Origin of the sequence: Leisingera sp. S232, assembly GCF_049800895.1 — a bacterium.
In the GTDB taxonomy this organism is placed as follows: Bacteria; Pseudomonadota; Alphaproteobacteria; order Rhodobacterales; family Rhodobacteraceae; genus Leisingera.
On record NZ_JBNAFX010000002.1, the window covers coordinates 168,935 to 224,147 of the forward strand.

A 55,213-nucleotide genomic window follows, 5' to 3' on the forward strand; every position below is an offset into this window, starting at 1 on the left:
GGCTTTGGCTGGTGATTGCTATCAATGCCGGCATGTTCGCGGTGGAAATGGGGGCTGGCCAGATGTCCGGCAGCCAGGCGCTGAAGGCGGACGCGCTGGATTTTCTGGGGGATGCGCTGACCTATGGCATTTCCTTGGCAGTGATCGGGGCCAGCTTGCGTACAAGGGCGCTGGCGGCACTGAGCAAGGGCATCAGCCTGCTGCTGATGGGCATGTGGGTGTTTGGCTCCACCATTTATCAGGTGTTTTACGTTGGTGTGCCGCAGGCGCAGATCATGGGCGTGATCGGCTTTATGGCGCTGGCGGCGAATCTGATCTCTGTCCTGCTGCTGGCGCGCTACAAGGACGGCGACGCCAATGTGCGCTCGGTCTGGCTGTGCTCGCGCAATGACGCCATTGGCAATGTTGCGGTGATGATCGCGGCATTTGGCGTCTGGGGCACTGCCACCGGCTGGCCGGACCTGATTGTGGCCGGGATCATGGGTGGGCTGTTCCTGAGCTCCGCCTTTCAGATCCTGCTGCAGGCAATACGGGAATGGCGCGAGGAAGGGGCGCATGCTGCAACACACCAGCACTAGGGCAGTGACCGTCCGCAGGTGGAAGCGAAGCGCCCGCCGTTTTGCCGGAGGCAAACCACTGGTTTGACAGGGGCGGACGGGCGCTGCCCGGACTGTTGGCCCGAGCGAGTGTTGTTAGCTGAACAGCTCTGCGAATTCCTCGCGCAGGGCTTTCTTCTGCACCTTGCCCATGGTGTTGCGGGGCAGGGTGTCCAGCAGGATGACCTGCTTGGGCTGCTTGAACCTGGCCAGCTGCCCCGCCAGTGCGGCCTTGACTGTTTCGGCGCTGGTGTCCTTGCCGGTCGGCACCACCACCGCCACCACGGCTTCGCCGAAATCTGGATGCGGCACGCCGATCACGGCGCTTTCCAGCACGCCGGGCAGGTCATCGATCAGGCTCTCAACCTCTTTGGGATAGACATTGAAACCGCCGGTGATGATCAGATCCTTCTCGCGCCCGACGATGGTGACATAGCCGTCCGCATCGATCCGGGCCAGGTCGCCGGTGATGAACCAGCCATCCGGCCGCAGTTCTTCTGCTGTCTTTTCCGGCATCTGCCAGTAGCCCTGGAACACATTGGCTCCGCGCACCTCCAGCACGCCGGTCTCTCCCGGTGCAACTTCAGCGCCGCCCTGCATCACCCGCGCCTCGACGCCGGGCAGCGGGAAGCCAACGGTGCCGGCGCGGCGTTCACCCTCATAGGGGTTCGAGGTGCTCATATTGGTTTCGGTCATCCCATAGCGCTCTAGGATACGGTGGCCGGTGCGCGCCTCCCATTGCGCATGGGTCTCTACCAGCAATGGCGCCGAGCCGGAAATGAACAGGCGCATGTTCGCAGTGCGTTCGCGGGTCAACCGTTCATCCGCCAGCAGCCGGGTGTAGAAGGTCGGCACCCCCATCAACGCGGTCGCCGAAGGCATCGCCTGCAAGATCGCGTCCGCGTCAAAGCCTGGCAGGAACACCACCTGGGCGCCTGCAAACAGCGCCACATTGGTTGCCACAAACAGACCGTGGGTGTGGAAGATCGGCAGCGCGTGGATTAGCACATCCTCAGCCGTAAAGCGCCAGTATTCCCGCAGCATCAGCGAGTTGGAGGCCAGGTTTTCGTGGCTGAGCATCGCCCCTTTGGACCGGCCAGTGGTGCCTGAGGTGTAAAGGATCGCGGCCAGATCATCCGCTGCGCGGGCAACGGGGGCAAACCCGGATTGGCAATCTGCCAGATCCCGCAGGGAACCGTGCCCTGCAGCATCCAGTGTCAGCACTTTTGCGGTGCCGGCAACGGCGCGGATCTGTTCCTGGCGAGCCGGGTCGCATACCACAACACCAGGAGAAGCATCGCCGATAAAATAGGCTACTTCCGGCCCGGTGTAGGCCGTGTTCAGAGGCAGGAAGATGCCGCCAGCCATCACCGTGCCCAGGTATAGTTCAATCGCCTGAAGGGTCTTTTGAACCTGCACCGCCACCCGGTCGCCCGGCTGCACGCCCTGAGCCGCCAAGGCTGCCGCCATCCGCTCTGCGCCGGCAAACAAGGCACCAAAGGTTACCGTGCTGTCATCCGGCAGACGGGCAAAAACACTGTCCTCGCGCTCCAGGGACGATTCGCGCAGCTGGCGGATCAGGTGATTGGCGTCATACATCGGCAGCTCCCTCATTCAGCGGCGCTATTTGCGCCCTTGTAACGGGTGAAATCAAGCCATTGATCTTTGCGGCGCAGGAGCGCAGGTTCGCGCCATGGCAAAATCCTTAACATCGCATCGGCCTGTATTGGCAATTCTGCTGAAAGTGACCGCTATTGCGCTGTTCACTGCATTGTCAGGCATCATCAAGGCCACTTCGGAGACCGTGCCGGCGGGCGAAGCGGTGTTTTTCCGGTCCTTTTTTGCCATTCCGGTGATCGTCATCTGGCTGTCGATACGCGGCGAACTGCGGCATGGGCTGATCACCAAAAAGCCAATGTTTCACGTGTGGCGCGGGCTGGTCGGTACCTCGGCGATGGGGATGACCTTTATGGGGCTGGCGCTGCTGCCGCTGCCGGAAGTAACGGCCATTGGCTATGCCACACCGATCTTCACCCTGATCCTGGCAGCGCTGTTTCTGGGCGAGACGATCCGGCTGGTGCGGATCAGCGCCGTGGCCATCGGCCTGTTGGGCGTGCTGATCATGATCTGGCCGCGCTTAGGCGGCGATCTGGAGGACGGGGCCATGCTGGGGGTGCTGCTGGTGGTCGGCGCCACAGTGGCGCGCGGTTTTGTGTAGATCCATATCCGCCGCATGGTGCAGTCGGAACATACCGCGGCCATTGTGTTTTATTTCTCGCTGACGGCCTCGGGCCTGGCGCTGCTGACCGCGCCTTTCGGCTGGGTGATGCCGGATGCACGCACCGCTGCGCTCTTGGTCGGCGCCGGTCTGGTCGGCGGGGTGGCACAGATCCTGGTCACCTCCTCTTACCGCTTCGCCCCGGCCTCGATGCTGGCGCCTTATGATTACGCCTCGATGATCTTTGCCATAGTGATCGGCTATGTCTGGTTCGAAGAATGGCCGACGCTGGTGATGCTGGCCGGGGCTGCGCTGGTGATTGCCGGTAATGTTCTGGTGATCTGGCGCGAACACCGGCTGGGCCTGCAGCGTGGCAAAGCTAAGCCGATGATTGATCCCAAAGGTGGATAGAAGGCTCTAGCAAGGGGATTTTGGCTGAAACCGGCAAGCGCGGCGTGCCTGCATTTGGCAAAACTTGTGGCGGTGAACGGTCAGGGCATAGGCCAGTTGCCCTGTGTTTTCCGGGCTCCCGGCCGCTGCTGACCTTTTGGAGAGCGCCCCGGCTGGGACAGGGGCAGGGGGAGAATATCGCTGTGCAGACCCAACATGGCGCATATGGTACCGGCTTTGCATCCTGCGTCCATTGCGCTGGACGAATTGCAAGCAGACTTGAACGCTTGCGCGCCTCAGCGGGTCAGCCCCGGCGCATCCGCTTCGACAACCCCGATCTGATAGCTCAGAAAGGCCCTTTCACGGATTTCTTTCAAAGCCTGATACTCCGCGCTTTGAAAGACCTTGTCCACGGCCGCGCGATTTGGATAGCGGACGATTGTCGCCATTTCCGGCAGTTTTTCACCGACAATCGTGTCCGATATTTCATACCCTTGGAGAATTTCTGCTCCCGCCTCTTCCAGCAGCGGCTTGGTGGTGCCCAAATACATGCTGAGCGCCTCCAGATCGTCCGGATTGATCGTTGTCAGTGCAAAAACGATGACAGCCATATTTTCTCTCGCCTTACTCCCGTCTTCCTCTTCTGCAACCTGCCGCCGGTTTCTGGTGTTCAGTTGGCGCGGTTCACTCGATGTGCACCGGGCCGCTCAATCGTTTTGGGGCAACCTGTTAACTTTCACTATGCGCACAGCCGCGAAGCAATAAAACAGATTTAACGTCGGTAGCCTTTGCGCAATCGGTCAGGCCCCTATTCTTTGGGATAGGTCGGCTATTCTTTACGGACCAAAAAACCCCCGCACGCGGGCGGGGGTTCGGAAACTCTTGGTTCTTGCAACTGCGTGTGGTCAGGCGCGCACCAGTGCCTCGTAGTCTTCGGCGATCTCCCGGGTCAGGGCGCCAACTTCAAACATATAGTCGCCGATCTGCCCGACTGGGGTGACCTCGGCCGCGGTGCCGGTCAGCCAGCATTGCTCGAACTCCGCCATCTCTTCCGGCTTGATACGGCGCTCGTGCACGGTGATGCCCTTGTCCTTGAGCATCTGAATGACGGTCTGGCGGGTGATGCCGTTCAGAAAGCAATCTGCCAGCGGGGTGTGCACCTCGCCGTCCTTCACAAAAAACACATTGGCGCCGGTTGCCTCTGCCACATAGCCGCGCCAGTCCATGAACAGTGCGTCCGAACAACCCTTGGCTTCTGCCTTGTGCTTGGAGATGGTGCAGATCATGTAAAGGCCGGCCGCCTTGGCGTGGACCGGGATGGTTTCCGGGCTCGGGCGTTTCCATTCCGCGATGTCGAGCTTGGCGCCCTTCATCTTGGCGTCGCCGTAATAGGCGCCCCAGCCCCAGACCGCGATCGCCATACGCACCGGGTTCTTGGCCGAAGCCACGCCCATATCCTCACCCGAGCCGCGCCAGACCAGCGCCCGCACATAGGCGTCCTGCAGGCCAGAGGCCTTCAAGGTTTCTTCCTTGGCCGCCTCGATCTGATCGACGGTATAGGGCATCGGCATATCCAGCGCCTCGGCGGATGCGATCAGACGCTCGGAATGCTCGCGGCTTTTGAAGATCTTGCCGTTATAGGCGCGTTCGCCCTCGAACACGGAGGAGGCGTAATGCATCGCATGGGTCAGGATATGCACCTTGGCATCCCGCCAGTCGACCAGTTCGCCGTCCATCCAGATCACACCGTCACGGTCATCATAGCCTGCCATACCGCACCCTCCTAAACTAAGCGGAATTTCATTTGTTGCGCATATTGCGGCCGTTCCGGACACAATCTTGCGTCAAAGCTGCGATTCGATACATCTTCCCCCTTGGAATGTCAACAAGGCTGACATAAACTGCCCGGCAAGACAGACGAGGGGGCACAAATGCCGGAAGGCCGGACAGGGCAGGGGTATGGCGGCGAAAGCCTGCTGTTTCTGACAGATGAGCAGTTGCGCCAGGGGATCGAGGCAATGTTCTTTGCCTACCGCGGATTTACCGCCGACCCGGACCGGATCCTGGCCGAACTGGCCTATGGCCGGGCGCATCATCGGGCGATCCATTTCATCAACCGCTCGCCGGGCACCACGGTGAACAATCTTCTTAGCATTCTGGGCGTGACCAAACAGTCGCTGAACCGGGTGCTGCGCACGCTGATTGGCGACGGCTTGGTGATCAGCAAAGTGGGTGAGCTGGACAAGCGCGAGCGCCACCTCTTTCTCACGGAACAGGGCCAGGCGCTGGAGGCAACGCTTTCGGATGCTCAGCGCGCCCGGATGCGGGCCGCCTACAAGGATGCCGGTCCCGAGGCGGTACAGGGTTTCAAAACAGTGCTTGAGGCGATGATGGATGCGGATATGCGCCGCGCCTACGCCAAGCTGCGGGACTAGGCCGACATGAGCACACATGACGCCCATCTGCTGATCGTGGATGACGACGAGCGCATTCGCGGCCTGTTGAAGAAATTCCTGATGCGCTCCGGTTTCCTGGTGACGGCGGCGCGGGATGCGGCCCATGCCCGCAGAGTGCTGGCCGGTCTGGATTTCGATCTGATCATTATGGATGTGATGATGCCCGGTGAGGACGGCGTTTCGCTGACCCGGTCCTTGCGCGAAACCATGACCACCCCAATCCTGCTGCTGACCGCCAAAGGCGAGACCGAAGACCGGATTTCGGGCCTGGAGGCCGGCGCTGACGATTACCTGCCGAAACCTTTCGAACCCAAGGAGCTTTTGCTGCGGGTCAATGCCATCCTGCGCCGGATGCCTGACACCACTGCTCAGGACAGCGCCCCCAAGGTGCTGCATCTGGGCGCCATCCGTTATGACATTGAGCGTGGCGAGATGTGGCAGGGGGATGAGCTGATCCGGCTCACCGGCACCGAAAGCCAGCTGATGAAGATCTTCGCAGGCTGCCCCGGCGAGCCGGTTTCCCGCAGCAAGCTGGTTGAGGATCTGGGTCGCGACCGCGGTCAGGCGCAAGAGCGCGCTGTGGACGTGCAGATCACCCGCCTGCGCCGCAAGATCGAACCCAACCCGAAACAGCCGCAGTACCTGCAAACTGTGCGCGGCGCCGGCTATATGCTGACCCCGGACTGAATCGAGCCCAGCTGCTTCTTTCTGGTGATAAATACCCCGGGGTCCGGGGCCGCGCCCCGGGATTCCTCTTGCAGCCGCCGCCAACCCGCTCCTAGTGTCGCGCCAAGACCCGCCGCAGGAGGAAACCGCAGATGACCACCGCCCTGATCACCCATGCCGATTGCCTGCAGCATGTGACCCCCGATGGCCACCCTGAACAGGTCGCCCGACTGGAACACATCCTGCACGCGCTGGAGCCCTTGGACTTGCATCGTGTGACTGCCCCGATGGCTGCCGAAGACGACATCCTGCGCATTCACCCCGCCGGTTATCTCGCAGAGCTGCGCAAAGCCTCCCCGGCTGATGGCTGGGTGCAGATCGACGGGGATACGTTCTTGTCCCCCGGCTCGCTGGACGCAGCCTTTCGCGCGGCCGGCGCGGTGGTGCGCGGCGTCGACATGGTGCTGGGCGGCGAGGTGCAGAACGCCTTTGCCGCAGTGCGCCCGCCGGGGCATCACGCCGAAACAGACACCGCCATGGGCTTCTGCCTGTTCGGCAATGCAGCACTGGCGGCAAAACACGCGCTGGATCACCACGGGCTCAGCCGCGTCGCGGTGGTGGATTTCGACGTGCACCACGGCAACGGCACCCAGGATCTGTTGTGGGATGAACCGCGCGCGCTGGTCATCACCAGCCAGCAGATGCCGCTCTGGCCCGGCTCCGGCTGCCCGGATGAGGACGGCGCCCATAACAATATCCTGAACATGCCGCTGGCACCGGGATCGGGCCGAGCAGAGATGCAGGCGGCCTATGAGGGTCAGGCCTTCCCGCGCCTGCGCAGCTTCAAGCCCGAGCTGATCATCATCTCGGCAGGTTTCGATGCCCATCAGGACGATCCGCTTGCCAGCCTCAACTGGGCCACCGCCGATTTCGCCTGGATCACAGCCGAGCTGGGTAAACTCGCAAGTGAACTTTGCGGCGGCCGTATCGTCTCGACTTTGGAAGGCGGATATGATCTGAACGCGCTGGCCGCGGCAACCCGCGCGCATGTGGAAGAATTGATAAAGGCACCGGCATGACTGAGACCCCCGTAGACCAGATGAGCTTTGAACAGGCGATGCGTGAGCTGGAAGGCGTGGTGGACCAATTGGAGCGCGGCGACGTGGCGCTGGATGCCTCGATCGCTTTGTACGAACGTGGTGCGGCGCTGAAGAAACGTTGCGAGGACGAGCTGAAGCGCGCCGAGGAAAAGGTTGCGGCCATCACATTGGACGCAAACGGCACCCCCAAAGGCACCCAGCCGCTGGACGCCGGCTGACACATGACCGCCGCAGCTGACGCCCAAACGCGCCCCTTCGCAGAGGCGCTGAAAGACGCGCAAGGCCAGATTACCGCACATATGGAGCTGCGGCTGGCGGGTGGTGACGAACTGCATGTGGCGATGCGCTATGCCATCACCGGTGGCAAGATGCTGCGCGGCTTTCTTGTTCTGGAAAGCGCCCGTCTGCACAGCGTTCCGGCCGAGGCCGCCCTCGAGGCTGCGCTCGCCATTGAATGCATCCATGCCTATTCGCTGGTACATGACGATCTGCCCTGCATGGACGACGATGATCTGCGCCGTGGTCAGCCCACTGTCCACAAGAAATGGAATGAAGCGATGGCGGTGCTGGCGGGCGACAGCCTGCAGGCATTTGCTTTTGAACTGCTGGCAGACCCCAAGATGGGCCCGCAGACGCTGACCCTGATCCGCAGTCTGGCGCAATCCTCTGGCAAGGACGGTATGGTCTCGGGCCAAATGCTGGACATCGCCGCCGAGACCGCGGCTGATCCGCTGACCCTGGATCAGATCACCAAGCTGCAGAGCCGCAAAACCGGCTGCCTGATCGAGTGGTCTGCCACCGCCGGTGCCGTGCTGGCAGGCAGCGACCCGGCACCTCTGCGGCAATACGCATGCGCCCTTGGCCTTGCATTTCAGATCGCCGATGACATCTTGGATGTGGAAGGCGACGCCGCAAAGGTCGGCAAGGCCGTGCGCAAGGATGCCGATGCCGGCAAAGCCACATTTGTCTCGCTTCTGGGGCTGGCAGAGGCCAAGGCCCGCGCAAGTGCCCTGTGCGAGGAAGCCTGTTTCGCACTCGCGCCTTACGGCGCGGATGCTGCAACCTTGAAGGAAGCCGCGCGCTTCGTTATTTCGCGCGACAGCTAACCCCGCGCCACGCCCGGACCACTCTGGCCGGTGCAGCCCAAGGAGACACCATGTCCGAAAGGCCCAATACCCCGCTTCTGGACCAGATCTCGCGCCCTGCGGATCTGAAGGGGCTGACGGATGCGCAGCTGGTGCAGGTTGCCCATGAACTGCGGCAGGAAACCATTGCCGCGGTTTCGGTCACCGGTGGCCATCTGGGGGCAGGCCTTGGGGTGGTGGAGCTGACCACTGCCCTGCATGCGGTCTTTGACACCCCGCGTGACAAGGTGATCTGGGACGTCTCGCATCAATGCTACCCGCATAAGATCCTGACCGGCCGCCGCGACCGCATCCGTACCCTGCGGATGAAGGGCGGTCTCAGCGGTTTCACCAAACGGTCTGAGTCGCCATATGACCCTTTCGGCGCCGCCCACAGCTCCACCTCGATCAGCGCAGCGCTTGGCTTTGCCGTGGCGCGTGACCTTGGCGGGGTGATCCCCGAGGGCAATGGCGATGCAATTGCCGTGATCGGCGATGGATCAATGTCGGCCGGCATGGCGTTTGAGGCGATGAACAACGCAGGCCATCTGGGCAAGCGGCTGATCGTGATTCTGAACGACAATGAAATGTCGATTGCTCCGCCGGTTGGCGCGCTGTCCTCCTATCTCTCGCGTCTTTATGCGGGCGAACCCTTCCAGGAGCTGAAAGCCGCCGCCAAGGGTGCCGTCTCGCTGCTGCCAGAACCCTTCCGCGAAGGCGCCAAGCGGGCCAAGGATATGCTCAAGGGCATGGCTGTTGGCGGCACTTTGTTCGAGGCGCTCGGGTTTTCCTATCTCGGTCCCATTGATGGCCACGATATGGACCAGCTGCTGCCGGTGCTGCGTACGGTCAAAGACCGCGCCACCGGCCCGATCCTGATCCATGTGCTGACCAAGAAGGGCAAGGGCTACGCCCCGGCCGAGGCCGCCCTCGACAAGGGGCACGCGACAGCCAAATTCGACATGGTGACCGGCGAGCAGAAAAAAGCGCCCTCCAACGCGCCGTCCTATACTTCGGTCTTTGGCAATGAGCTGGTGAAGCTCGCGGCCAGGGACGACAAGATTTGTGCTGTCACTGCGGCGATGCCCGATGGCACCGGGCTGAACCTGATGGCCGAACGCTATCCCTCGCGTACTTTCGATGTCGGCATTGCCGAACAGCACGGCGTCACTTTTGCCGCAGCACTGGCCGCAGGCGGGATGAAGCCGTTTTGCGCGATGTATTCGACCTTTCTGCAGCGCGGTTATGATCAGGTGGTGCATGACGTGGCAATCCAGCGCCTGCCTGTCCGCTTTGCCATCGACCGTGCCGGTCTGGTGGGGGCCGACGGTGCCACCCACGCGGGCAGCTTTGACATCGGTTTCATGGCTAATCTGCCGGGCATGGTGGTGATGGCCGCCGCCGACGAGGCCGAACTGGCCCATATGGTCGCCACTGCCGCCGCACATGATGACGGCCCCATTGCGTTCCGCTACCCGCGCGGTGAGGGCGAAGGCGTCGATATGCCGGAAACCCCGGAAGTGTTGGAGATCGGCAAAGGCCGGATGATCCAGGAGGGCAAACGCGTCGCCCTTCTGTCCTTTGGCACCCGTCTGGGTGAGGTCAAGAAAGCCGCCGAGGCACTGGCAGCCAAAGGCATCACGCCGACCATCGCCGACGCCCGCTTTGCCAAGCCGCTGGACCGCGATCTGATCCTGCAGCTGGCCGCCGACCACGAGGCGCTGATCACCATCGAGGAAGGCGCGGTGGGCGGTTTCGGCTCCCATGTGGCGCAGCTGTTGGCAGAAGAAGGCGTGTTTGACGGCGGCCTGAAGTTCCGCTCCATGGTGCTGCCCGATATCTTCATCGACCAGGCCAGCCCCGCGGATATGTATGAAGTTGCAACCATGAACGCTCCGCAGATCGAAGCCAAGGTGCTGGAGGTTCTGGGCGTGGCAACGATTGGCGAGAAGCGGGCATAGGTCGCAAGAGCATCCCGAAAAGCACCTTCCAGGCAGGGGGGGCGGGCAGGTCCGATCACGGCATCACTGAAGCGTTGCCGCTGCCTGTGCCCGGCCCTTTGTGGTTTCGAGTTGCGGCAAAGGCCGCGCTGGGCAGCTACCGTGTCAACGGACACTGGAAATCACAGAAGAAAATGTTCAAAGCCGTTACAGGTAACCCTGAGCACGGAAGCTGAGTTCCGCAGATTTTCCGATAATCAGATGGTCGTGCAAAGTGATCCCCAATGCGGTGAGTGCGGCCTGGATTTGATCCGTCATTTGGATATCGCTGTCAGAAGGTGTTGGATCTCCGGATGGGTGATTATGCACGAGAATCAAGGCGCTGGCGTTGAGTTCCAGAGCGCGTTTGGCAACCTCCCGAGGGTAGACAGGCACGTGGTCGACGGTGCCGCGGGACTGTTCTTCGTCGGCGATCAGCACGTTCTTGCGGTCCAGGAACAGGATGCGGAACTGCTCTGTCTCACGGTGGGCCATGATGGTGTGGCAATAGTCCAGCAATGCGTCCCAGCTGGAGATCACCTGCCGCTGCATCACCCGGGCGCGCGCCATACGGTGGGCGGCGGCCTCCAGCACCTTGAGGTCGGTGATGACTGCGTCACCGATCCCCTTGATCTGCGCCAGCCGTTCGGCTGAGGCGGTGACCACGCGGTTGAAATCTCCAAAGGTGTCCAGCAGCTGGCGCGCCAGCGGTTTCACATCGCGGCGGGGGATGGAGCGGAACAGGACCAGTTCCAGCAGCTCGTAATCCGGCATTGCAGCCGCGCCGCCCGCCATGAAACGCGCGCGCAGGCGCGTGCGGTGGTCCTTGATGTAGGAGGGCAGGCGGCCAGAGGCCAGGGGCTGCGCGGGAGCTTCGTCGCTGCCGGGGAACAGCGGCAGGGAGACGTCCTGAAAAGAGGGGTCCTGTGCCATGCCGCCATGGTGCCGCCATCTTGGTTGAAGAAGTGTTAATGCGCATTGCGGCATCGGCACGGTTCGGAAATAGAAAAGCGCCCCGTGTGGGGCGCTTTCTGGTGACATGATCTATGTAGCGCCAAGGGCTCTGCGCCCTTATTCGCGCCTGAAACTGTCGACTGGACGGTTTCCCAGGCGGCGCTCAGCCCTTCATACCATCCCAGAAGCTTTTCACCGAAGAGAAGAAGCTGCGGGATTCAGGGTTGGTGTTGTCCTCGGACATTTCCTCGAACTCGCGCAGAAGCTCCTTCTGGCGGGACGTGAGGTTGACCGGGGTTTCCACCGCCAGTTCGATGAACATGTCGCCGGTGGCGCCGCCGCGCAGGGCTGGCATGCCCTTGCTGCGCAGCCGCATCTGGCGGCCGGACTGGCTGCCTTCGGGGATCTGCACCCGGCCGCGGCCGCCGTCAATGGTCGGCACTTCGATGGAACCGCCAAGCGCTGCTTTGGCCATGCTGACCGGAACCCGGCAATAGAGGTTGTTGCCGTCGCGTTCGAACAGGGCGTGCTGGCCGACCTCCACAAAGATGTAGAGATCGCCCGGAGGGCCGCCGCGCAGGCCGGCTTCGCCTTCGCCGGCCAGACGGATGCGGGTGCCGGTTTCCACGCCTGCGGGGATATTCACCGACAGGGAGCGGTCCTTTTCCACGCGTCCGTGGCCGTGGCAGGATTTGCACGGGTTCTTGATGATCTGGCCCAGGCCCGAGCAGGTCGGGCAGGTGCGTTCAACAGTAAAGAAACCCTGCTGTGCACGCACCTTGCCCATGCCAGAGCAGGTGGGACAGGTGGTAGGTTCCACACCGCCCTCAGCGCCGGTGCCCTCGCAGGAGGTACATGCAACCGAGGTCGGAACCTTGATGGTCTTGTGCAGCCCGGCAAAGGCTTCCTCGAGAGAGACGCGCAAGTTGTAGCGCAGGTCGGCGCCGCGAGAGGCCCGCTGCCGTCCGCCGCCGCCGCCGCGCTGACCGCCCATGAAGTCGCCGAACAGGTCGTCGAACACATCGGAGAAGGCGGAGGAGAAGTCGCCACCGCCAAAGCCCTGGCCCTGACCGCCGCGCTGGCCGCCGCCCATGCCGTTTTCAAAAGCAGCATGACCAAAGCGGTCATAGGCAGCTTTCTTCTCGGCGTCTTTCAGGACGTCGTATGCCTCATTGGCTTCCTTGAACTGCGCCTCGGCATCCGGATTGTCGGAGTTCCGGTCGGGATGCAGTTCTTTGGCCTTCTTGCGAAAGCCCTTTTTGATTTCGTCTGCGGAGGCGCCTTTGGCCACCCCGAGCACATCGTAATAGTCGCGTTTTGACATCGGATAACCCCATCTGCCTCAACGAAGATGGGCCGGTCCGGGATCCGGACCGGCCCGCTATGGCCTGATGTCAGGCTTAGCGCTTATCGTTGTCCAGGTCTTCGAATTCCGCGTCAACGATGTCGTCGTCAGCCGGGCCGGCGGCTTCGTCAGCTGCTGCCGGTTCTTCCTCGCCTTCCGCTTCGGCTTGCGCCTTGTAGATCGCTTCGCCCAGTTTCATTGCGGCTTCAGTGACGTTCTGGATGCCGGATTTGATCTTCTCGGCGGTCGATTTCTCGTTTTCCAGATCGTCCTTCAGAGCTGCCACAGCCAGTTCGATCACTTCTACAGTGGAAGGATCAACCTTGTCGCTGTGCTCTTCAACCGACTTCTCGGTCGAGTGGATCAGCGATTCGGCCTGGTTGCGGGCTTCGATCAGCTCGCGGCGTTCCTTGTCTGCTTCGGCGTTGTCCTCGGCGTCCTTGACCATCTTTTCGATGTCGTCGTCCGAGAGACCGCCCGATGCCTGGATGGTGATCTGCTGTTCCTTGCCGGTCGCCTTGTCTTTGGCGCCGACCGACACGATGCCGTTGGCGTCGATGTCAAAGGTCACTTCGATCTGCGGCATGCCGCGCGGTGCCGGCGGGATTTCCTCGAGGTTGAACTGGCCGAGCATCTTGTTGTCGGCTGCCATTTCACGCTCGCCCTGGAACACGCGGATGGTCACGGCGTTCTGGTTGTCTTCCGCGGTCGAGAACACCTGCGACTTCTTGGTCGGGATGGTGGTGTTGCGGTCGATCAGGCGGGTGAAGACACCGCCCAGGGTTTCGATGCCGAGCGACAGCGGGGTCACGTCGAGCAGCACCACGTCCTTGACGTCGCCCTGCAGAACGCCGGCCTGGATGGCGGCGCCCATGGCAACCACTTCATCCGGGTTCACGCCCTTGTGCGGTTCCTTGCCGAAGAACTTGGAGACCTCTTCGATGACTTTCGGCATCCGGGTCATACCGCCGACCAGAACCACCTCGTCGATGTCGGAGGCGGAGAGGCCAGCATCCTTGAGGGCCGCCTTGCAGGGGTCCATCGAACGCTTGATCAGGTCGGAGACCAGGCTTTCCAGCTTGGCGCGGGTCAGCTTCATCACCATGTGCAGCGGCTGGCCCGAGGACGGGTCCATCGAGATGAACGGCTGGTTGATCTCGGTCTGCGAGGTGGAGGACAGTTCGATCTTGGCTTTTTCCGCGGCCTCTTTCAGGCGCTGCAGGGCCATCTTGTCTTTGGACAGATCGACGCCGTTTTCCTTTTTGAACTGGTCCGCCAGATAGTTGACGATCCGCATGTCAAAGTCTTCGCCGCCCAGGAAGGTGTCGCCGTTGGTCGACTTCACTTCGAACAGGCCGTCGTCGATTTCCAGGATGGTCACGTCGAAGGTGCCGCCGCCGAGGTCATAGACCGCGATGGTCTGGGTGTTTTCCTTGTCCAGGCCATAGGCCAGCGCAGCCGCGGTCGGCTCGTTGATGATGCGCAGCACTTCGAGGCCCGCGATCTTGCCGGCGTCTTTGGTGGCCTGACGCTGGGCGTCGTTGAAGTAGGCCGGCACGGTGATCACCGCCTGGGTGACTTCCTCGCCCAGGTAGCTCTCGGCGGTTTCTTTCATCTTGCCCAGGGTGAAGGCAGAGATCTGCGACGGGGAGTATTTCTCGCCCTTGGCTTCGACCCATGCATCGCCGTTGCCGCCGTTGACGATGGCGAAGGGCACCATCTTTTTGTCTTTTTCGACGGCAGGGTCGTCGAACCGGCGGCCGATCAGGCGCTTGACGCCGAACACGGTGTTGTCGGGGTTGGTGACAGCCTGGCGCTTGGCCGGCTGGCCGACGAGGCGTTCATCGTCGGTGAAGGCAACAATCGACGGGGTGGTGCGCGCGCCCTCGGCGTTTTCAATCACGCGGGGCTGGGAGCCATCCATGATGGCCACGCAGGAGTTGGTGGTCCCCAGGTCGATGCCGATAACTTTGCTCATTTGCGATCCCTTTTTACTACTCAAGGCGATTACCCGAGGCCTGAACCCGTTGCGGCATCCCGGCCCCGATTGATTTGCGGTTTGGTCTGCACCTCGCCGCGTCCCGGCGTATATAGGGGCGTGAAAACGGCCCTGCAAGCGCCAGTACACGTCTGGAGGCGTGAATCAATGCGCTTTTTTGCAAGGGTCATGGTTAAGAATGGATGAACGGCTATGGCCCTGCTGAAGGTGCGCGGATTTGATGTTCACAAGGGGTATCTGGATGCAGCCCGGCAGCGGGCACTGATAGAGAGCCTGCGGGGCGTGCTGAAGGCGGCGCCGTTGTTTTCGCCGGAAGTGCCCGGCGGCGGGCGGATGTCGGTGCGAATGACCTCGGCCGGGCAGTTCGGCTGGTTTTCGAATGCCAAAAGCTATCGCTATACGGAGCAGCATCCCGCCGGGCAGGCCTGGCCTGTGATTCCGGCGGAGGTTCTGGAGATCTGGCGTGTGCTGACCGGGCTGGAGCGGCCGCCCGAGTGCTGTTTGCTGAACTACTATGGCGAGGGCGCGCGGATGGGATTGCATCAGGACAAGGATGAAGCGGATTTTTCCTTTCCAGTGGTTTCGATCTCGCTGGGGGATGACGGGCTGTTCCGGATCGGCAACCGGACGCGCGGCGGCAAGACGGAATCTCTCTGGCTGAATTCAGGTGATGTTGTGGTGATGGGCGGCGCGGCGCGGCTGGCCTATCACGGGGTGGACCGGATCCGGTTCAAGTCGTCACGGCTGCTGCCCAAGGGCGGGCGGATCAACCTGACGCTCAGGGTGGTGACGTGACGCTGGCGGGGCGCAAAAGTTTTGCCGAAAACTTTTGCCAAGACTTTTGCTGAAAAGTCTTGGGGCCGGCGGCTAGGGCACCAGCGAGCAGCAGCCGGTCAGGACGTCGAGCTGGCCGGCCTTTCGAAACTGAAGCAGGTCGATGGAGATGCCGTAGACCCGGTCCGACATGCCGTCTGTGCAATGCCGCGCGGTGAGAGTGCCGGATATGCTGCGGATGTCTGGAATGGGTAAGGCGCTGTCAATCCGGCCAACTGCATGGAAGCCGGATTTGCCGGGGCGGCCTGTTGCCGGTTGCCGCGCCATGAGCACAAAGGGAGTGACAGGCTCGTCCTGTGTCCTGAGATAAGATGCCTCATCCAGGGTCAGGGACCAGAAGGGCTCGGTGCCGAAGCAGTCCAGCGCCTGTCCGTGCATCATGCGCCAGTCGTTTTGGGGTTCCGGGCTCAGATACCGCAGGGCGGCCCAGCCGGATTGCTCGCCGCTGTTCACCTGGCCCCATTTACCGCTTTCATCCGCTAGAATCACTTCCACACCGGTTTGATCCGGTGCCAGGGTTCCGATGACTTCAGCACTGGCGGAGGGGGTGCTGCGGATGTTGAGCACGTCATCAGCTGCAACACCGGTGACACTGTGGAGCGCGGGATACTCCTGCGCTGCGGCGGGCAGAGCCAGCAAGGCCAGCCAAAGAAGGGCAGCAGCGTGCCGCCCCCTCACCGGCGCGCGTTCCAGCTGAGGGAGACATGGCGGCGGGTGTAGAATTCACCCATCAGCCCCACAACGATCAGCACCAGCGCCACCCAGGCGGCATATTGCCAGGAGCTGAAATGCGGGTTGTAGTTGATGAAGACAAAGCCCCGCGACTGATCGATGCAGTGAAACAGCGGGTTCCAGTCGAACATGGCCAGCATGAAACTGGGCAGGGTGTTTGCCAGGAACATCTTGCCCGATGCGATCATATTGGCGCGCTGGTAGATCATGGTCAGAATGCTGACGAAACTGGGGGCCCAGGGTTTCAGCACCAGGAAGACAAGCCCCACGCCAAACCCGGTGATCCAGGCCAGCAGGACCATGCCGAAGGCCGGAATGGGTTCCGCGATTTCCACGGGCGTGTAGGCAACGTGATAGACAAACAGGATGAAGAACAGGGACAGCACCTGAATATAGAGCGCGCCGATGGCAGCGGACAGAAGTGCCACCATCGTATTCATCGGGGCATGCTGCATCATCGGGCTGCTGGGGCCTTCGGCGCCGGAGATGGCGCTTACGGTCTTGGTGTGGACCATGAACAGATAGACGCCAGACATCACATACAGCAGGAAATCGCCGCGGATTGCAGAGCCGCGCATTCCTAGCAGCGCAAACATGACGTAGAAGGCCAAAACAAACAGAATTGTTTGCATCAGGTTCAGCCCCAACGCGATAAAGGCGTTGTTATGTTTGGAGCGGACGCTGCGCACAGCAGAATGAAACACCACTTCGCTCAGGGCGAAGAAACCTGATGTCCGCGAAGACTGAGGGCGCTGTTGAAACATGAGACCTGCGTTCTCTGCTCTTATCTGATGCGGCTGCTTGCCGTTCTGCTGTCTGAGTATCATAAGGGGCAAGAGGAAAATTTTCAATTAAACCCGTGTTGGGGAGAAATAAGTGACCTATGACGATCTGGTGCCTGTAATTCGTCGTCTGGCCATAGAAGCCGGCGCGAAGATCATGGAGATCTATAATTCCGACGACTTCGACGTGAAAGTGAAGTCTGATGACAGCCCAGTGACCGAAGCAGATGAAGCAGCGGATGCTCTGATCTCGGCCGGTTTGCGCGCGGCGTTTCCGGAGATGATGCTGGTTACTGAGGAACAGTCTGCTTCGCACAAGGAACGCGGGGATACCTTCCTGATCGTCGATCCGCTGGACGGAACCAAGGAATTCATCCATCGCCGCGGTGATTTTACCGTCAACATCGCCCTGGTGGAAAACGGCGTGCCGACCCGCGGTGTGGTCTATGCGCCGGCCAAGGAACGGATGTTCTTTACCCTGGCAGATGGCAGCGCTGTGGAGGAGACCGGGGCGTTTGATCCGCAGACCATCGGCGCGACCCGCGCGATCCGGGTGGCTGACAGCGACAATTCGGCGCTGATGGTGGTGGCGTCGAAATCGCACCGTGATCAGGCAACTGATGATTACATCGGCAAGTACAGCGTGAAGGACAGCAAAAGCGCAGGCTCATCGCTGAAATTCTGTCTGGTGGCCACCGGTGAGGCAGATCTGTACCCGCGGGTTGGCCGCACCATGGAATGGGACACTGCGGCTGGTCATGCGGTTCTCGCCGGGGCTGGCGGTGAGGTGGTGCGTTTTGATGACCATTCACCGCTGAAATACGGTAAAGAAGGGTACGCGAACCCGTTCTTTATTGCTTATGCGCCGGCAGTGGAGCTGAAGAAAGCCTGATGTCAGTCCTGATCGTCATTCCCGCCCGCTATGCCTCCACCCGCTATCCGGGCAAGCCGCTGGTGCCGCTGACCGGTGCAACCGGCGAGAAGCGTTCACTGGTGGAGCGGTCCTGGCGGGCTGCCAGTTCAGTTGCAGGCGTGGACCGTGTGGTGGTGGCCACCGATGATGATCGCATCAAAGAGGCCGCCGAGGCCTTTGGCGCCGAAGTTGTGATGACCTCGGAAACCTGCGCCAATGGTACCGAACGCTGCGCTGAGGCGCATGCGGCGCTGGGCGGCGGCTATGAGATTGTGGTGAATTTGCAAGGCGATGCACCGCTGACGCCGCATTGGTTCGTTGAGGATCTGGTGGCTGGGCTTCGGGCCGCGCCCGGCATGGGGCTGGCGACACCGGTGCTGCGCTGCAATGGCGAAACCCTGAACAGCCTGCTGGCGGACCGCAAGGAAGGCCGTGTCGGCGGCACAACGGCGGTGTTTGCTGCGGACCATAGCGCGCTCTATTTCTCCAAGGAGGTGGTCCCGTACTGCGGGCAAACCTTTGGTGATGGCGAAAACACGCCGGTCTTTCACCATGTTGGCGTCTACGCCTACCGGCCGGATGCCCTGGCAGCGTATCCTGATTGGGATACAGGGCCGCTGGAGCGGCTCGAAGGGCTGGAGCAGCTGCGGTTTTTGGAAAACGGGCGTAAAGTGCTGTGTGTGGAAGTTGAGGCGCGTGGTCGCGAATTTTGGGAACTGAACAACCCGGAAGATGTGCCGCGGCTGGAAGCCATGATGAAGAAGATGGGGCATGATTGAGTGAGAGAATTGCGGAAGAAAAGGCGAAGCAGAGACGTCGCCGCCTGTGTGTAAAAGCTGGAAGAAGCGAACAGTTGTTTTATTTGTTCGAAAGATAACCGGCATCCTCCACACTTGACTTTCCGTGGAAGCCAGTTCCCTGTCTGGAATTTGAGTTTTGAGAGAACATCATGCGTAAAAAAGTAACCAAGGCAATTTTCCCTGTAGCGGGCCTGGGAACAAGATTCCTGCCGGCAACCAAATCAGTGCCAAAAGAAATTATGACTCTGGTCGACCGGCCGCTGGTGCAATACGCCATCGATGAAGCGCGCGCCGCCGGCATCAAGGAGTTCATCTTTGTGACCTCGCGCGGGAAAGGCGCGCTGGAGGACTATTTTGACCACTCGCCGGTTCTGGAGCAAGAACTGCGCAAGAAGGGCAAGGATGATCTGCTGGAAATCCTCAAGAGCACCGACATGGAATCCGGTGCGATTGCGTATCTGCGCCAGCACAAGGCGCTGGGCTTGGGCCATGCGGTGTGGTGCGCCCGCCGTCTGATCGCGAATGAGCCTTTTGCGGTGATCCTGCCGGACGACGTGATCGCTGCAGAGAAGCCCTGCCTGCAGCAGATGGTCGAAGCCTATGAAGAAACCGGTGGCAACATGGTTGCGGCGATGGAAGTCCCGCCTGAGAAAACGTCTTCTTACGGTGTGCTCGACGTCAAGGATGACATGGGCCGGGTGGTTGCAGCCAACGGTATGGTGGAAAAACCCAAGATGGAGGAAGCGCCGTCCAATCTGGCTGTGATCGGCCGCTACATCCTGGCACCTTCGGTTCTCAAGAACCTCAACAAGATGAAGCAGGGCGCAGGCGGCGAGATTCAGCTGACCGACGCGATTGCCGAAGACATCGCTAAGGACGTGCCGGTTTACGGTTACCGCTTTAACGGTCAGCGGTTCGATTGCGGATCCAAAGCGGGCTTTCTGCAGGCAACCGTTGCCTTCGCGCTGGCGCGGGATGAACTGCGGGATGACCTGATGAATTATATCACCGAGATTGCGCAAGTCGGTAAGGCCGCGCAGTAACCAATCTGGCCGCTCTGGATCAGAGGCGGCCCAGCATGGGGCAGAGACAGTGACCAATATCCTCGTGACCGGCGGTGCCGGATACATCGGCTCGCACGCCTGCAAGGCACTGAAGGCTGCCGGTTACGTCCCCGTCACCTATGACAACCTGATGACCGGCTGGCATGATGCAGTGAAATTCGGCCCGTTTGAGCGCGGCGATCTGAATGACCGTGCGCGACTGGATGAAGTGTTCGCCAAGTACCGGCCGGCAGCGGTGATGCATTTTGCTGCGCTTAGTCAGGTTGGTGAAGCGATGAGCGAGCCAGGCCGCTACTGGGCCAACAATACCGGCGGATCGCTCAATCTGATTGAGGCCGCGGCGGCGGCGGGCTGCCTGAACTTTGTGTTTTCCTCGACCTGTGCCACCTATGGCGAACATGACAATGTCGTGCTCGACGAGAACACGCCGCAGCTGCCGCTGAATGCCTACGGTGCCTCCAAGCGCGCGGTGGAGGATATCCTGAAGGATTTTGGCGCCGCACACGGGCTGCGGTCGGTGATCTTCCGCTATTTCAATGTTGCGGGTGCGGATCCAGAGGCGGAGGTGGGCGAATTCCACCGCCCAGAGACCCATCTGGTGCCGTTGGTGCTGGATGCGATTGCGGGCAAACGCGATGCGCTGACCATATTCGGCACCGATTATGACACCCCGGACGGCACCTGCATCCGCGACTATGTGCATGTCTGCGATCTGGTGGATGCACATGTTCTGGGCCTGAAGTGGCTAGAGGACGGCAAGGGCAGTCAGCTTTTCAATCTGGGCACAGGCACGGGCTTTTCCGTGCGCGAGGTGATGGACAAGGCGGAAGACGTGACCGGGCAGAAGGTACCCTGCAACACCGGGGCGCGCCGAGCTGGGGATTGCACCAAGCTGGTGTCCGGGTCCACCCGCGCAGTTACCGACCTGGGCTGGGAGCCGCAAAGATCCACGCTGGAGGTGATGATCGCCGACGCCTGGAAATGGCACCAGACGGGCCACTACGAGCGCTGACAATGGTTGGACCCGCCGAGCCTGAACTGCCGCCGCTTGGCCTCTCGGAGGCTTACCGGCTGCGGTGGAAGCGGCGGCGGATGTTGTGGCGGGCGCTGCGGGCGCGCCGTCAGCTGCAAAAAGTCGCGGACCGCACCCGACAAATCCCGGAAAACGGGGTTCTGGTCTTTACTGTTCTACGCAATGAAATCACCCGGCTGCCGTATTTTCTGAAGCATTACCGTCAGTTGGGTGCTGTTCATTTCCTGATGATAGACAATGGCAGCAATGACGGCAGTGCCGAGCTGCTGGCATCCCAGCAGGACGTTTCCCTGTGGCATGCCGGGGGCAGTTACCGCGAGACGCGCTTTGGCCTGGATTGGGCGGGCTGGCTGCTGACCCGCTATGGCCATGGGCGCTGGTGCCTGACCGTGGATGCGGATGAATTGCTGGTGTTTTCCGGTATGGAGGCGCACGGGCTGGAGGATTTGACGCGGTTGCTGGACCGGCGCGGGCGTGGAGGTTTTGGCGCGCTGATGCTGGATCTTTATCCAAAGGGGCCGCTGGGCAGTCAGACCTACACGCAGGAGCAGAATCCTACAGAGGTGCTTCAGTGGTTTGATGCTGGCCCCTACAGGGCGGTGCGGCAGCGGCCTGCCGGTAACTTATGGGTCCAGGGCGGCGCGCGTGAAAGAATGTTCTTTCAAGATCAGCCGGAACGTTCACCGACTCTGAACAAACTGCCTCTGGTGCGCTGGAACCGCCGCTATGCCTATTTAAACTCCACCCACTCCATGCTGCCGCCGCAGATGAATGCGCTGTATGGCGGACCGGGCGGTGCAGAGCCGTCGGGGGGGCTGTTGCATACGAAGTTCCTGCCGGAGATTGTTTCCAAATCGGCAACCGAGAAGCAGCGGCAACAGCATTTCCATACACCGCAGCAATTTGACGGATATTACGACCGGATCGGTGAAGCTCCGGATTTGTGGCATGCGGATGCTGTCCGTTACAGTGGTCCGGGCCAGCTGGCTGATCTAGGGCTGCTGTCGCCGCTTGCCTGGTGAGAGGGTCGGCGGGTGCCGGGTACTGTTGCAGTGGTGCCTTCTGCTTGCGTAACTGTTTCTAAATCCGTTGTTAATATACTGCGTGCGTGACATATTGAGCGGAAATTTTCCGCCACAGCGGAGTGGTTAGAGCAGGCGGGCGTTCCTTGAAAAATGGTTTGGAATAGACGTGGGGCTTTGGGATTCTTACCGGATGCGGTTGCGGCGCAAACGGCGGCTGATCCGAGCGGTGCGCAAATCCGGTGAGCTGGCACCTGTGCAGGACAATACACGGGCTATCCGCCCCGAGGATATCCTGCTGGTCTGCACCATGCGCAATGAGCAGATCCGTCTGCCATATTTCCTTCAGTACTACCGTAGTTTAGGCATCGATCATTTCCTGTTCGTGGACAATGGTTCCTCCGATGGAACGGCGGAATATCTGCGCGGTATGCAAGATGTCTCGCTGTGGCGTACCACCGCCAGCTACAAGCGCGCGGGCTTTGGCATCGATTGGATGAACTACCTCAAGCGTAAATATGCGCATGGCCATTGGGTGCTGGTCGTCGACCCGGATGAGCTCTTTATCTACCCGTTTTGCGACACCCGGCCGATCCGGGCGTTGACAGACTGGCTGGATAATTCGTCGATCCGCAGCTTTTCCGCGATGCTGCTGGATGTCTACCCCAAGGGTAGGATCGGCGAAGTGCCGTATCAATCCGGGCAGAACCCGTTGGAGGTCGCCCATTGGTTCGATAGCGGCAATTACACCATCAGCCGAAACCCGGAATATGGCAATCTGTGGATCCAGGGCGGGCCAAGGGCGCGGGTGTTCTTTGCTGATCAGCCTGAGAGGGCACCGGCACTGAATAAGATTCCGTTGGTCAAATGGCACCGCCGCTATGCATACGCCAGTTCTACCCATTCCTTGCTGCCGCGCGGGTTGAACCAGGTCTATGAGACCAATGGCGGCGAAAAGGCCAGTGGCGCACTGCTGCACACCAAATTCCTGGATACTTTCACGGCCAAGGCCGAGGAGGAAATGGTGCGCGGCCAGCATTATGGCGGATCTGTGGAGTACAAGGCCTATGCCGCCAATCTGGCGGAACAGCCTGAGCTGTGGTGCAAATGGAGCGAGAAATACATCAACTGGCGCCAGCTTGAGATCCTGGGGCTGATGTCCAAGGGGAACTGGGCATGAGCACGGTCGGAGTTGTCATGCTGGTGCATACGGCGCTGGAGCGGGCGGCGCAGGTGGTGCGCCACTGGACCGCATCGGGCTGCCCGGTGGTGCTGCATGTGGACCGTAATGTCAGCGGTGACGTGCATGACCGTTTCCGCCAGTCGCTGGACGGCAATCCGCTGGTGCGGTTTTGCACCCGCCACCGGTGCGAATGGGGCACCTGGGGCATTGTTGCGGCGTCGCAGTCTGGATCCGAGGTCATGCTGGCGGAGTTTCCGGATGTGCGGCATGTTTACCTGGCCTCGGGGTCCTGCCTGCCGCTGCGGCCGGTGCAAGAGCTGGCGGATTACCTCGCAGCGCGGCCGGAGACGGATTTTATCGAAAGCGCCACAACGTCGGATGTTCCCTGGATTGTGGGCGGTCTCAGCCATGAACGGTTCACGCTGCGCTTTCCTTTTTCATGGAAAAGGCACCGCTACCTGTTCGACCGCTATGTGGACTTGCAGCGCAAGCTGCGGTTCAAACGGCAAATCCCGCCTGGTCTGGTGCCGCATATGGGCAGCCAATGGTGGTGCCTGACCCGCAAGACACTGGCGGCGATTTTGCAGGATCCGGAACGCACTGTATATGATGCGTATTTCCGCAAGGTTTGGATTCCGGACGAAAGCTACTTTCAAACATTGGCGCGACAGCACTCCAGCAATATCGAGAGCCGGTCGCTGACCCTGAGCAAGTTCGATTTTCAGGGCAAGCCGCATATTTTTTACGACGACCATCTGCAGCTCTTGCGCCGGTCAGATTGTTTTGTCGCCCGTAAGATCTGGCCGCACGCAGAGCGGCTCTATCAGGCGTTTCTGACAGATCCGGCCGGCGCGATGAAAGGGGCGGAACCGAATCCGGGCAAGATCGACAGGATCTTCGCCAAGGCGGTGGAGCGGCGCACACGCGGTCGGCCGGGCCTTTATATGCAAAGCCGCTTTCCTGGCCATGGATCGGAAAACGGCATGACCTCTAACCCCTATTCTATGTTCCAGGGGTTCGCGGAGCTGTTTGAGGATTTCGAGACTTGGCTGGCGCGGACGACAGGCGCCAAGGTGCACGGCCATCTTTTTGCACCTGAAGGCGCTCAGTTCAGCGAGAGGCAGAGCCTCATTAACGGCTGCCTGAGTGGAAATGCGAAGCAGCGCGATTACAATCCGGAAAGTTTCCTGACCAGCCTGATCTGGAACACCCGCGGCGAGCGGCAGTGTTTTCAGTTCGGGCCGCAGGACCATCAGGCGGTGAACTGGCTGGTGGCAAAGGATACCAATGCCCAGGTGTCTGTTATCAGTGGCGCCTGGGCGGTTCCATTGTTCAAATCCAGTCGCAGTTTTAGCGAGCTGCGCCAAGAAGCGGCGCGGCTGCAGCAGCGTGAGGCTGAACAGTTGCAGATCCTGCGCTCTCAGTGGGCCAAGGCACGGGTGCGGATTTGGACGATGGCAGAATTCGTGGAGGCGCCAATGGAGCCTTTGCAGACTATCATCGAGGAAATTGGCCCTCTGGCTGCGCGCCATCTGGGAGAAGCTCCCAGAATGACAAATCTTGAAGGTTTCGGGCAGTTCCTGCAGAATCTGAAGAACCAGGGCATGCACCCCTATCTCATGGGGGATTTTCCGGCCGGTCAAAACCCTGCAAGCCCGTCAAAGCCGCAGCGTAAACCCTATTTGGTGCGATAACCCCTGATGTCTTCTTCTTCTTTTGACTACTTTACGGTCTTTGCGGAAATGCGGACTGGCTCCAATTTTCTGGAGACAAATCTGAATGCTTTTGATGGGCTGACCTGTCACGGAGAGGCGTTCAATCCGCATTTCATTGGCTATCCGAACAGCACCGAGATTCTGGGTGTGACCCAGGCGATGAGGGAAGCTGATCCAGCGCGGCTGATCCAGAAAATCAAGGAAGATCCGAACTCTATTGGGGGTTTTCGTTACTTCCACGATCACGATCCGCGGGTGCTGGACGTGATGCTGGAGGATCCGCGTTGCGCCAAGATCATCCTGACCCGCAATCCACTGGACAGCTATGTGTCCTGGAAGATTGCCAAAGAAACGGGCCAATGGAAGCTGACCAATGTAAAACGGCGCAAGGAGGCCAAAGCGCAGTTCGACGCGGTTGAATTTGCTGCTCATGTCGGGGCGTTGCAAGCGTTCCAGACGACCTTGCTGAACCGGTTGCAGGCCTTGGGGCAAACGGCGTTCTACGTGGCCTATGAGGATTTGCAGAGCGTTGATGTGATGAACGGGCTGGCGCGCTGGCTGGGGGCCACGCAGCAGCTGGAGGAGCTTGATGGCAGTCTGAAGCGTCAAAATCCCGCCCCGGTGCTTGCCAAGGTGGCCAATCCTGACGAGATGCAGGAGGCGCTGGCGGGCCTGGACCGTTTCAATCTGACCCGGACCCCGAATTTTGAGCCGCGGCGTGGTCCGGCGGTGCCGGGCTATATTGCCGGGGCTGATGTGTCGATGCTGTATCTGCCGCTTAAGGGCGGGCCAGAGGCCGAAGTGGCACAATGGATGGCTGGGCTGGATCAGGCAGCACCAGAAGCGCTGATCCAGGGAATGAACCAGAAGCAGCTGCGCCAGTGGAAACGCAAAAACAAAGGGTTCCGCAGTTTCTCTGTGCTGCGCCACCCGGCAGCGCGGGCGCATGCGGTGTTCTGCCGCCGGATCCTGAACGCGGGCGAGGGCAGCTACCGCCAGATCCGCAACACGCTGCGGCGGCAATTTGGCTTGCCGTTGCCAGAGGCGGGGCCGGATGACGGCTATTCCCGTGCGCAGCACCGCGAAGCCTTTGCAGGGTTTCTTGAGTTCGTCAGGTCCAGTTTGGCGGGCCAGACCTCTGTCCGGCTGGATGCGGAATGGGCAACGCAAAGCCAGGCGTTGGCCGGGTTTGCTGAGCTAGGCTCCCCTGATCTGCTGATCCGTGAAGATGAAATGCATGAAGACCTTCCTGCGCTGGCCCGTAAACTGGGGCGGTTGGAGCCAGGAGCGGTTCCGACAGCGGATCCTGAGACACCGTTTGCACTTGAAGATGTCTATGATGAAGAACTTGAGGCGTTGATATCGTCGGTTTACCAGCGCGACTATCTGACCTTTGGGTTTGGCCCATGGCGGAAGGGATGAAAACTCTGTCCACAGCGCTGGCGTGACCCAGCCATGGGACCGGCGCCGCATGAGGTGCAGTGCGGCTGCGCACAAAAGCCTGCGAAGCAACCATGGCTGACCAGCGCCAGCCGCCTGTGTTTCAGGCAGCCTGGACCGAGTGGCCTTCGGTCAGGATGGTATAGAGTGTGGCGGGATCGTGGTTCGCGCGCAGCTTGGTGCAGAAGCTTTGCTCGCGCAGGGTCCGGGAGACCAGTGCCAGCGCCTTGAGGTGCTCGACGCCGGCGTCTTCAGGGGCAAACAGGGCAAAGGCAATATCTACTGGCTGGCGGTCAACCGCGCCGAACTCTAGCGGCTTCTCCAGGATAAGAAAAATACCGCAAACTTCGCTGACAGCATCGAGCCGGGTATGCGGCAGGGCGACGCCGTGGCCGACACCGGTCGGGCCGAGGCTTTCGCGGTCCAGCAGGGCCTCCAGCGTGCCTTGTGCCTCCAGCCCGTAGGAGGTCTGGGCGACGTCGGCAATTTCCTGAAACAGGCGCTTCTTGCTTGAGACCGCTCCGATTACCCGGACGGCCTCTGGCTTGAGGATGCTGGAAATCTGCATATGTCTGCTCCGTTCCGGCGCCCCTATGGGGCGCCGATGCCTTGGGTGTGTTTACGGATCGATCCAGCCGATGTTGCCGTCTTCGCGGCGATAGACCACATTCAACCCGTCTTTGCCTTCGTTGCGGAATACCAGCACCGGTGCGCCTGCCAGCTCCATCTGCATCACCGCTTCCCCGACAGACAGGGAGGGGATGCGAGTCTCCATCTCGGCGACGATGATCGGCTGCAACGAGTCCGGTTCGGAATCCGCTTCCTCAGAGGCCAGGATATAAGAGTTAGCGCCCAAATGTTCAACCGGCTCGCTGCGGTCCTTGTGGTGATCCTTGAGCCGGCGCTTGTAGCGGCGCAGCTGTTTCTCCATTTTTTCACAGCAAGCGTCAAAGGCGGCATAAATTTCAGTTTCGTGGGCCTTTGCCTGGGCGGTCAGCCCGGTCGACAGATGAACAGTGGCCTCACACACATACTCATGCGCCGAACGAGAAAAGACCACAGTCGCGTCGGTGGGCCGTTCGGCGTATTTTTGAACGGCCGAACCGAGTTCGTTCTGCACATGAACCTGCAGAGCTTCACCGATGTCGATCTGTTTGCCGCTAATTTTGTAACGCATGTGATCTCCTTCACAATTTATTGCGGCCGGGCCTGCTGCCAAGGCAACCCTTGACAGTATCACATCAGGTCCGGAACCGGGGGGCAGGCCAGCGATCCGGTTGCATCCATCGGGGCCTTGTCGCCAAAGCCATTAATCGGATTGCATCGGACAGCGCGTATGCCATGGGTCAATTCGACGGCAAGATAGAGGGAGAGTCAATGGATAACCCGAAAAAAGAAACTTGGATTTCCAGCAGATTTTCAAGCCTGCGAAAGGCCGCGCAGGAGGTTAGGAAATGCGGAAGTTGTCGCCCAGGTAGACGCGGCGGACGTTTTCGTTTTCAACCACTTCTTCGGGGCTGCCGGACATCAGGACCTGACCGTCATGCAGGATATATGCACGGTCCACGATCTCCAGTGTCTCGCGGACGTTATGGTCTGTGATCAGCACCCCGATGCCGCGTTTTTTGAGGTCGGCAACAAGGTGACGGATGTCACCAACTGAAATCGGGTCGACCCCGGCAAAAGGTTCGTCGAGCAAAAGGTACTTGGGGTCAGCTGCCAGGCAGCGGGCGATTTCCACCCGGCGCCGTTCACCACCTGAAAGAGCCAGCGCAGGCGCACGGCGCAGGTGCTCGATCGAAAAGTCGGAAAGAAGTTCCTCCAGCCGCTCGCGGCGCTTGTGCTCATGTTTTTGCGAGATATCCAGAACAGCTGAGATATTGTCTTCAACCGACAAGCCGCGAAAAATCGACATTTCCTGCGGCAAATAACCGATACCCATACGTGCACGGCGATACATGGGCAGGCCGGTCACATTCTGACCGTCGATGCTGACGGTGCCCGCTTCCGGGAAAACAAGGCCGGCGATGGCGTAGAAACTGGTTGTTTTGCCTGACCCGTTGGGACCCAGCAGTGCCACCACCTCGCCGCGATTCAGCGACATCGAGACATCGCGGATCACCACTTTTTTACGGTAGGACTTTCGCAGCCGCGCAATGCGCAGCCCTGAAGAGCCTTCAGTGACAGTCAGGTCCGGTTTCGCCATCAGTCACTGCCGTTCGGGTTGAGGATGGTTTTCACCCGGCCGGCCATGCGGGCGGTGCCGGAGGTGAGGTTCACTTCCAGCCGGTTCGAGGCCAGAGTGCCGTTTTCCTGATTGAGCAGCACATTGCCGGTCATGACGATGGTGCCGCGGTCAATGGTATATTCGGCGCGCTGTGCCTCGGCGGCGTCCGGGCCGCTGACCAGGATCACGTTGCCAGTGGCCTCCAGCCGTTCGATGCCGGCATTGGCGCCGTTTTCGCCAGCGGTCTTGTAGATCACCAGGACCTTATCGGCGGAAAGCCGCATGATACCTTGCGCGATCAGGACATTGCCTGTGAACTCAGCCGAGCCATTGGCCTGGTTGACCGCCAAATTGTCGGCGGTCACTTCAACCGGCTGGCTTGGATCGGCCTTGACCGCGCCAAAAGCCACAGAGGCCGTTTGCGCGATTGCGAGGCCAGGAAACACCGCAAGCGGCAGGCAGAATATCAATGCGCGCAAATAGGACACAGGTTATCTTTCCGGTTTCTGTGGTTCATATAGCAGCTTCACGCCGTTTTTGAACACCATATGGACCGGACCGCCCCGAGTTTTTGTTCCAATTCGCATGTTACCTGCGGTCAATTCACCAATTGCGCCGGTTGCGCGCACGGGGCCGGGGCTGCTGGCTTCGAGGCCGCTGAGGGCTGTGTTCAGCTCTTCTGTTTCCACGACCAGCCCGTCCGCAGAGGTAATTGTTACCTGGCCAGAGAAGCGTGCCATGTCCCGACCGGGATGAATGGCGCCGGTCTTTGAGGCAAGCGTGATCCTGCCGCCGTCAGCCAGCCGGATTTCCGCCGAGAGTTCGCTGGCAATCGCGGGGGTGCCTTCGCTGCTTGGGCGGGCCAGGGTCGCGGTGACCATGATCTCGTCTCCCTGCGCGGTTGTGCCAGAGAAGAAGGGAGCGGTGACCTGCTGTCCTTTCATCCGGTCTTCAATTTCCCTTTGCGCAAAGGGAATCACCGCATCCGTGTTTACCCCCCGAGAGATCATAAACAGGGTCGACAGCAAGACCAGGGCAGCCAGCGGCAGCAGCACTTTCAGGTAGGCGACGGCTCTGGAATGGCTGTCCATGATCTGCTCTCAGGCCTCCGGGTCAGCCGAGGCCTGCACGCAGGCAGTCGTGGATGTGAAGGAGGCCCTCTGCCGTCTTGCCGTTGTCGGGATCGACCACGAACAAGCATGTGATCTTGCGCTGGTTCATCACCGCAACCGCTTCTTGCGCCATGGCGCCGGGGGCGATGGTGGTGGGGCTGGCGGTCATAACCTCGGCAGCTGTCTTGCCCAGCAGCCCGTCCATATGACGCCGCAGGTCGCCGTCGGTGATAATGCCGGCCAGCGAACCATCGGCGGCAGCAACACCGGCAACACCAAACCCTTTCTGGCTGATCTCGATCAACGCGTCGGCCATCAGGGTGTCTGCTGAAACCAGCGGCAGGGCATCATCCGCGTGCATCAGATCGCGCACCTTGCTGAGCTGGGCGCCAAGTTTGCCACCCGGATGGAAGTCACGGAAGTTTTCCGGGCGGAAATTGCGGTGCCGCATCAAGGCAATCGCCAGCGCGTCGCCCATCGCCAATGTCAGCGTGGTCGAAATCGAAGGCACCATACCAAAGCCGCAAGCCTCACCCACCGAGGGGATTTGCAAGTGCACATCGGCCTGTTTCATCAGGGCGCTGTCCATCTTGCTGGACAGGCCGATCAGCGGAATGGAAAAGCGGCGCGTGAAGGCCAGCAGATTGGCCAGTTCCGGCGCTTCGCCCGAATTGGAGATCGCCAATACGACATCGCCTTCGGACAGCATGCCCAGGTCGCCGTGGCTGGCCTCGGCGGGGTGCACGAAATAGGCGGGCGTACCGGTGGAGGCGAGAGTTGCTGCGATCTTGTGGCCGATATGGCCGGATTTGCCGATGCCGCTGACAATGATACGGCCCGTTGCCTGCAAAATCAGCTGCACCGCGTCGCAAAACCGGTCATCAAGCCCGGCAGCCAGGGTTTCCAGCGCCTTGGCTTCGTCTGTGATGACCTGCCGCGCGGTGGTGAGGAATTTTTCTGTATCGGTCATGAGTGGGCAAAAATATCAATTTCGGGCCAGCCGGCCAAATCCAGCTTGGCGCGCATGGGAAGAAAATCAAAACAGGCCTGTGCCATTTCAGTGCGGCCTTCCCGGGCCAAACGCTTGTCCAGTGCCTCGCGCAGCTTGTGCAGGTGAAGAACATCCGAAGCGGCATAGTCGAGCTGGGCGTCGGTCAGCTCAGCTGCGCCCCAGTCGCTCATCTGTTGCTGCTTGGAGATGTCGATGCCCAGCAGTTCCTGGGTCAGGTTCTTGAGGCCATGCCGGTCAGTATAAGTGCGCACCAGGCGGCTGGCGATTTTGGTGCAATAGACCGGAGCCGTCAGGGCGCCGAAGGCATGGTACATGGCAGCGATGTCGAAACGGCCAAAGTGGAACAGTTTCAGGACATTCGGGTCTTCCAGCATCAGGCACAGGTTGGGCGCAGCAGTTTGGCCTTTTTCCACCTGAACGATGTGGGCATTCCCGTCGCCGCCTGACATCTGGATCACGCAAAGCCGGTCGCGATGCGGGTTAAGCCCCATAGTTTCGCAATCGATCGCAACAACGGGACCGAGATCCAGCCCGTCCGGAAGGTCGTTTTTGTACAGGTGATTGGCCACTGAAAGTCCCTTTTGAAATTGATCACGGCGGCAGGGTCTGGAGAGGAGATAGGCGCTTTGCCTGTCAAACTCAACTGTGCCGTGGAAAGGTCGCGGGAGTTAGGGCAGCCTGAGGCCGGATGCCTTGCCCGCGTAGCCAGCGTGAGGATGAAAGCAATCCTTCGCGCCAAGGCAGCTTGGCTTCACGCCTATCCGCAGGTTTGGGCTAAGCGGCGCCCTGAAGGCTGAATATCTAGTTTTTAGGGAATGGTGCCCAGGAGAGGACTCGAACCTCCACGTCCATACGGACACTAGCACCTGAAGCTAGCGCGTCTACCAATTCCGCCACCTGGGCAGGTGTCGTGGAACCGGCGTATAAGATGGTTTTTCGGGGTCGTCAAACGGAAATGGGCACCAAGACTGACCTGTTTGTGTTCAGTTTCCGCGAACCGCAGCAATAAGCACGGCAAGGTCATGATTTTCCTCATGTTCGGCGCTGTGTTTTCTTCCAAACATTCCGAATTGGAATGGCGGCAGAACGCAATCTCATTGGCGTTAAGCATCAGATTCGCGGATAAAGGCCCGGATATTCCGCGCAAGGAGGCCGCATGGACCGCGCTCAGATCGTGCATCAGAATTTTCTGCACCGGGTTGAGGCAGAAGACCTACCTTTAGGTGACCTGCCCAATGGGCCACTTACAGCTGCTGAAGCTGTGTCAGTCTTTCGGGCGCAGGTGTTGAGCCGGGCATTGGACCTGACCAGCCGGGCAATGCAGAAAGCCGGCGAAGGGTTCTATACAATCGGATCTTCAGGGCATGAGGGGATGGCCGCGGTCGCGCGCGCGCTGCGGCCAACGGATATGGCGTTTTTGCATTATCGCGATGCGGCGTTTCAGATTGCGCGAGCGGATCAGGTGCCGGGGCAGCGGATTGCCTGGGACATGCTGTTGTCCTTTGCCTGTTCCAGCGAAGACCCGACCTCGGGCGGGCGACACAAGGTTCTGGGTTCCAAAGAATTGATGATCCCGCCGCAGACTTCAACCATTGCTTCGCATCTGCCAAAGGCGGTGGGGGCGGCCTATTCCGTTGGTGCTGCAAAGCGGCACAAGCCGGAGCATCAGCTGCTGCCGGAGGACGCCATTGTCATGTGTTCCTTCGGGGATGCCTCGGCCAATCACTCGACAGCGCAGGGGGCATTTAACACGGCCGGCTGGACCAGCGTGCAGTCGACGCCGCTGCCCTTGCTGTTTGTCTGCGAGGACAATGGCATCGGCATTTCGGTGAAGACACCGAAAGGCTGGATTGAGGCTTCGATGGCTGGGCGGCCGGGTATCAAATACTTCAAGGCGGATGGGCTGGATATCTACAATGCCTATCAGGTGGCGCAGGAGGCTGCGGAATATGTTCGGACCCATAGGAAACCGGCCTTCCTGCATTTGCGGACAGTGCGCCTGTATGGTCATGCGGGGGCGGATGTGCCGACCACCTATATGAGCAAAGCCGAGGTGGAGGCGGATGAAGCCAATGATCCGTTACTGCATTCGGTGCGGCTGCTGGCACAGGCGGGTGCGCTGCGCCCCGAGGAAGCTTTGAAGATCTATCAGGATACCTGCGCCCGGGTGGAGCGGATCCGAGCCGAGGCGGTCACGCGGCCTCACCTGAAGACAGCCAGTGAAGTGGCAGCCAGCCTAATTCCGCCAAGACGGGCGTGCGCGCCCACCAATGGCCCAAGCGCGGCAGCGCGGGCGGCAGCGTTTGGCAGCGACATGCGGGCGATGGAAGAGCCGCAGCCGATGTCACGGCTGATCAACTGGGCGCTGACCGATCTGATGCTGGAACATGGCGAGATCGTCATGATGGGCGAAGACGTGGGCCGCAAGGGCGGGGTTTATGGCGTCAGCCAGAAGCTGCAGCAGCGGTTTGGGCCGGACCGGGTGATCGACACCCTGCTGGATGAGCAGTCAATCCTGGGGCTGGCAATTGGCATGGGGCACAACGGGTTTCTACCGGTGCCGGAGATCCAGTTCCTCGCTTATCTGCACAATGCCGAGGACCAGCTGCGCGGTGAGGCGGCGACATTGCCGTTTTTCTCTAACGGGCAGTTTTCCAATCCGATGGTGCTGCGGATTGCCGGGCTGGGATACCAAAAGGGGTTTGGTGGTCATTTCCACAATGACAATTCGCTGGCGGTGCTGCGGGATATTCCGGGGCTTGTGATCGCCTGCCCGTCGGATGGGGCAGAGGCTGCGATGATGCTGCGCGAGGCGGTGCGACTGGCACGGGAGGAGCAGCGGGTGGTGGTCTTTGTAGAACCTATCGCGCTTTACCCGATGCGGGATCTGCATGAAGGAAAAGACGGCGGCTGGATGCGGACCTACCCCTCGCCGGACCGGCGGATTGGCCTGGGCGAAGTGGGGATACACGGGGATGGTACTGATCTGGCCATCGTGACTTATGGCAATGGACGGTATCTGTCGGCACAGGCACAGGCAGAGCTGGTGGCTCAGGGTGTGCATGCGCGGATCGTGGATCTGCGCTGGCTGGCGCCTTTGCCGGAGGCGGAGTTGCTGCAGGCGGTGCGGGGCTGCGAACATGTGCTGATTGTTGATGAATGCCGCATCACCGGCAGCCAATCAGAGGCGCTGATGGCGCTGTTTGCCGAGCAAAGCGAAGCATCAACAGCGCGGATTGCAGCGAGCGATTGCTTCATCGCAACCGGGCCTGCCTATGGTGCAACGCTGCCGTCGAAAGACAGCATTGTTAAGGCCGCGTTGAAGCTGGCCGGAGGTGAGTCATGACCCGCACGGCTGTTCTGATCTGTCCCGGGCGGGGCACTTACAACAAGGCGGAGTTGGGGTATCTGCACCGCCATCATGCGGATAAGGCAGCGCTGTTTGCGGGCTTTGATGCACAGCGCCGGGAGGCCGGACAGGAAGAGGTTACGGCACTGGACCGCGCCACCGGGTTTTCGGTATCGAAGTATTCCCGCGGGGATATTGCTTCGCCGCTGATTTATGCCGCGGCGCTGGCGGATGCGCAGTCGCTGGCGGAGGACATCGAGGTGGTTGCAGTGACCGGCAATTCGATGGGCTGGTACATAGCGCTGGCGGCGGGCGGGGCATTGAGTGCTGAAAACGGGTTCACGGTTGTGAACACCATGGGCACGCTGATGCAAGAGAACCTGATCGGCGGTCAGCTGGTCTATCCCTTTGCCGGGCCGGACTGGCGGAACGATGCTGTTTCCAAGGCTGGCCTGCTGGCGCTGGCAGAGGAGATCGACGCGCGCGAGGAGCATGACTTGGCGCTGTCGATTGATCTGGGCGGGATGCTGGTGCTGGCTGGAAATGAGGCCGGGTTGAAGGCGTTTGAGACGGCGGTGCCCGCAATAGCGGAGCGTTTCCCGATGCGGCTGACCAACCACGCTGCGTTCCATACTCGCCTGCAGGCGTCGGTGGCAGCAGAGGGGCGCAGGCGGTTGGGGCCGGAGATGTTTGCCCAACCCAATGTTCCGCTGATTGATGGGCGTGGCCAGATCTGGTGGCCGGGTGCAACGGATACGAAAGCCTTGCGCGATTACACACTGGGACATCAGGTGGTGGAGGCTTATGACTTTACCCGGGCGGTGCAGAATGCCGCGCTGGAATTTGCGCCGGATCTGTTCATAGTGACCGGTCCCGGCACCACGCTGGGCGGGGCGGTGGCGCAATCTCTGGTGCACTGCGGCTGGCAGGGGATGACCGGCAAAGACGCCTTTAAGGCGCGGCAGGCTGAGAGGCCATTGCTGTTGTCGATGGGGGATGCGGCGCAGCGGTCCCTGGCAGCGCGGTAACTTGAGGTCGGCCGGTGTGCTCCCGCGCCTGTTGGCTGCATCGGAGATGCCGCCAAAACAGCCTTGGGCGCGGCCCTGCCCAGAGGGCAGGGCGGAAGGGTCTGCTGAGAAGGTCTTCTGCGGCAGATGGCTTTGTGGCGGCTTGCGGTCCCGGCGTCGGAACGCAAAAGAATCACACGAGATTTTGAGGAAACTGGGGTGTGTGCCACTTCAGATCATGCGGATTACATCCTTGCTGATCGACAGAACATAGCCGCGTTTGGCGATGTTTTTGACCAGCAGTTCACTGACCATCTGATTGCCCAGCGTATCGCGCAGACGCTTGATCCGGGTGGCGCCCGCGGCCTCTTCGCAGTCGGCGGAACTGCGGCCTGAGATCACAGCTTCGATTTCAGCCCCTGACAGCACGTCGTCGTCCAGCCGTGCCTCAGCCAGGACCGATAGGGTTTCCATTGCCGCAGGCGTTAGCTTGAACCCCATGTTGTTGAGGTAGACGGTGTTTTCATCCCGGCTGATCAGCAGTTCGGTGACCTGGATACCGACCCGTTCGATCTGCGCCATCCGGCGGTTCAGCATCACCAGCATCCCCAGTACCGCCAGCGCCGCCACCATCATTGCCGTGGCAAAGAGCAGCAGCACGAATATCACCATCCGGTAGCTGGTCAGCGTGTCGGCAAAGGCGGTGCCGGACTGGGCGAGGATTTCCAGCAGCTTGATTTCTGCCTGTGTGGTCAGATCGTTTTCGATGAACAATTGCTCGACGCGTGCATTGAAGGCGTTGGCATCAGGCAATGTCAGCAAAAGCACGGTCCCGGCAATCACCAGGAGTGCAACAATGGCCGAGATGCCAATGGCAATGACACGGCTGCCGGAGGCCCGCGCCTCAGAAACGGAGATAGTAGGATCCGGCATTGGCCTTCCTTTTCTGCAAGCCCTCGGGGCCAAAAACGGACAGGACATTCAGGAGTGTCCAACCGCCGGGCGCAATGCGGGCCTGGATCTCGTTGCGGGCGGCCTTCTTCTTGCAGGTGCCGGAAAGCTGGATCACGCCGTAATGCAGACGCAGCGGGTTGTCCTGCTTTGCCTTGTAGTCGGCATAGCAGTCAGCTGCATAGGCGGGTGGTGAAAGCGCCAGGAGGACGGCTGCCAGGACGGGGATCAAGAGGTGCTGTTTCATAGCGGCATCCTGCGGCGGCGGGGTGCGAAATTCAATAACCGCAGCGGGTCGGGGCGGCTGATATCCAATAACAAGCGACCGATATTGCCTGTCTGAAGGAGGCGGGACCAGGTTGGGTGCATCAAACGCAGATTTTGCATTCCGCTGATCCAATGGAAAGGTTCCGTTATGACCCAGACAAGCCGCCCCCAGCCGCACCGTAAGTTCATTGCCATGATCGTGGCCACTGCCATCGCAGTTACCGGCTTTTCGGCTGCACCTGCCCGCGCTGATAATGATGCAGCCAAGATACTGGGCGGTCTGGCACTGCTTGGGATCATTGGTGCGGCCATCAAACACTCAAATGATAGGGATGACCACGTGGTGACCCGCACGCACAACCCGCCACAGAGCCATTCTCGTGGTAGCCACAGCCAGTATGGGAACAACCGCCAAGGCGGACATGTCAAACCTCTGCCGCGGTCCGTGCGCCGCTACGATTTGCCGGCAAGATGCGTCCGTTACTTTCCTCGCTACAGCCACAACTACCCGTTGGCGGCAAAGAACTGCCTAGACCGAAATTATGGCTACACGCACAAGCTGCCGCGGTCCTGCAAGGTGACATTCTGGAATGGCCACCAGCACCGCACAGGATTCAAACCTGGGTGCCTGAAGAAACATGGGTATCGGATGGTGAACCGGTAAGGCGCAGGGCAGGTTCGAGCAGCAGCGAACTGGGGGGCTTCGGCCCTCCCTTTTTCTTGCGGCTTGCATCCGCTGCCGCAATTGGTTTTGTCAGAAGGATGATACAGCCAGATTACAGTCTTGAAACCGCCGCCCATGACAAAGGGTTTTTCAGAGTTGCCGGTGTCGATGAGGTCGGCCGGGGGCCATTGGCCGGACCGGTGACGGCAGCTGCGGTGGTCCTGGATGTTGCAGCCATTCCGGAAGGGCTGAACGACTCCAAGAAGCTGAGTCTGAAAAAACGGCAGGCGCTGGAGGAGGGCATTTTGGCGTCCGGTCAGTCGGCAGTTGCCCATGCGTCGGTGGAAGAGATTGATTCTCTGAACATTCTGCGGGCCTCGCATCTAGCCATGGAACGGGCGGTGGCGGCGTTGGACCCTGCGCCGGATTATCTGCTGATCGACGGCAATCTGATCCCCAAAGGGCTGTCATTGCCGGCCGAAGCGGTGATCAAGGGGGACGCCAAGTCGCTATCCATTGCGGCGGCATCTATTCTGGCAAAACTGGCACGCGACAGGATCATGGTGGATTTGGCGCAACAGTTTCCGGGATATGGCTGGGAGAAAAATGCAGGCTACCCGTCGAAACAGCACCGCGACGCGCTAGTTAACCTTGGGGTGACCCCACATCATCGGCGATCCTTTAAGCCGGTACACAATATCTTGTATCAAGAGTGAACCGCAGGACGTTGAAGTAATAAACAAATTGACCTCGAATCCGCGATGACTCATCCTGTGGACAACCTAATGAGCGCAAAAATGCGCCGCGGTTATGAGGCAGAGCAATGAATAAAACCATGACAAAGGGCGCGGCAGCGCTCCCTTTAAACACGATTCTTGGCGGTGACTGCGTCGAAGCGATGAACAGTCTGCCAGCCAATTCGGTGGACCTGATTTTTGCGGATCCGCCGTATAACCTGCAGCTGAAAGGCCAGCTGCATCGCCCCGACAACTCCAAAGTCGACGCGGTGGACGATCACTGGGACCAGTTTTCCAGCTTTGCGGTCTATGACCAGTTCACCCGCGAGTGGCTGAAGGCGGCGCGCCGCCTGCTGAAGCCGAACGGGTCGATCTGGGTGATCGGTTCCTACCACAATATCTTCCGGGTCGGCGCGGTGCTGCAGGACGAAGGTTACTGGGTGCTGAACGACGTGATCTGGCGCAAATCCAACCCGATGCCGAACTTCCGTGGCAAGCGGTTCACCAACGCGCATGAGACGATGATCTGGGCGTCCAAGGCAGAGGGTGCGAAATACACTTTCAACTACGAAGCATTGAAGGCGCTGAACGAAGGCATCCAGATGCGCAGCGACTGGGTGCTGCCGATCTGTACCGGCCATGAGCGGCTGAAAGACGAAAACGGCGACAAGGCGCATCCGACGCAAAAGCCGGAATCGCTGCTGCACCGAATTTTGGTCGGGTCGACAAACCCGGGCGATGTGGTGCTGGATCCGTTCTTTGGCACTGGCACCACAGGTGCGGTTGCCAAGATGCTGGGACGCGAATTCATTGGCATCGAGCGTGAGGAGGCCTATCGCAAGGTTGCCGAAAAACGCATCAAGGCGGTGCGCAAATTCGACCGCGAGGCGCTGGAGGTGTCCGCCAGCAAGCGGGCCGCGCCGCGGGTGCCCTTTGGCCAGCTGGTGGAGCGCGGCATGCTGCGCCCGGGCGAGGAGCTGTTTTCAATGAACCGTCGGCATAAGGCCAAGGTGCGGGCGGACGGCACGCTGGTCGGCGACAACGTCAAGGGGTCGATCCATCAGGTGGGGGCGCATCTGGAAAACGCGCCTTCGTGCAACGGCTGGACCTATTGGTGTTTCAAGCGTGATGGCAAGACAGTGCCAATCGACGTTCTGCGCCAGCAGATCCGGGCCGAGATGCAGAACTGACGCCCCGGAGCTGTTCAGAACGCAACAGTCTATTGCAGGTGCCTGTGCATATTGCGCAGGCACACACCTTGCCCCGTCTGGATCAGGCGGGGTTTTTTGCATGCGTGCGGAGTGATGGGCTATTCCCTGAAGGACGCAGGATCACTATTTGAAATGGGGTACCTGCCGCAGCCAGCGGGAAAAGGGAGAGCCAATGACCGATTCGGCGTTTGTAACCGGTACCGGAGCAGCCAGAGCAGCAGAAGCCAGCAGTCAGGAACCCTCTGCAGCCGCAGGCAGGTTTGCCGAAGCAGCGTTGGACGCGCATAAGCGGCGCGGGTTGCAACTGGCTGTTCGCGCGCGGTGGATTGCGCTGCCGATTGTTGCGGTATTCATCGTTTTTCTGAACCCTGTCTGGAGTGTGCTGTATTACCACGGCCTGCTTGCGCTTCTGTGCCTGAACGGCTGGTTCATCAGCCGAGTCGGAAAGGTTGGCAAATCGCGGCTGGAGCTGTTCCTGATCTTCCTTGACCTTGCGGTCATGACCGGTGCGCTGGTTGTGCCCAACCCGTTTGATGCCCGCGACATGCCTGCGGCGATGCACTACAGGTTCGACAACTTTCAGTATTTTTTCATCATTCTAGCAGCGGGGACCATGGCCTATTCCTGGCGCACGGTGATTGCGATCGGGATCTGGACCGCCACAATGTGGCTCAGCGCGCTGGGGCTTGTCTGGTGGTTCTCCAGTCCGGCTCCTGGCCTGACAGAGGCTGTTGCAGCCGCTCTGGGCTTTGAACCGGAACTGGCCGAGTTCTTTGACCCGAACAGCTTTGTGGTCAAATTGCGGGTGCAGGAAGCGCTTGTCTTTGTCCTGGTGGCCGTGACACTGGGTTTCTCGGTGCGTCGCTTTAACGGTTTGCTGCGCAGCAATGCCAGCCTGGAAAGAGAGCGGGCGAATCTGTCGCGCTACTTCTCGCCCAATGTGGTGGAACAGCTGTCCCAGAACGATGAGCCGCTGAAGCAGGTGCGCAGCGAGAATGTGGCAGTTCTGTTCATCGATATTGTCGGCTTCACAAGCCTGTCTGTAGCCATGAACCCGCATGACGTCATTGATCTGCTGCGCGAATTTCATGGCCGTATGGAGCGCGAAGTTTTCCGCCATCACGGTACCCTCGACAAATATCTGGGTGACGGGTTGATGGCGACTTTTGGCACCCCTGTGGCCGGCGCGCAGGATGCCGCCAATGCACTGGCTTGCGCCCAGGCGATGCAGGCCTCGCTGGCCAAGTGGAACACGGAACGCGCGCGCCGTGGCCTGCCGGAGGTTCGCGCCGGGATCGGCATCCACTATGGCGAGGCGCTGCTGGGCGACATTGGGGCCAACCGGCTGGAGTATGCAGTGCTGGGCATGGCGGTAAACATTGCGTCGCGGCTGGAGAAGCTGACCCGGCCGCTGGCGGCCCGCATCGCCGTCAGCGAAGCGTTGGCGGACCAAGTGAAAGCAGAACAGATAGGGCTGGACCTGTTGGCGGGCAGCACCCGGCACCCGGACCAGGAAGTGCGCGGGCTGGATCAGCCGATGACGGTTTTGGCTTGGACCTGACCGTTAGCGCGGCATAGGGTTTTGCGCCTTGTTATAGGCCTGCCAGTCGGTGATTTCCGGGTAGTAGGCCTGCCGCCAGCGGCGCACTCGCGGGTTCATCACCCGCCGCCACAAGGGTGGGATCATCGCAGCAATGGTCATGATCGGATAGCCGTAGGGAAGCTGCGGTGCGTCTGCCTCGGTATAGGTCTGCAGCAATGGAAAGCGGCGGTTGGGCTTGTAGTGGTGGTCCGAATGGCGTTGCAGGTTGATCAGCAGCCAGTTCGACGCCTTATGCGCCGCGTTCCAGGAATGGCGCGGCTGCACAGGTTCATATTTGCCGTCACCCAGATGTTTGCGGGTCAACCCGTAATGTTCGACGTAATTGACCAGCTCCAGCTGCCAGATGGCGACACCGGCCTGTACCAGGAACAGCAGTACGCCCGTGATCCCGCCCAGCAACAAGGCCAGCAGCAGCATGGCGCCCTGCAGTGCCCAATAGCGGAAGAACGGGTTCGACAGGTCTGTCCAGGGGCGGTTTTTCTTGGCCAGTTTGTCCTTCTCGGCGCGAAAGGCAGAATGCCAGCATTGCCGCAGCACCCGCGGATAGAAGCGGTGGAAGCCCTCATTGTAGCGCGCGGTGACAGGGTCGCGGGGGGTGCCGACGTAGCGATGATGCACCAGCAGGTGTTCGGATCGGAAATGAGAATACAGAACCATTGCCAACAGGATATCGCCCAACCAGCGCTCTGCCTGGCTGGATTGATGCATCAGCTCGTGGCTGTAGTTGATGCCGACTGCTCCGGTGATGACGCCGACACCAAAGAAGACGGCGAATTTTTCAAAGCTGTTCAGGTGGTCCGCGCCGCTTACGTACCAGATCAGGAAAAACAGGGTGAAGACCTGCAGCGGCACCCAGGCAGCGGTCAGCAGCTTGTACCATTTCAGGTCGCCGTCCGGGGTTTCGGGGTCGGCGTTTTCCAGGTTCAGGCCGAACATCCCGTCCAGCACCGCAAACAGATGCCAAGTCACCAGCGGCGGCAGGATCAGGGCCCAGCCGCCTTGCATCGCAGCGATCCACGCCAGCGGCAGCAGCAGGAAGGACATCCAGAACGGCAGGGCGCTTTGCCAGCGGGAAAGGGTTTCGGGGGCAATCATGCCTGTGTCTCCCAAATCAGTCAGCGCGCGTTTGCGCCGACCCTAGGCGCAAACAGTTAAAAACCCAAGAGGAGCGCAAGGGAAGTCAGCTGCCATTGTGAAGATCGAAGGCCTTGCGCATTACAGTCGGCAGGCTGGAAGGGCGAAAATCGTGGCGCGGGATCAGCTCCTGACCGTCGGCGAGGTTGAACCCTGCAGGCAGTTCTGCGGTTTTCACCTGCAGAATGAGATGGAAATGGGTGAAGGTATGGCGGACTTCGCTGCCCAAATCCTGCCAGTTTGCCGCAAACGGCGGGTTTGGGGTCGGGGCGTCATTCCATTCTGATCCGGGCCAGCCGAGCATGCCGCCCAAGAGGCCCTTGTCAGGTCGGCGTTCCAGCAGCCAGGTGCCGTCCGCCGATTTTGCCAGGTAAACGATGCCGAGCCGGGTCGGTTTGGGTTTCGTTGGTGTCTTCTTGGGCAATTCTGCAGCTGTTCCTGCAACACGCGCGGCGCAAGGGGTGCGCCAGGGGCAAATGCCGCAGGCCGGATTTCGTGGCGTACAGATGGTGGCGCCCAGATCCATCACTGCTTGGGCATAGTCGCCGGGGCGCTGCGCCGGGGTCAGCTCTGCCGCGTGGTCTTTGAGCAGGGGTTTCACGCCGGGCAGAGCTTCGTGGACGTTATGGATGCGCGCCATGACCCGTTCGACATTGCCATCCAGAACGGTTTCAGGCCGGTCAAAGGCGATCGAGGATATGGCCGCAGCGGTATAGGGGCCGATGCCCGGCAGGTTCAGCAGGCCATCATAGCTATCGGGGAAGATGCCCCCGAAATCAGCGGCAACAACGCGGGCGCATTTCAGCAGGTTGCGGGCGCGGGCGTAATAGCCAAGGCCGGCCCATTCGCTCATCACGTCAGCGTCTTCAGCTGCGGCCAGATCCAGCACTGTCGGCCAGCGGCTGGTGAAACGCAGGAAATACTCCCGCACGGCGGCAACCGTGGTTTGCTGCAGCATCACTTCGCTGAGCCAAACCTTATAGGGATCGGGACGCTCGCCGCTTGCGCGTTCTGCCGGGCCGATCCGCCAGGGCATCGTGCGGGCGTGCATGTCGTACCAGGCAAGCAGGTCTCCGCTCATCGTGGTGGAATTGCTGTTTAAGTCACGCATTCGTTATTCCCTGAGCTGCAGTTAGGCTGGTGCCTGCATTACCGCTCTTTACAATAGGGTGTGCAGTCGAGCAAAACCTAGATCATGGCATTCAGGCGCAGCACCACACGCGGGTTCTCCCGGACATCCAAGCTCCTTAGCGAGCAGATCCGCAAAGCGGGGGAAAGCAGGGGATTCGCGGTATCGCGTCTGCTTACCCATTGGGAGGAGATCGCGGGGCCGGATATTGCCACGATGGCGCGTCCGGTGAACGTGGGGTACGGGCGCGGTTCCTTTGGTGCAACACTGACGGTGCTGACGACAGGTGCCAATGCGCCCATGCTCGAAATGCAAAAAGAACGCCTGCGCGAGCGGGTCAATGCGGTCTATGGCTTCAACGCCATTTCCAAGGTGCGGATCACGCAAACGGCACCGACGGGATTTTCCGACGGTAACGTGGACTTTAAATATGCCCCCAAAGTGCAAGCTCCGCTGCAACCTGATCCGCAGGATGCAGCCGAGGCCAGCAAGGCAGCGCAAGGGGTGGAAAACGACGATTTGCGCGCCGCCCTGGAGCGTCTGGGGCGCAATGTGCTGACAAAACAAAAAACGCAAGGAAAGGGGTTCAAATGACCCGTCTCATGTCTGGTGTCTTTGCCGCGGTTGCGGTGGTTGCGGGCGGCTATGCCCTGACAGGCTTCAACACCCAGAGCAATCTGCCGCAAAACCCGCTGGTTGGCGCTGCCTTTGCGCAGGAAGCCGACGTGGACACCTCCACCGTCACCGAGATGATCCTGGGGGCAGAGGATGCGCCGGTCACGCTGATCGAATATGCGTCCTATACCTGCCCGCATTGCGCAAACTTTCACAACAACACTTTCAAGCAGCTGAAAGCGGACTACATCGACACCGGCAAGGTGAAGTTCATCTACCGCGAGGTCTATTTTGACCGTTACGGCCTGTGGGCGTCGATGATCGCGCGCTGCGGCGGCGCCGACAAGTTTTTTGGCATTTCGGACCTGATCTACAAAGGGCAGTCGGATTGGGCGCGGGCTGGTGATGCCTCGGCCATTGTTGACGAACTGCGCAAGATCGGCCGTTTGGCTGGCATCGAGAACGAGCAGCTGGAAGCCTGTCTTCAGGATGGTGAAAAGGCGCAGACGCTTGTGACATGGTATCAGGAAAACGCGACCGAGGATGGCATCGAGTCTACGCCATCGTTCATCCTGAACGGCGAGAAGGTTTCCAACCAGCCTTATGCGGACTTCAAGAAACTGCTGGATGCTGAGCTGGGAAGCTGAACAGATTGAACTGTTGACCGAAGAGCCCGGGTCGAAAGTCCGGGCTCCTTTATTTTGCAGAGCCTGCGCCGTGCAGGATCACGGTGCAGGCGCAGCTTTCTTTAGCAGATCCTTCAGGGCGTCATCTGCGGTGATCTGCAGTCTTACAGGCAGGGTGATCACCTTGGAGCGGAAGCTGTTCGGCAGGCGGACGGCGTCCTTTTCGGTGGTCACAAGCTGGGCGTTCAACAGTTTGGACTCGTTCTCTAGCCGCTTCAGCAGGGCGCCGGTCAGCGGCTGATGATCGTCAAGTGCCTCGGCCCGGGCGATGTCGGCGCCAAGGCTGCGCAGAGTGGTGAAGAACTTTTGCGGATGGCCAATACCGGCAAAGGCCAGGACGCGGGTGCTGTTCCAGGGCATTCCGGTTTGCAGCGGCTCCAATGCCCCGGTGAAGTGGGGCAGGTCTTGCAGCTGGCTGCCCCACGCCTCAAAGAACTTCAGTTGCGCCGCTTCCGACCCTAACGAAAGCACGGCGTCGGCCCGTTTCAGGCCGGTGGCAACCGGCTCCCGCAGGGGGCCGGCCGGCAGGCAGCGGCCATTGCCGAAACCGTGCCGGGCGTCCACCACGATCAGCGATAGGTCCTTGGCCACGGCCGGGTTCTGAAATCCATCATCCAGGACGATAACCGTCGCTCCTGCCTGGGCTGCGGCCTGTGCCCCTGCGGCCCTGTCCTTTGCTACCCAAACTTCGGCAAAGGCGGCCAGCAGCAGCGGCTCGTCCCCGGTCTGGTCAGCCCGGTGCTGCGCTGGCATCACGCGCACCGGCCCCTCCAGTGATCCGCCATGGCCGCGGGTAACCACATGCGGCTCATGGCCGAGATTGCGCAGGGTTTCCAGCAGCCAGATGACAGTCGGCGTCTTGCCTGTGCCGCCGGCGTTCAGGTTTCCCACGCAAATCACAGGCACGCCGGGGCTTGACGGTTTGCCCTTGGCCATCCGGGATGCGGTGGCATGCGCATAGGCCCAACCGAGCGGCGCCAGCACAGCTGCGCGCAAGTCAAAATTGCCCGGCGCCTTATGCCAGAAGTCAGGTGCCCGCATTAGTGCCCTCGCGCTGGTCAAGCAATGTCTGGACTTTGTCCAGGAGTGTGTCTGTTGTGGTTGCGCTTTCGGTAACGCTCTGCCAGCCGGCCAGCGCCATCTCTGCGGCCTTGTCCGGAGCCGACAGGGCGACAACCATGTCTGCCATATCGTCTTGGGTGCGCACTTGCACGGCAGCGCCGGCTTTTGCCAGCCGGTCATATAGGTCGCGATGAGCGTGAATGCCTGGTCCGTGCAGCAACGCTGACCCAAGAGCCGCAGCATCCAAAGGCGATTGGCCCTGTGCGTTAGGGTCCAGACTGCTGGCAATCAAAGCGACAGGTGACAGCCGGTACCAAAGACCCAAGTCATCGCCGCCTGCCAGAAGGGCCTGGTTAAAGTCGTCGGGTTCGCCGCCGTTCTCCCAATCAGCATAGGACAGGCCACTGTCCTTCAGAAGCATGCGGGCAGCTTCGTGATCCGTGCTGTCATCCAAAGCAATGACCAGCAGCAAGCGGTGCAGCAGCCGTAAGGCAGCCCGGTGGGCGGTCAGAATGCCGGGCAGCTCATCCAGTTTGACGTGGGCTGCCAGCCAGACCGGGCGGCTGCCCAAGGTCTGCTGCATTGCGGAAAGCTCATCATCATTGCAGCCGGGGGGAATGGCAGATACGCGCAGCTTTGTCGCCAACTCCAGCCGTTCTGCGGGAAAGCCAATGCGGAGCAGGCGGTCCCTGACCGTCTTGGACGGGGTCATGATACAGCTCAGACCGTCCAGCATTTTCCGCCGCTGATCCGGCAGCCAGCGGCTGGTGCGGTGCGGTAGTTCGGTGTCGAGAAGGTCGGCCAGCAGCACGCCGGTTCCCTGGTCGCGCAAGTGTTTCAGCATGACTCGCCTGTTTGGCGTGCCGGTCCAGATACAGGCATCAGGCTGCCAATGTGCCGCAAATGCACGGGCTTCCGCCAATGTATCATCAGCCAGCGGGCCGGTCGGGATATCGCAGCCGACAGTGCCGGTCAGACGCAGGTCAGGGTCCCAACTGGCCAGGACCGACAAGTCAGGGCGCAGGGACTTCAGGCGGCGTCCGATATCACAGAGCGCCAGATAGCGTTCAGGTGTCGTTGCATGCACCCACAGCAGTTCACCCCGGGGGCGGGGCTGCAGCACGGAGGAGCGGCCGGTGTTACTGGTTCGCCGTTGCATCTGGTTCGATTTGATTTTTCCGGCCCAAGGTATCTGCAACATGCGGGTTTGTCTGTGAAAAGTTTTTATGTCAGCCGCGACACAGCGGTTGAAGGCGCTTAAGCCCGGAAACGATCAATGTCCAGCAATACCAGGGCTGGATGGATCGAGGGCTGCCGCCAGTTTCCCGTGCAGAATGCGATTGCCGGCGATCACGCCATTCAGCCGCGGGAGACGGTTGTTGAACCGCAAAGAGCTGCCAGAGCGGTCGGTGATGACGCCGCCCGCCTCGCGCAGCAGCAGATCGCCTGCGGCAATGTCCCACTCCCAGCTGGGGCGCAGGGTCAGCATGGCCCCGAACCGGCCGTCGGCCACCTTTGCCAGCCGATAGGCCAGTGAAGGCCGGTAGCTGCGGATGAAGTCAGGCGGGGTGCCGCCCAGCCAGTGATGCGCCTGCAGGTTGGGTTTGGCAGCCAGGATTTCTGCGCTGGCAAGCACAGCGGCTGAGGAAACCGTAACCGGGCAGCCGTTGCAGGCCGCACCTTGCCCTTTGGCGGCGGTGAACATCAGCTCCCGTTGCGGCAGGTAGGTCACGGCGGCTGTTATTTCGCCCTGTTCCGCGACCGCGAAGGAATGCGCCCACGTACGGGACCCTTCGGCAAAGCTGCGGGTGCCGTCGATTGGGTCAATGATGAAGACCCGATCGCAGGACAGGCGATCGGTATTGTCCTCGCTTTCCTCCGACAGCCAGCCATAGCCGGGCCGTGCCTGTTGCAGCATGTCCTCTAGCATGGCGTTCACGGCCAGGTCGGCCTCTGTCACAGGGCCAGCACCGTCAGGTTTGTCCCAGCGTTTCGCGCTTGGGCCCGAGTAGCGGCATGCGATGTCTCCGGCTTGTTCCGCGGCTTTGACAAGCAGGGGAAGGTCAGTTGCCGGCAAGAGTCATTCCTTCGATCAGAAGGGAGGGGACCAAAGTTGACAGATGCTTTCGGGCATCATTGGCGGGTATGATCCGGCGCAGCATATCATGCAGGTTTCCCGCAATTGTGCATTCGTTGACCGGATAGGCAATTTCACCGTTTTCCACCCAGAACCCCGAAGCCCCGCGGGAGTAGTCGCCCGTATTCGGATTGATAGTGGAGCCGATCATCGAAGTGACTAGCAGGCCGGTGCCCATTTGTGCCACCAGATCTTCGCGAGTCACGCTGCCTTCAGTCAGCGCAATGTTCCACGTGGAAGGAGAGGGTACACCGCCGATGCCGCGGGCAGCGTTGCCTGTGCTTTCCAGACCCAGTTTGCGGGCAGACGCCAGATCCAGCGTCCAGCCGGTCAGCACGCCCTTGTCCACCACGGTGCGTTTGCGGGTGGCGAGCCCTTCACCGTCAAAGGGGCGGGAGCCGGAGATCCGTGCCCGGTGCGGGTCTTCGATAACCGAGAGTGCCTCGGGCAGCACTTGCTGGCCCAGAGAATCTTTCAGCCAGGAAGAGCCACGGGCAACCGCAGCGCCATTTGCAGCGGACAGCAGGTGGCCGATCAGAGAGGAGGAGATCCGTTCATCAAACAGCACCGGAAAACTGCCGGTGTCGGGTTTGCGGGCTCCGAGCCGGGCGACCGCGCGCTCACCTGCGGTTTGGCCGATCTCCGCAGCGCTGCGGAGATCAGACTGGAAAGTTCGGGAATCGCCGTCGTGGTCCCGTTCCATTCCGGTACCTGTTCCCGCGATTCCGGTGCAGGACAGTGATCGGCCAGTGCGTTGATAGCCGCCTGAAAACCCATTGGTGGCTGCCAGATGCACAATATGGCGGCCGTATCCGGCGGCGGCGGACTGCACCTGTGTGACGCCGTCCACTGCCTGACAGGCAGCTTCAGCAGCCAGAGCGTCTTCTTGCAGGAAGGCCGGCGCAGGCTCGCCGCTTGGGTCTTCAAGCTCCAGCGCTGCCAAATCCCAATCTTTGGCCAGCTGGGACGGATCGGCGAGGCCTGCATAGGGATCTTCCGGTGCCTCCTTGGCCATGGCAACGGCCCGTTCGGCCATGGCCGCGATGGTTTCGGGCCGCATGTCAGAAGAAGAGACCAGCGCCTGTCGTTTGCCGATAAACACCCGCAGGCCCAGATCCGTGCCTTCCGAACGTTCCGCGTGCTCAAGCTTGCCCTCGCGGACTTCGATGCTGAGGGAACTGCCTTCGGCGGCCATGGCATCGGCTGCATCGGCGCCAGCCTTGCGGGCGGCATCAATCAAGGCGTGGCAAAGCGCTTCGGGAGACTGGGTCATGGGCACCTTCTGTTCTGCTCTCCTACAGAGCTATCCAGTGCCGGCTCATGCCGCAAGGGCGGGTTGCAAAAAAGGAGCCGCACGAGGCGGCTCCTGATCAAACCCTGAAGGGAATTTGATGGTTATTTTATGCGCTGGCCATTGGCGAGAATCTGGCCGTCCTCGGAGATTTCGATCTTCGAGGTCAGTGTGTCTTCACCTTCGCCCGGCACTGCCAGCATTCCCATCATCATGCGCGCACCCATGGCGTCACCGTCCGACATCAGGCCCATCGAGATCAGCTTGTCGATCAGCGTATTGGCGCCGGTCAGTTTCAGATCAGCTGCGCCTGCCGGCGCCGGCATGCCGTCAAAACTGGTCAGGTCATCGTTGTCGAAAGTGAAGTCACCGGTGCCGGTTAGTTCGGCGCCAGCAGCAGAAACCTGCAATTGCTTCACGGACAGCGCGTTCAGCTCACCCGGCTGTTCTGCGCCCGTTTCCACGGCTTCCAAGGCTTCGGGGTCGAACAGGTCAAACAGTACCTTGCCCTTGCCAGCCAGATCCAGAATGACGGTCGCCGGGTCATGCGGCAGCTGGCCGGTCGGGTCAACCATGCCCCACAGCATTTCCGGGACTGCAAAGTCCCGCAGGGTGATGCCAAGAGCGAAGTCCTGCTCCTCTTCGGATTTGGCAAGCGGCATCATCAGCTTGAAACCGGTCTCCGCCATGCTGAGCGCCAGCGGGAAGGGGATCTCGGAACCGGAAATGGTCACATTGGTGGCGACTTGCGAGACGTCGTATGTCAGATGCTGCTTGTCCATGGACACGGTGAAAGCGCCGCCTTGCGAGTTGCTTTCCATCGCGAAGTTGTCGCTGCCATCCACACCGGAGACCGAGCCGTTACCGCCAGTGAAGTTAAAGGTGCCGTCAAAGGCAAAACCTGCTTCCAGCAGCGCGGCCATATCCGGGCTTTCCAGCCCTTCCGGCACGGTGCCGGTGCCGGTGAAGCTCAGCCCCTGAAGAGCGCCTTTGAAAGACCCGGTGCCTTCACCCTCGGGGTCGTTGAAACCCATGTCATAGCTGAGGCTGGAAGCCGTCATCGATTGTGCATAGCTGCGCCCATTGGCAACTGTCATCGTGCTTTGGGAAGATACGTCGTTCATTTCGACCTGCACCTTCGCCACTTCCGGCGGTACGGTTTCACCGTCGGCAGACAGCCCGTCCAGCGTCAGGCTTACTTGAGAGGAGCTGTAATCATAGCTCATGTTTTCGGCATCGCCGGCCACCTTGATCGGAGAACCGTCGTGGGAATAGATCAGTTTGCCTGCAAAGGATTCGCCGTCGCCAGAGAATTCAAAACCCATCGGAAATTCGGCGGGCATCACCACATTGACGGTGCCGTCACCGTTTTCGACGAACTGGATTTCCGGGAAGCTGACCGTGGCGGAGCCGTCTTCTTCAGGAACAGGCATGGACATCGACACGTCAGAAACGGTCAAGGTGCTGCCCGAAACCGCCTCGGTCCCGGAAACGGTGTAACCGGTGCCGGTCAGATACGCCTTCCAGTCGGCCCAGACTTCCTGGGCGCTGAGGTCGGCAAATGCGCCTTGGGCGGACACAACCAAAATTGCCGCTGCGGCGCCGCTGCGCGCAAAAAAAACGGACATAAGAGAACCTTTCTCAGTAAGAAAATTGCAAACATCGTCGGTCCCTCGGGCAGTGCCGTCAAGGGGGCCTTGGGCTGGACCGTTCCCCCTAACCGCAGTACCACATGGGTTATCAGTCACTTGGAGGGACGGCGGATGAATTTCAACGGGAAAACAGTTGCAATCACAGGGGCCAGCCGCGGTATCGGTGCTGATGCGGCCCGGACGTTCGCAGCGGCGGGAGCCAATCTGGCCTTGCTGGCAAGGAGTTCGGATGCCTTGAAGGTGCTGGCAGAAGAGATCGGCGGAAATGTGCTGACCTTTGCCTGTGACGTGTCGGACTACGGTTCGGTGGAGGCCGCGCTGGCCAAGGCGCATCAGGAATTCGGCAGCTTGGACATCCTGATCAACAACGCTGGCGTGATTGAACCGATTGCCCGCCTTGAGGAGGCGCAGCCGGATGACTGGGGCAAGCTGATCGATATCAACCTAAAAGGGGTGTTCAACGGTATGCGTGCGGCGTTGCCGCTGATGAAGCCCGCAGGCGGCGGCACCATTATCACCGTCAGCTCCGGTGCGGCGCACCGGCCGCTTGAAGGCTGGAGCGCTTATTGTTCCTCTAAGGCGGGGGCTGCTATGCTGTCCTCTGCTCTGGATCTGGAGGAGCGCAGCAATGGTATCCGCGCTATGGGGCTGTCTCCGGGCACCGTTGCCACCCAGATGCAGCGCGAGATCAAGGCCAGCGGCATCAACCCGGTGAGCGAGCTTGAATGGGAAGACCATATCCCGGCTGCATGGCCCGCACGGGCCTTGATGTGGATGTGCACAGCGGATGCAGATGACTGGATCGGCCAGGAAGTTTCATTGCGCGAGGACAGCATCCGCCAGCGTGTGGGGCTGAAATGATCGGGCTGGAGATTGCGGAAAACGGACTTTGGACCGTCACCATCAACCGCCCGGACAAGGCCAATTCGCTGACCGGGGCGATGCTGACAGAACTGGCGGAGATTGCCGAGCGCGCGCAGGACGCCCGCGGGCTGATTCTGACCGGGTCGGGCAAAGTGTTCAGCGCCGGGGCTGATCTGGATGAGGCCCGCGCGGGACTGGCGACGTCTCCAGTGTGGGAGCGTTTGTCGAATGCGCTGGCTGCAGTGCCTTGCCTGAAAGTGGCGGCATTGAACGGGACGCTGGCAGGTGGCGCCAATGGCATGGCGCTGGCCTGCGACATGCGCATTGCGGTGCCTTCGGCCAAGTTTTTTTATCCGGTCATGAAGCTTGGTTACCTGCCGCAGCCCTCCGATGCGAAACGGCTGGCAGCGCTGATCGGGCCTGCGCGCACCAAGATGGTCCTGGCGGCGGGTCAGAAAATCACCGCGCAAGAAGCCTATGACTACGGGCTTATTGACCGGATCGTGGAACCGGAAGTGTTGATGGAAACCGCGCAAGATCTGCTGGCACATTCGCTGGAGGCCAAGCCGGAAATTGCGACCGGCATCCTGGAGATGTGCCGGTGAAACGGCTTTCCGGCGCCCGGTTGAAGGTGGAAGATCCCGCAGGGCTTGCGGGCTTTTATGCCAAGGTGTTTGGCATGGAGATACGTGAAGAGGGCGGCGCGTGGCGGGCAGGATATGCAGGGGAGGATGCGGATTTGATCCTGTTGCCCGGCGGGAGAGCGGTCCAGCATTCACGGGAGGAACGCTTTTGGAAAATCGGCATTTGCCTGCCTGACCTCGATATCGCCTGTGACCAGCTGCGCAGGGCAGGCGTGGAGGTGTCTGCGCCGCACCAGTTTCGCGACATCGGCTATATGGCGCATCTGCACGATCCTGAAGGTTTTGCGATCGAGCTGTTGCAGCATGATTTTCTTGGCAACCGGCCCGAAGGTGCGGGCGATCCGGCGCGGCGCTTGGGCGGCGGGGCGCATGTGGGGCAGGTCACCCTGCGGACAGGCCGCATTGCAGCCGAGCTTGAACAGCATGCGGACATGAAGCTGCTGTCGGTGCAGGATGTGGCGGAGTTCGGCTTTGACCTGTATTTTCTGGCCTATACGGATGAAACCCCGCCGGAGGCGGACCTGAAAGCTGTGGCCAACCGGGAATGGCTGTGGCGGCGCCCCTATACGACGCTGGAATTTCAGCACATCGCAGGTGCGCAGTTGCGCGGCAGCCCGGCCTTTCAGGGGTTGGAGATCAGCTAGCGTTTACGCCGCTTGCCAGGAACGCGGGAGCGGAACCCGGGTGGGCGTTTCTGCACCCAGGCGATGAATTTTGCCAGCCGGGGATGAGCGTGCAGCGCTTCGGGCGTGTTGAATTCACGCGCCAGTTCCGCTTCGGTCAGCGTGGCATGGATTTCGCGGTGGCAGATGTCATGCAGCAGAACGGTAGGTCCGCCCTTGCCTCCTTTCAGTTTTGGGATCAGATGGTGCAGGCTTTGCGGTGTACCTTTTGGGATTGGGCGGCCGCACAGCGGACAGACCGGATCAGACATGCACGGGCCTCTATTGGTTTCGTGCGGGCACTAGACACGCTGGCGGCAAGGGCTGGCAAGGGGATGGTATGACAGAGGCGTGGGATGCGGTGGTGATCGGTGCTGGGCCCGCGGGGCTGATGGCGGCCGAAGAACTGGGCCGCGCTGGGCACCGTGTGCTGGTTGCAGAGGCCAAACCATCCGTCGCGCGTAAGTTTCTGATGGCAGGTAAGTCCGGCCTGAACCTGACCAAGGATGAACCGTTTGAGCAGCTGATCGCGCAATACGGTGAAGCTGCGGGTTGGCTGGCGCCCATGATCCGGGAGTTCGATGCACAGGCCGTTCAGGACTGGGCACAGGGGCTGGGGAGCGCGTTGTTTACCGGCTCCACCGGTCGCGTGTTTCCCAAGGTGATGAAGGCGTCACCATTGCTGAGATCCTGGCTGGGGCGTTTGGACGGATATGGTGTGCAGATCCGCAGCCGCTGGCATTGGCAGGGATGGGAGGGCGGCAATCTATTGTTTGATACTCCAGACGGTCCGGTTCAAATCAGGGCAGGGGTGACTGTTCTGGCGCTTGGCGGCGCAAGCTGGGCACGGCTCGGCTCGGACGGGGCTTGGGCGCCGCACCTGATGGAAAAAGAGGTTGAGATTTCGGTCTTCAAGCCGGCCAACGCCGGGTTGCTGGTGGACTGGTCCAGCCACATGACGTCTCAGTTTGGTCAGCCGCTCAAGGGCATTGCGCTGCGGGCAGGCGGTTTGACCTCACGCGGTGAAGCGGTGATTTCGCAACGCGGGTTGGAGGGCGGCGGCATTTACGCCATCTGCGCTGCAGTGCGGGAGGGCGCCCCGCTGCATCTGGACCTGCTTCCGGATCTGGAGGTCGCCGAGGTTGCCCGCCGCCTGTCCCGGCCGCGCGGCAAGGCAAGCCTCTCTAACCACCTGCGCAAAGCCTTGAAACTGGGGCGGGCAGAGGCTGCGATGCTGCAGGAGTTCGGCCGACCGCTGCCGCAAGAAGCACAGCCACTGGCGCGGCTGATCAAAGCGCTGCCGTTGAAACATGCAGGTTTGCGACCGATGGACGAGGCCATTTCGACAGCTGGCGGCATTTGCAGATCCGCAGTGGATGACGGTTTGATGCTGAAACAGATCCCCGGAACATTCTGCGCCGGGGAAATGCTGGACTGGGAGGCCCCTACGGGAGGGTATCTGCTGACGGCTTGTCTGGCCACGGGCCGATGGGCTGGCCAGGCAGCGGCCGGCTATCTGGAGAGTGCTGCAACCCGCTGAAACGCCGGGCGTTCCCGCATCCGCTTGCCGTAGTCCTGCAGTTTTTCATTTTCGACCGGAAAATTGGCACTGTGCGCCCAGTTCAGGCAGTGGGTGCAAATGATGTCGGCAAGGGTGAACGTGTCACCTAGCAGAAAGGGACCCGCCATCATGTCGCCAAGCCGGACTAGATTTTGGGCAAATTCCCACTTCAGGCTGGCTTTCACCTCTGGCACCCGCTGGTCTTCGGGCAGGATGAAACTGTGGCGGGCCGCCGCCCAAAGAACAGCATCGATTTCATCCAGCAGCAGATGCGTCATCGCGTCCTGCTGGGCCCGGGCCACTGTTCCTGCGGGGGCCGTCAGTGCACCGTGTTTGTCGGCCAGATAGGTCAGGATAGCAGTGGAATCGGTGATAACCTCACCTTCGGTCTCAAGTACCGGCACCTTGCCTGAGACATTCAGCGCTTGAACCTCCGGGCTACGGGGGCCGTGCCGGTTCAATTGGTAAGGTACACCAAGCTCTTCAAGAGCCCAAAGAACCCGAAAAGTGCGGGTGAGCGGAATGCCCGTGACCGTATACATTGCTTCTCTCCAGTTGTTCCCAGTCAAGATGGGAAGCATGGAAGCGTGTATCAAGCAGGACGGTGCGTTACTGGATCAACGTGCGCGGCTCAGCATGGCGAGACGGATCAGAGCACGCTCCATCAATACCAGAGCGGGGGCCGTCTGTCCGGCGGAACGCAGAGCCAGATCGGTATCGGTGATAATCGTCAGCGCAGTTTCCAGCCGGTTTGCGCCCCAGTTCTGGGCCTGCCGCAGCATCCGGTCCCGCCGTTTGCCGTAAAGCGGCGGGCGCAATTGACCAATGCCCTGGGCTGGGCCGCCAGGAGCGGCAGCAATGGTATAGAGCGTTCGGAAATGCCGTGTTGCGCCAATGCATAGCGTCACCGCGTTGGTGCCCTGCGCCTGCAGGCGGCGTATCAGCGGGCCGATTTCAGCACTGCGCCCTTCAGCCACCACGTTCAGAACATCATCCAGTGCCGCCTCGGTCGATTGCGGGGCAACCGCGCCAATATCCTCAAGCGACAGCGGGCTGCTGTCACCGTGCTTGTATAGTGCGAGCTTCTCGATCATGCGGGAGAAATCGCCGGGGCCGATGTCATTGGCGATGTCCGTCAGCGCCGACATGCTGTCGCCAGGCACCTCGCGGATACTGGCCTCGCCCAGAATCCTCTCGATCTCGGCACGTGAAGGCGGGTCGTCGTAAATCCCTGCTGCATAAGCGTTATTGTGGCTTTCAAAGGCTTTGCGCAGCTTGGAGGACGCTTTGA

At 60.7% G+C, this 55,213-nt stretch carries 55 protein-coding genes, 1 tRNA gene and 1 pseudogene (2 of these 57 cut by a window edge); 29 read left to right on the top strand and 28 right to left on the bottom strand.

Annotated elements, in window-relative coordinates; translation table 11 throughout:
* Positions 1-578, top strand: the 3' portion of a protein-coding gene (locus tag ACP151_RS02340) for a cation transporter (RefSeq protein ID WP_424977347.1). It extends 61 nt beyond the left edge of the window; 578 of the gene's 639 nt are visible here — the last part of the coding sequence; its start codon lies beyond the left edge, outside the window; the stop codon is at positions 576-578.
* 114 nt (positions 579-692) lie between these two features.
* Here ACP151_RS02340 and ACP151_RS02345 read toward each other — a convergent pair whose 3' ends face one another.
* The gene (locus ACP151_RS02345; protein WP_424977348.1) at positions 693-2,195 is read right to left on the bottom strand and encodes a malonate--CoA ligase; all 1,503 of its coding nucleotides are present in this window, start codon (positions 2,193-2,195) and stop codon (positions 693-695) included.
* 94 nt (positions 2,196-2,289) lie between these two features.
* Here ACP151_RS02345 and ACP151_RS02350 point away from each other — a divergent pair.
* Positions 2,290-3,225 (top strand): annotated as a pseudogene (locus ACP151_RS02350) (DMT family transporter).
* Between the two features lie 275 nt (positions 3,226-3,500).
* Here the strand turns inward: ACP151_RS02350 and ACP151_RS02355 are convergent.
* Positions 3,501-3,815 (bottom strand): DUF1330 domain-containing protein, encoded by a 315-nt coding sequence (locus tag ACP151_RS02355; RefSeq protein WP_424977236.1) that lies wholly within the window; start codon positions 3,813-3,815, stop codon positions 3,501-3,503.
* Between the two features lie 294 nt (positions 3,816-4,109).
* A complete protein-coding gene (locus tag ACP151_RS02360) occupies positions 4,110-4,976 on the bottom strand; it encodes a branched-chain amino acid aminotransferase (protein ID WP_424977237.1) in 867 nt (288 codons plus the stop codon).
* Between the two features lie 159 nt (positions 4,977-5,135).
* Between ACP151_RS02360 and ACP151_RS02365 the strand changes: the two genes are divergently transcribed.
* The 6 genes from ACP151_RS02365 to dxs all read left to right on the top strand — a co-directional run bounded on the left by ACP151_RS02365 (position 5,136) and on the right by dxs (position 10,511).
* Complete coding sequence (locus ACP151_RS02365) at positions 5,136-5,639, top strand: MarR family winged helix-turn-helix transcriptional regulator (RefSeq protein ID WP_424977238.1); 504 nt, start codon at positions 5,136-5,138, stop codon at positions 5,637-5,639.
* Positions 5,640-5,645: 6 nt separating this feature from the next.
* Positions 5,646-6,347 (top strand): response regulator, encoded by a 702-nt coding sequence (locus tag ACP151_RS02370; RefSeq protein ID WP_424977239.1) that lies wholly within the window; start codon positions 5,646-5,648, stop codon positions 6,345-6,347.
* Positions 6,348-6,478: 131 nt separating this feature from the next.
* Entirely contained in the window at positions 6,479-7,405 is a 927-nt protein-coding gene (locus tag ACP151_RS02375) for a histone deacetylase family protein (RefSeq protein ID WP_424977240.1), read from the top strand.
* The gene (locus tag ACP151_RS02380; protein ID WP_019297546.1) at positions 7,402-7,644 is read left to right on the top strand and encodes an exodeoxyribonuclease VII small subunit; all 243 of its coding nucleotides are present in this window, start codon (positions 7,402-7,404) and stop codon (positions 7,642-7,644) included. Before ACP151_RS02375 ends, ACP151_RS02380 begins: the two co-directional genes overlap by 4 nt.
* A gap of 3 nt (positions 7,645-7,647) precedes the next feature.
* Entirely contained in the window at positions 7,648-8,532 is an 885-nt protein-coding gene (locus ACP151_RS02385; RefSeq protein WP_424977241.1) for a polyprenyl synthetase family protein, read from the top strand.
* 50 nt (positions 8,533-8,582) lie between these two features.
* Positions 8,583-10,511 carry a 1-deoxy-D-xylulose-5-phosphate synthase gene (dxs, locus tag ACP151_RS02390; RefSeq protein WP_424977242.1) on the top strand — a complete coding sequence of 643 codons (1,929 nt, stop codon included), beginning with the start codon at positions 8,583-8,585 and terminating at the stop codon, positions 10,509-10,511.
* Positions 10,512-10,697: 186 nt separating this feature from the next.
* Here the strand turns inward: dxs and radC are convergent, their stop codons facing one another.
* The 3 genes from radC to dnaK form a co-directional block, all read right to left on the bottom strand.
* Positions 10,698-11,462, bottom strand: a complete 765-nt coding sequence (gene radC, locus ACP151_RS02395; RefSeq protein WP_424977243.1) for a RadC family protein — start codon at positions 11,460-11,462, stop codon at positions 10,698-10,700.
* Positions 11,463-11,646: 184 nt separating this feature from the next.
* A complete protein-coding gene (gene dnaJ, locus ACP151_RS02400) occupies positions 11,647-12,807 on the bottom strand; it encodes a molecular chaperone DnaJ (RefSeq protein WP_424977244.1) in 1,161 nt (386 codons plus the stop codon).
* 76 nt (positions 12,808-12,883) lie between these two features.
* On the bottom strand, positions 12,884-14,830 hold the full coding sequence (gene dnaK, locus ACP151_RS02405) for a molecular chaperone DnaK (protein WP_424977245.1): 1,947 nt from the start codon (positions 14,828-14,830) through the stop codon (positions 12,884-12,886).
* A gap of 189 nt (positions 14,831-15,019) precedes the next feature.
* On the opposite strand from dnaK, the gene ACP151_RS02410 reads away from it, so the two are divergent.
* Positions 15,020-15,622: an alpha-ketoglutarate-dependent dioxygenase AlkB family protein gene (locus ACP151_RS02410; RefSeq protein WP_424977246.1), complete on the top strand. Its 603-nt coding sequence runs from the start codon at positions 15,020-15,022 to the stop codon at positions 15,620-15,622.
* A 72-nt stretch (positions 15,623-15,694) separates the two neighbouring features.
* Here ACP151_RS02410 and ACP151_RS02415 read toward each other — a convergent pair whose 3' ends face one another.
* Both ACP151_RS02415 and ACP151_RS02420 read right to left on the bottom strand, forming a co-directional pair.
* Positions 15,695-16,300 carry an SH3 domain-containing protein gene (locus ACP151_RS02415; protein WP_424977247.1) on the bottom strand — a complete coding sequence of 202 codons (606 nt, stop codon included), beginning with the start codon at positions 16,298-16,300 and terminating at the stop codon, positions 15,695-15,697.
* A gap of 35 nt (positions 16,301-16,335) precedes the next feature.
* Complete coding sequence (locus ACP151_RS02420; protein ID WP_424977349.1) at positions 16,336-17,157, bottom strand: ABC transporter permease; 822 nt, start codon at positions 17,155-17,157, stop codon at positions 16,336-16,338.
* Positions 17,158-17,269: 112 nt separating this feature from the next.
* Between ACP151_RS02420 and cysQ the strand changes: the two genes are divergently transcribed.
* The 8 genes from cysQ (at position 17,270) to ACP151_RS02460 (ending at position 26,327) form a co-directional block, all read left to right on the top strand.
* Positions 17,270-18,067 (top strand): 3'(2'),5'-bisphosphate nucleotidase CysQ, encoded by a 798-nt coding sequence (gene cysQ, locus ACP151_RS02425; protein ID WP_424977248.1) that lies wholly within the window; start codon positions 17,270-17,272, stop codon positions 18,065-18,067.
* Positions 18,067-18,867, top strand: coding sequence for a 3-deoxy-manno-octulosonate cytidylyltransferase (locus ACP151_RS02430; protein WP_424977249.1), 801 nt, complete (start codon positions 18,067-18,069; stop codon positions 18,865-18,867). Before cysQ ends, ACP151_RS02430 begins: the two co-directional genes overlap by 1 nt.
* A 170-nt stretch (positions 18,868-19,037) precedes the next feature.
* Positions 19,038-19,931: a UTP--glucose-1-phosphate uridylyltransferase GalU gene (gene galU, locus ACP151_RS02435; RefSeq protein WP_424977250.1), complete on the top strand. Its 894-nt coding sequence runs from the start codon at positions 19,038-19,040 to the stop codon at positions 19,929-19,931.
* A gap of 49 nt (positions 19,932-19,980) precedes the next feature.
* A complete protein-coding gene (galE, locus tag ACP151_RS02440; RefSeq protein WP_424977251.1) occupies positions 19,981-20,964 on the top strand; it encodes a UDP-glucose 4-epimerase GalE in 984 nt (327 codons plus the stop codon).
* Positions 20,965-20,966: 2 nt separating this feature from the next.
* On the top strand, positions 20,967-22,007 hold the full coding sequence (locus ACP151_RS02445) for a glycosyltransferase family 2 protein (protein ID WP_424977252.1): 1,041 nt from the start codon (positions 20,967-20,969) through the stop codon (positions 22,005-22,007).
* 193 nt (positions 22,008-22,200) lie between these two features.
* Positions 22,201-23,187, top strand: coding sequence for a glycosyltransferase family 2 protein (locus tag ACP151_RS02450; protein ID WP_424977350.1), 987 nt, complete (start codon positions 22,201-22,203; stop codon positions 23,185-23,187).
* Positions 23,184-24,884, top strand: a complete 1,701-nt coding sequence (locus ACP151_RS02455; protein WP_424977253.1) for a beta-1,6-N-acetylglucosaminyltransferase — start codon at positions 23,184-23,186, stop codon at positions 24,882-24,884. The genes ACP151_RS02450 and ACP151_RS02455 overlap by 4 nt, the downstream gene beginning before the upstream one ends.
* 48 nt (positions 24,885-24,932) lie before the next feature.
* A complete protein-coding gene (locus tag ACP151_RS02460) occupies positions 24,933-26,327 on the top strand; it encodes a sulfotransferase family 2 domain-containing protein (RefSeq protein ID WP_424977254.1) in 1,395 nt (464 codons plus the stop codon).
* 121 nt (positions 26,328-26,448) lie between these two features.
* Here ACP151_RS02460 and ACP151_RS02465 read toward each other — a convergent pair whose 3' ends face one another.
* The 8 genes from ACP151_RS02465 to ACP151_RS02500 form a co-directional block, all read right to left on the bottom strand.
* Positions 26,449-26,913, bottom strand: a complete 465-nt coding sequence (locus tag ACP151_RS02465; RefSeq protein WP_424977255.1) for a PTS sugar transporter subunit IIA — start codon at positions 26,911-26,913, stop codon at positions 26,449-26,451.
* A 51-nt stretch (positions 26,914-26,964) separates the two neighbouring features.
* On the bottom strand, positions 26,965-27,522 hold the full coding sequence (hpf, locus tag ACP151_RS02470; RefSeq protein ID WP_424977256.1) for a ribosome hibernation-promoting factor, HPF/YfiA family: 558 nt from the start codon (positions 27,520-27,522) through the stop codon (positions 26,965-26,967).
* A 270-nt stretch (positions 27,523-27,792) separates the two neighbouring features.
* Positions 27,793-28,551: an LPS export ABC transporter ATP-binding protein gene (gene lptB / locus ACP151_RS02475; RefSeq protein WP_424977257.1), complete on the bottom strand. Its 759-nt coding sequence runs from the start codon at positions 28,549-28,551 to the stop codon at positions 27,793-27,795.
* On the bottom strand, positions 28,551-29,060 hold the full coding sequence (gene lptA, locus ACP151_RS02480) for a lipopolysaccharide transport periplasmic protein LptA (protein ID WP_424977258.1): 510 nt from the start codon (positions 29,058-29,060) through the stop codon (positions 28,551-28,553). Before lptA ends, lptB begins: the two co-directional genes overlap by 1 nt.
* A 3-nt stretch (positions 29,061-29,063) precedes the next feature.
* Entirely contained in the window at positions 29,064-29,663 is a 600-nt protein-coding gene (lptC, locus tag ACP151_RS02485; RefSeq protein WP_424977259.1) for an LPS export ABC transporter periplasmic protein LptC, read from the bottom strand.
* A gap of 22 nt (positions 29,664-29,685) precedes the next feature.
* Positions 29,686-30,654, bottom strand: coding sequence for a KpsF/GutQ family sugar-phosphate isomerase (locus ACP151_RS02490; RefSeq protein WP_424977260.1), 969 nt, complete (start codon positions 30,652-30,654; stop codon positions 29,686-29,688).
* Positions 30,651-31,265 (bottom strand): ribonuclease D, encoded by a 615-nt coding sequence (locus ACP151_RS02495; protein WP_424977261.1) that lies wholly within the window; start codon positions 31,263-31,265, stop codon positions 30,651-30,653. Before ACP151_RS02495 ends, ACP151_RS02490 begins: the two co-directional genes overlap by 4 nt.
* A 247-nt stretch (positions 31,266-31,512) precedes the next feature.
* Positions 31,513-31,599 (bottom strand) — tRNA-Leu (locus ACP151_RS02500).
* A gap of 253 nt (positions 31,600-31,852) precedes the next feature.
* Here ACP151_RS02500 and ACP151_RS02505 point away from each other — a divergent pair.
* Both ACP151_RS02505 and ACP151_RS02510 read left to right on the top strand, forming a co-directional pair.
* Positions 31,853-34,042, top strand: a complete 2,190-nt coding sequence (locus ACP151_RS02505) for a dehydrogenase E1 component subunit alpha/beta (protein ID WP_424977262.1) — start codon at positions 31,853-31,855, stop codon at positions 34,040-34,042.
* Positions 34,039-35,073, top strand: coding sequence for an ACP S-malonyltransferase (locus ACP151_RS02510; protein WP_424977263.1), 1,035 nt, complete (start codon positions 34,039-34,041; stop codon positions 35,071-35,073). Before ACP151_RS02505 ends, ACP151_RS02510 begins: the two co-directional genes overlap by 4 nt.
* A gap of 210 nt (positions 35,074-35,283) precedes the next feature.
* On the opposite strand, the gene ACP151_RS02515 is transcribed toward ACP151_RS02510, so the two are convergent.
* The gene (locus ACP151_RS02515; RefSeq protein ID WP_424977264.1) at positions 35,284-35,985 is read right to left on the bottom strand and encodes a winged helix-turn-helix domain-containing protein; all 702 of its coding nucleotides are present in this window, start codon (positions 35,983-35,985) and stop codon (positions 35,284-35,286) included.
* Positions 35,957-36,250, bottom strand: coding sequence for a hypothetical protein (locus ACP151_RS02520; protein ID WP_424977265.1), 294 nt, complete (start codon positions 36,248-36,250; stop codon positions 35,957-35,959). The genes ACP151_RS02515 and ACP151_RS02520 overlap by 29 nt, the downstream gene beginning before the upstream one ends.
* Positions 36,251-36,418: 168 nt before the next feature.
* Here ACP151_RS02520 and ACP151_RS02525 point away from each other — a divergent pair, with 168 nt between their 5' ends.
* The 4 genes from ACP151_RS02525 to ACP151_RS02540 all read left to right on the top strand — a co-directional run bounded on the left by ACP151_RS02525 (position 36,419) and on the right by ACP151_RS02540 (position 40,443).
* On the top strand, positions 36,419-36,934 hold the full coding sequence (locus ACP151_RS02525) for a hypothetical protein (RefSeq protein ID WP_424977266.1): 516 nt from the start codon (positions 36,419-36,421) through the stop codon (positions 36,932-36,934).
* 98 nt (positions 36,935-37,032) lie between these two features.
* The gene (locus tag ACP151_RS02530) at positions 37,033-37,650 is read left to right on the top strand and encodes a ribonuclease HII (RefSeq protein WP_424977267.1); all 618 of its coding nucleotides are present in this window, start codon (positions 37,033-37,035) and stop codon (positions 37,648-37,650) included.
* A 107-nt stretch (positions 37,651-37,757) separates the two neighbouring features.
* Complete coding sequence (locus ACP151_RS02535; protein WP_424977268.1) at positions 37,758-38,861, top strand: site-specific DNA-methyltransferase; 1,104 nt, start codon at positions 37,758-37,760, stop codon at positions 38,859-38,861.
* Between the two features lie 193 nt (positions 38,862-39,054).
* A complete protein-coding gene (locus ACP151_RS02540; RefSeq protein WP_424977269.1) occupies positions 39,055-40,443 on the top strand; it encodes an adenylate/guanylate cyclase domain-containing protein in 1,389 nt (462 codons plus the stop codon).
* Positions 40,444-40,446: 3 nt separating this feature from the next.
* Here the strand turns inward: ACP151_RS02540 and ACP151_RS02545 are convergent, their stop codons facing one another.
* Both ACP151_RS02545 and mutY read right to left on the bottom strand, forming a co-directional pair.
* Positions 40,447-41,580 carry an alkane 1-monooxygenase gene (locus ACP151_RS02545; protein WP_424977270.1) on the bottom strand — a complete coding sequence of 378 codons (1,134 nt, stop codon included), beginning with the start codon at positions 41,578-41,580 and terminating at the stop codon, positions 40,447-40,449.
* An 85-nt stretch (positions 41,581-41,665) separates the two neighbouring features.
* Complete coding sequence (mutY, locus tag ACP151_RS02550) at positions 41,666-42,730, bottom strand: A/G-specific adenine glycosylase (RefSeq protein WP_424977271.1); 1,065 nt, start codon at positions 42,728-42,730, stop codon at positions 41,666-41,668.
* 84 nt (positions 42,731-42,814) lie between these two features.
* Between mutY and ACP151_RS02555 the strand changes: the two genes are divergently transcribed.
* Together ACP151_RS02555 and ACP151_RS02560 are read left to right on the top strand one after the other, a co-directional pair.
* Positions 42,815-43,342 (top strand): DUF721 domain-containing protein, encoded by a 528-nt coding sequence (locus tag ACP151_RS02555; protein WP_424977272.1) that lies wholly within the window; start codon positions 42,815-42,817, stop codon positions 43,340-43,342.
* Positions 43,339-44,010 carry a DsbA family protein gene (locus ACP151_RS02560; protein WP_424977273.1) on the top strand — a complete coding sequence of 224 codons (672 nt, stop codon included), beginning with the start codon at positions 43,339-43,341 and terminating at the stop codon, positions 44,008-44,010. Before ACP151_RS02555 ends, ACP151_RS02560 begins: the two co-directional genes overlap by 4 nt.
* Before the next feature lie 78 nt (positions 44,011-44,088).
* On the opposite strand, the gene lpxK is transcribed toward ACP151_RS02560, so the two are convergent.
* From lpxK to ACP151_RS02585, 5 genes are all read right to left on the bottom strand, one after another.
* Positions 44,089-45,090, bottom strand: coding sequence for a tetraacyldisaccharide 4'-kinase (gene lpxK, locus ACP151_RS02565; protein ID WP_424977274.1), 1,002 nt, complete (start codon positions 45,088-45,090; stop codon positions 44,089-44,091).
* A complete protein-coding gene (locus ACP151_RS02570; RefSeq protein ID WP_424977351.1) occupies positions 45,077-46,270 on the bottom strand; it encodes a 3-deoxy-D-manno-octulosonic acid transferase in 1,194 nt (397 codons plus the stop codon). Before ACP151_RS02570 ends, lpxK begins: the two co-directional genes overlap by 14 nt.
* A gap of 114 nt (positions 46,271-46,384) precedes the next feature.
* Positions 46,385-47,188 carry an inositol monophosphatase family protein gene (locus ACP151_RS02575; protein ID WP_424977275.1) on the bottom strand — a complete coding sequence of 268 codons (804 nt, stop codon included), beginning with the start codon at positions 47,186-47,188 and terminating at the stop codon, positions 46,385-46,387.
* Positions 47,175-48,521: a TldD/PmbA family protein gene (locus tag ACP151_RS02580; protein WP_424977276.1), complete on the bottom strand. Its 1,347-nt coding sequence runs from the start codon at positions 48,519-48,521 to the stop codon at positions 47,175-47,177. Before ACP151_RS02580 ends, ACP151_RS02575 begins: the two co-directional genes overlap by 14 nt.
* 122 nt (positions 48,522-48,643) lie before the next feature.
* Positions 48,644-50,167, bottom strand: coding sequence for a DUF2125 domain-containing protein (locus tag ACP151_RS02585; RefSeq protein WP_424977277.1), 1,524 nt, complete (start codon positions 50,165-50,167; stop codon positions 48,644-48,646).
* 135 nt (positions 50,168-50,302) lie between these two features.
* On the opposite strand from ACP151_RS02585, the gene ACP151_RS02590 reads away from it, so the two are divergent.
* From ACP151_RS02590 to ACP151_RS02600, 3 genes are read left to right on the top strand one after another with little or no spacing between them, the layout of a single operon-like run.
* Positions 50,303-51,052 (top strand): SDR family oxidoreductase, encoded by a 750-nt coding sequence (locus ACP151_RS02590; protein ID WP_424977278.1) that lies wholly within the window; start codon positions 50,303-50,305, stop codon positions 51,050-51,052.
* Positions 51,049-51,660: an enoyl-CoA hydratase/isomerase family protein gene (locus ACP151_RS02595; RefSeq protein WP_424977279.1), complete on the top strand. Its 612-nt coding sequence runs from the start codon at positions 51,049-51,051 to the stop codon at positions 51,658-51,660. Before ACP151_RS02590 ends, ACP151_RS02595 begins: the two co-directional genes overlap by 4 nt.
* Complete coding sequence (locus tag ACP151_RS02600) at positions 51,657-52,343, top strand: VOC family protein (RefSeq protein WP_424977280.1); 687 nt, start codon at positions 51,657-51,659, stop codon at positions 52,341-52,343. The genes ACP151_RS02595 and ACP151_RS02600 overlap by 4 nt, the downstream gene beginning before the upstream one ends.
* Here the strand turns inward: ACP151_RS02600 and ACP151_RS02605 are convergent.
* Entirely contained in the window at positions 52,340-52,633 is a 294-nt protein-coding gene (locus tag ACP151_RS02605; protein WP_424977281.1) for an HNH endonuclease, read from the bottom strand. The two genes, ACP151_RS02600 and ACP151_RS02605, sit on opposite strands and share 4 nt — an antisense overlap.
* 68 nt (positions 52,634-52,701) lie before the next feature.
* Between ACP151_RS02605 and ACP151_RS02610 the strand changes: the two genes are divergently transcribed.
* A complete protein-coding gene (locus ACP151_RS02610) occupies positions 52,702-53,901 on the top strand; it encodes a TIGR03862 family flavoprotein (protein WP_424977282.1) in 1,200 nt (399 codons plus the stop codon).
* Here ACP151_RS02610 and ACP151_RS02615 read toward each other — a convergent pair.
* Together ACP151_RS02615 and holA are read right to left on the bottom strand one after the other, a co-directional pair.
* Entirely contained in the window at positions 53,874-54,464 is a 591-nt protein-coding gene (locus ACP151_RS02615) for a glutathione S-transferase family protein (protein ID WP_424977283.1), read from the bottom strand. The genes ACP151_RS02610 and ACP151_RS02615 overlap by 28 nt on opposite strands.
* Positions 54,465-54,539: 75 nt before the next feature.
* A protein-coding gene (holA, locus tag ACP151_RS02620) for a DNA polymerase III subunit delta (RefSeq protein ID WP_424977284.1) crosses the window boundary here: on the bottom strand, positions 54,540-55,213 show its 3' portion. It continues 355 nt past the right edge of the window; the window shows 674 of its 1,029 coding nt (coding positions 356-1,029); the start codon falls outside the window, past its right edge; it ends in the stop codon at positions 54,540-54,542.

What these genes read in the sequence shown, in the direction of transcription:
- ACP151_RS02345 (WP_424977348.1), bottom strand. Translation starts at nt 2,195, where the DNA reads ATGTATGACGCCAATCACCTGATCCGCCAGCTGCGCGAATCGTCCCTG.
- ACP151_RS02355 (WP_424977236.1), bottom strand. Translation starts at nt 3,815, where the DNA reads ATGGCTGTCATCGTTTTTGCACTGACAACGATCAATCCGGACGATCTG.
- ACP151_RS02360 (WP_424977237.1), bottom strand. Translation starts at nt 4,976, where the DNA reads ATGGCAGGCTATGATGACCGTGACGGTGTGATCTGGATGGACGGCGAA.
- ACP151_RS02365 (WP_424977238.1), top strand. Translation starts at nt 5,136, where the DNA reads ATGCCGGAAGGCCGGACAGGGCAGGGGTATGGCGGCGAAAGCCTGCTG.
- ACP151_RS02370 (WP_424977239.1), top strand. Translation starts at nt 5,646, where the DNA reads ATGAGCACACATGACGCCCATCTGCTGATCGTGGATGACGACGAGCGC.
- ACP151_RS02375 (WP_424977240.1), top strand. Translation starts at nt 6,479, where the DNA reads ATGACCACCGCCCTGATCACCCATGCCGATTGCCTGCAGCATGTGACC.
- ACP151_RS02380 (WP_019297546.1), top strand. Translation starts at nt 7,402, where the DNA reads ATGACTGAGACCCCCGTAGACCAGATGAGCTTTGAACAGGCGATGCGT.
- ACP151_RS02385 (WP_424977241.1), top strand. Translation starts at nt 7,648, where the DNA reads ATGACCGCCGCAGCTGACGCCCAAACGCGCCCCTTCGCAGAGGCGCTG.
- dxs (WP_424977242.1), top strand. Translation starts at nt 8,583, where the DNA reads ATGTCCGAAAGGCCCAATACCCCGCTTCTGGACCAGATCTCGCGCCCT.
- radC (WP_424977243.1), bottom strand. Translation starts at nt 11,462, where the DNA reads ATGGCACAGGACCCCTCTTTTCAGGACGTCTCCCTGCCGCTGTTCCCC.
- dnaJ (WP_424977244.1), bottom strand. Translation starts at nt 12,807, where the DNA reads ATGTCAAAACGCGACTATTACGATGTGCTCGGGGTGGCCAAAGGCGCC.
- ACP151_RS02410 (WP_424977246.1), top strand. Translation starts at nt 15,020, where the DNA reads ATGGCCCTGCTGAAGGTGCGCGGATTTGATGTTCACAAGGGGTATCTG.
- ACP151_RS02420 (WP_424977349.1), bottom strand. Translation starts at nt 17,157, where the DNA reads ATGTTTCAACAGCGCCCTCAGTCTTCGCGGACATCAGGTTTCTTCGCC.
- ACP151_RS02430 (WP_424977249.1), top strand. Translation starts at nt 18,067, where the DNA reads ATGTCAGTCCTGATCGTCATTCCCGCCCGCTATGCCTCCACCCGCTAT.
- galU (WP_424977250.1), top strand. Translation starts at nt 19,038, where the DNA reads ATGCGTAAAAAAGTAACCAAGGCAATTTTCCCTGTAGCGGGCCTGGGA.
- ACP151_RS02445 (WP_424977252.1), top strand. Translation starts at nt 20,967, where the DNA reads ATGGTTGGACCCGCCGAGCCTGAACTGCCGCCGCTTGGCCTCTCGGAG.
- ACP151_RS02450 (WP_424977350.1), top strand. Translation starts at nt 22,201, where the DNA reads ATGCGGTTGCGGCGCAAACGGCGGCTGATCCGAGCGGTGCGCAAATCC.
- ACP151_RS02455 (WP_424977253.1), top strand. Translation starts at nt 23,184, where the DNA reads ATGAGCACGGTCGGAGTTGTCATGCTGGTGCATACGGCGCTGGAGCGG.
- ACP151_RS02460 (WP_424977254.1), top strand. Translation starts at nt 24,933, where the DNA reads ATGCGGACTGGCTCCAATTTTCTGGAGACAAATCTGAATGCTTTTGAT.
- ACP151_RS02465 (WP_424977255.1), bottom strand. Translation starts at nt 26,913, where the DNA reads ATGCAGATTTCCAGCATCCTCAAGCCAGAGGCCGTCCGGGTAATCGGA.
- hpf (WP_424977256.1), bottom strand. Translation starts at nt 27,522, where the DNA reads ATGCGTTACAAAATTAGCGGCAAACAGATCGACATCGGTGAAGCTCTG.
- lptB (WP_424977257.1), bottom strand. Translation starts at nt 28,551, where the DNA reads ATGGCGAAACCGGACCTGACTGTCACTGAAGGCTCTTCAGGGCTGCGC.
- lptC (WP_424977259.1), bottom strand. Translation starts at nt 29,663, where the DNA reads ATGGACAGCCATTCCAGAGCCGTCGCCTACCTGAAAGTGCTGCTGCCG.
- ACP151_RS02490 (WP_424977260.1), bottom strand. Translation starts at nt 30,654, where the DNA reads ATGACCGATACAGAAAAATTCCTCACCACCGCGCGGCAGGTCATCACA.
- ACP151_RS02505 (WP_424977262.1), top strand. Translation starts at nt 31,853, where the DNA reads ATGGACCGCGCTCAGATCGTGCATCAGAATTTTCTGCACCGGGTTGAG.
- ACP151_RS02510 (WP_424977263.1), top strand. Translation starts at nt 34,039, where the DNA reads ATGACCCGCACGGCTGTTCTGATCTGTCCCGGGCGGGGCACTTACAAC.
- ACP151_RS02515 (WP_424977264.1), bottom strand. Translation starts at nt 35,985, where the DNA reads ATGCCGGATCCTACTATCTCCGTTTCTGAGGCGCGGGCCTCCGGCAGC.
- ACP151_RS02520 (WP_424977265.1), bottom strand. Translation starts at nt 36,250, where the DNA reads ATGAAACAGCACCTCTTGATCCCCGTCCTGGCAGCCGTCCTCCTGGCG.
- ACP151_RS02525 (WP_424977266.1), top strand. Translation starts at nt 36,419, where the DNA reads ATGACCCAGACAAGCCGCCCCCAGCCGCACCGTAAGTTCATTGCCATG.
- ACP151_RS02530 (WP_424977267.1), top strand. Translation starts at nt 37,033, where the DNA reads ATGATACAGCCAGATTACAGTCTTGAAACCGCCGCCCATGACAAAGGG.
- ACP151_RS02535 (WP_424977268.1), top strand. Translation starts at nt 37,758, where the DNA reads ATGAATAAAACCATGACAAAGGGCGCGGCAGCGCTCCCTTTAAACACG.
- ACP151_RS02540 (WP_424977269.1), top strand. Translation starts at nt 39,055, where the DNA reads ATGACCGATTCGGCGTTTGTAACCGGTACCGGAGCAGCCAGAGCAGCA.
- ACP151_RS02545 (WP_424977270.1), bottom strand. Translation starts at nt 41,580, where the DNA reads ATGATTGCCCCCGAAACCCTTTCCCGCTGGCAAAGCGCCCTGCCGTTC.
- mutY (WP_424977271.1), bottom strand. Translation starts at nt 42,730, where the DNA reads ATGCGTGACTTAAACAGCAATTCCACCACGATGAGCGGAGACCTGCTT.
- ACP151_RS02555 (WP_424977272.1), top strand. Translation starts at nt 42,815, where the DNA reads ATGGCATTCAGGCGCAGCACCACACGCGGGTTCTCCCGGACATCCAAG.
- ACP151_RS02560 (WP_424977273.1), top strand. Translation starts at nt 43,339, where the DNA reads ATGACCCGTCTCATGTCTGGTGTCTTTGCCGCGGTTGCGGTGGTTGCG.
- lpxK (WP_424977274.1), bottom strand. Translation starts at nt 45,090, where the DNA reads ATGCGGGCACCTGACTTCTGGCATAAGGCGCCGGGCAATTTTGACTTG.
- ACP151_RS02570 (WP_424977351.1), bottom strand. Translation starts at nt 46,270, where the DNA reads ATGCAACGGCGAACCAGTAACACCGGCCGCTCCTCCGTGCTGCAGCCC.
- ACP151_RS02580 (WP_424977276.1), bottom strand. Translation starts at nt 48,521, where the DNA reads ATGACCCAGTCTCCCGAAGCGCTTTGCCACGCCTTGATTGATGCCGCC.
- ACP151_RS02585 (WP_424977277.1), bottom strand. Translation starts at nt 50,167, where the DNA reads ATGTCCGTTTTTTTTGCGCGCAGCGGCGCCGCAGCGGCAATTTTGGTT.
- ACP151_RS02590 (WP_424977278.1), top strand. Translation starts at nt 50,303, where the DNA reads ATGAATTTCAACGGGAAAACAGTTGCAATCACAGGGGCCAGCCGCGGT.
- ACP151_RS02595 (WP_424977279.1), top strand. Translation starts at nt 51,049, where the DNA reads ATGATCGGGCTGGAGATTGCGGAAAACGGACTTTGGACCGTCACCATC.
- ACP151_RS02605 (WP_424977281.1), bottom strand. Translation starts at nt 52,633, where the DNA reads ATGTCTGATCCGGTCTGTCCGCTGTGCGGCCGCCCAATCCCAAAAGGT.
- ACP151_RS02610 (WP_424977282.1), top strand. Translation starts at nt 52,702, where the DNA reads ATGACAGAGGCGTGGGATGCGGTGGTGATCGGTGCTGGGCCCGCGGGG.
- ACP151_RS02615 (WP_424977283.1), bottom strand. Translation starts at nt 54,464, where the DNA reads ATGTATACGGTCACGGGCATTCCGCTCACCCGCACTTTTCGGGTTCTT.